The sequence below is a fragment of the Neptuniibacter sp. 2_MG-2023 genome (genome assembly GCF_030547495.1).
GTDB lineage: Bacteria > Pseudomonadota > Gammaproteobacteria > Pseudomonadales > Balneatricaceae > Neptuniibacter.
The window spans coordinates 1-57,671 of sequence record NZ_JAUOQC010000006.1 but is presented as its reverse complement, the minus strand read 5'-3'; the positions used below and the strand labels follow the sequence as shown (position 1 = coordinate 57,671).

Annotated in this window: 50 protein-coding genes (1 of these 50 running past the window's edge); 23 read left to right on the top strand and 27 right to left on the bottom strand. The window is 43.6% G+C overall.

Features of this window, described 5'->3' with window-relative positions; genetic code table 11:
• Both Q4486_RS07590 and Q4486_RS07585 read left to right on the top strand, forming a co-directional pair.
• Positions 1–2,954: the 3' portion of a response regulator gene (locus tag Q4486_RS07590; RefSeq protein WP_303518957.1), read on the top strand. It extends 949 nt beyond the left edge of the window; the window shows 2,954 of its 3,903 coding nt (coding positions 950–3,903); its start codon lies beyond the left edge, outside the window; the stop codon is at positions 2,952–2,954.
• Positions 2,926–3,777 (top strand): hypothetical protein, encoded by an 852-nt coding sequence (locus Q4486_RS07585; RefSeq protein ID WP_303417467.1) that lies wholly within the window; start codon positions 2,926–2,928, stop codon positions 3,775–3,777. The genes Q4486_RS07590 and Q4486_RS07585 overlap by 29 nt, the downstream gene beginning before the upstream one ends.
• 22 nt (positions 3,778–3,799) lie before the next feature.
• On the opposite strand, the gene Q4486_RS07580 is transcribed toward Q4486_RS07585, so the two are convergent.
• The gene (locus Q4486_RS07580; RefSeq protein ID WP_303518955.1) at positions 3,800–4,738 is read right to left on the bottom strand and encodes an NADP-dependent oxidoreductase; all 939 of its coding nucleotides are present in this window, start codon (positions 4,736–4,738) and stop codon (positions 3,800–3,802) included.
• Between the two features lie 162 nt (positions 4,739–4,900).
• Between Q4486_RS07580 and Q4486_RS07575 the strand changes: the two genes are divergently transcribed.
• Together Q4486_RS07575 and cysZ are read left to right on the top strand one after the other, a co-directional pair.
• On the top strand, positions 4,901–5,122 hold the full coding sequence (locus Q4486_RS07575) for a hypothetical protein (protein ID WP_303518953.1): 222 nt from the start codon (positions 4,901–4,903) through the stop codon (positions 5,120–5,122).
• A gap of 11 nt (positions 5,123–5,133) precedes the next feature.
• Entirely contained in the window at positions 5,134–5,907 is a 774-nt protein-coding gene (gene cysZ / locus Q4486_RS07570) for a sulfate transporter CysZ (RefSeq protein ID WP_303417473.1), read from the top strand.
• Positions 5,908–5,939: 32 nt separating this feature from the next.
• Here the strand turns inward: cysZ and phoR are convergent, their stop codons facing one another.
• From phoR to Q4486_RS07550, 4 genes are all read right to left on the bottom strand, one after another.
• A complete protein-coding gene (gene phoR / locus Q4486_RS07565) occupies positions 5,940–7,316 on the bottom strand; it encodes a phosphate regulon sensor histidine kinase PhoR (RefSeq protein ID WP_303518951.1) in 1,377 nt (458 codons plus the stop codon).
• A 32-nt stretch (positions 7,317–7,348) separates the two neighbouring features.
• Complete coding sequence (gene phoB / locus Q4486_RS07560) at positions 7,349–8,044, bottom strand: phosphate regulon transcriptional regulator PhoB (protein WP_303417477.1); 696 nt, start codon at positions 8,042–8,044, stop codon at positions 7,349–7,351.
• Between the two features lie 93 nt (positions 8,045–8,137).
• Entirely contained in the window at positions 8,138–9,049 is a 912-nt protein-coding gene (ubiA, locus tag Q4486_RS07555) for a 4-hydroxybenzoate octaprenyltransferase (RefSeq protein ID WP_303518949.1), read from the bottom strand.
• Positions 9,050–9,109: 60 nt separating this feature from the next.
• The gene (locus Q4486_RS07550) at positions 9,110–9,646 is read right to left on the bottom strand and encodes a chorismate lyase (protein ID WP_303417481.1); all 537 of its coding nucleotides are present in this window, start codon (positions 9,644–9,646) and stop codon (positions 9,110–9,112) included.
• A gap of 88 nt (positions 9,647–9,734) precedes the next feature.
• Between Q4486_RS07550 and Q4486_RS07545 the strand changes: the two genes are divergently transcribed.
• Positions 9,735–10,316 carry a DUF1415 domain-containing protein gene (locus Q4486_RS07545; protein ID WP_303417483.1) on the top strand — a complete coding sequence of 194 codons (582 nt, stop codon included), beginning with the start codon at positions 9,735–9,737 and terminating at the stop codon, positions 10,314–10,316.
• 18 nt (positions 10,317–10,334) lie between these two features.
• Here the strand turns inward: Q4486_RS07545 and Q4486_RS07540 are convergent, their stop codons facing one another.
• Positions 10,335–11,240 (bottom strand): LysR family transcriptional regulator, encoded by a 906-nt coding sequence (locus Q4486_RS07540; RefSeq protein WP_303417485.1) that lies wholly within the window; start codon positions 11,238–11,240, stop codon positions 10,335–10,337.
• A gap of 110 nt (positions 11,241–11,350) precedes the next feature.
• Between Q4486_RS07540 and Q4486_RS07535 the strand changes: the two genes are divergently transcribed.
• Positions 11,351–11,929, top strand: coding sequence for a pyridoxamine 5'-phosphate oxidase family protein (locus Q4486_RS07535; protein WP_303417488.1), 579 nt, complete (start codon positions 11,351–11,353; stop codon positions 11,927–11,929).
• A complete protein-coding gene (locus Q4486_RS07530; RefSeq protein WP_303417490.1) occupies positions 11,926–12,519 on the top strand; it encodes a glutathione S-transferase family protein in 594 nt (197 codons plus the stop codon). Before Q4486_RS07535 ends, Q4486_RS07530 begins: the two co-directional genes overlap by 4 nt.
• 2 nt (positions 12,520–12,521) lie before the next feature.
• On the opposite strand, the gene Q4486_RS07525 is transcribed toward Q4486_RS07530, so the two are convergent.
• The 6 genes from Q4486_RS07525 to Q4486_RS07500 form a co-directional block, all read right to left on the bottom strand.
• Positions 12,522–14,030 (bottom strand): diguanylate cyclase, encoded by a 1,509-nt coding sequence (locus Q4486_RS07525; protein ID WP_303518946.1) that lies wholly within the window; start codon positions 14,028–14,030, stop codon positions 12,522–12,524.
• Between the two features lie 179 nt (positions 14,031–14,209).
• Positions 14,210–14,947, bottom strand: a complete 738-nt coding sequence (gene phoU, locus Q4486_RS07520; RefSeq protein ID WP_303417493.1) for a phosphate signaling complex protein PhoU — start codon at positions 14,945–14,947, stop codon at positions 14,210–14,212.
• A gap of 20 nt (positions 14,948–14,967) precedes the next feature.
• Entirely contained in the window at positions 14,968–15,801 is an 834-nt protein-coding gene (gene pstB / locus Q4486_RS07515) for a phosphate ABC transporter ATP-binding protein PstB (RefSeq protein WP_303417494.1), read from the bottom strand.
• A gap of 38 nt (positions 15,802–15,839) precedes the next feature.
• Positions 15,840–17,528 carry a phosphate ABC transporter permease PstA gene (gene pstA / locus Q4486_RS07510; protein ID WP_303518944.1) on the bottom strand — a complete coding sequence of 563 codons (1,689 nt, stop codon included), beginning with the start codon at positions 17,526–17,528 and terminating at the stop codon, positions 15,840–15,842.
• 26 nt (positions 17,529–17,554) lie between these two features.
• The gene (locus Q4486_RS07505) at positions 17,555–19,828 is read right to left on the bottom strand and encodes an ABC transporter permease subunit (RefSeq protein ID WP_303518942.1); all 2,274 of its coding nucleotides are present in this window, start codon (positions 19,826–19,828) and stop codon (positions 17,555–17,557) included.
• A 141-nt stretch (positions 19,829–19,969) separates the two neighbouring features.
• A complete protein-coding gene (locus Q4486_RS07500) occupies positions 19,970–20,941 on the bottom strand; it encodes a PstS family phosphate ABC transporter substrate-binding protein (RefSeq protein WP_303417497.1) in 972 nt (323 codons plus the stop codon).
• 266 nt (positions 20,942–21,207) lie between these two features.
• Between Q4486_RS07500 and Q4486_RS07495 the strand changes: the two genes are divergently transcribed.
• Entirely contained in the window at positions 21,208–21,606 is a 399-nt protein-coding gene (locus Q4486_RS07495) for an acyl-CoA thioesterase (protein WP_303417499.1), read from the top strand.
• 42 nt (positions 21,607–21,648) lie between these two features.
• Here Q4486_RS07495 and Q4486_RS07490 read toward each other — a convergent pair whose 3' ends face one another.
• The gene (locus Q4486_RS07490; RefSeq protein WP_303518941.1) at positions 21,649–22,878 is read right to left on the bottom strand and encodes a nucleoside recognition domain-containing protein; all 1,230 of its coding nucleotides are present in this window, start codon (positions 22,876–22,878) and stop codon (positions 21,649–21,651) included.
• A 124-nt stretch (positions 22,879–23,002) separates the two neighbouring features.
• On the bottom strand, positions 23,003–23,962 hold the full coding sequence (locus Q4486_RS07485) for a LysR family transcriptional regulator (protein ID WP_303417504.1): 960 nt from the start codon (positions 23,960–23,962) through the stop codon (positions 23,003–23,005).
• Positions 23,963–24,078: 116 nt separating this feature from the next.
• Here Q4486_RS07485 and Q4486_RS07480 point away from each other — a divergent pair, with 116 nt between their 5' ends.
• From Q4486_RS07480 to Q4486_RS07470, 3 genes are all read left to right on the top strand, one after another.
• Complete coding sequence (locus Q4486_RS07480) at positions 24,079–25,494, top strand: acetyl-CoA carboxylase biotin carboxylase subunit (RefSeq protein ID WP_303417505.1); 1,416 nt, start codon at positions 24,079–24,081, stop codon at positions 25,492–25,494.
• Between the two features lie 18 nt (positions 25,495–25,512).
• Positions 25,513–27,303, top strand: a complete 1,791-nt coding sequence (oadA, locus tag Q4486_RS07475; protein WP_303518940.1) for a sodium-extruding oxaloacetate decarboxylase subunit alpha — start codon at positions 25,513–25,515, stop codon at positions 27,301–27,303.
• A 66-nt stretch (positions 27,304–27,369) separates the two neighbouring features.
• A complete protein-coding gene (locus Q4486_RS07470; RefSeq protein WP_303417509.1) occupies positions 27,370–28,035 on the top strand; it encodes a carbonic anhydrase in 666 nt (221 codons plus the stop codon).
• A 19-nt stretch (positions 28,036–28,054) separates the two neighbouring features.
• On the opposite strand, the gene Q4486_RS07465 is transcribed toward Q4486_RS07470, so the two are convergent.
• From Q4486_RS07465 to Q4486_RS07455, 3 genes are all read right to left on the bottom strand, one after another.
• The gene (locus Q4486_RS07465) at positions 28,055–28,564 is read right to left on the bottom strand and encodes a hypothetical protein (RefSeq protein WP_303518938.1); all 510 of its coding nucleotides are present in this window, start codon (positions 28,562–28,564) and stop codon (positions 28,055–28,057) included.
• 58 nt (positions 28,565–28,622) lie between these two features.
• The gene (locus Q4486_RS07460) at positions 28,623–28,973 is read right to left on the bottom strand and encodes a ribbon-helix-helix domain-containing protein (protein WP_303417514.1); all 351 of its coding nucleotides are present in this window, start codon (positions 28,971–28,973) and stop codon (positions 28,623–28,625) included.
• 89 nt (positions 28,974–29,062) lie between these two features.
• Positions 29,063–29,632, bottom strand: a complete 570-nt coding sequence (locus tag Q4486_RS07455) for a DJ-1/PfpI family protein (RefSeq protein WP_303518936.1) — start codon at positions 29,630–29,632, stop codon at positions 29,063–29,065.
• A 455-nt stretch (positions 29,633–30,087) separates the two neighbouring features.
• Between Q4486_RS07455 and Q4486_RS07450 the strand changes: the two genes are divergently transcribed.
• Entirely contained in the window at positions 30,088–32,562 is a 2,475-nt protein-coding gene (locus Q4486_RS07450; RefSeq protein ID WP_303417518.1) for an EAL domain-containing protein, read from the top strand.
• Between the two features lie 28 nt (positions 32,563–32,590).
• A complete protein-coding gene (locus tag Q4486_RS07445; protein ID WP_303518934.1) occupies positions 32,591–34,378 on the top strand; it encodes a thiamine pyrophosphate-binding protein in 1,788 nt (595 codons plus the stop codon).
• A 13-nt stretch (positions 34,379–34,391) separates the two neighbouring features.
• Here Q4486_RS07445 and Q4486_RS07440 read toward each other — a convergent pair whose 3' ends face one another.
• The 6 genes from Q4486_RS07440 to Q4486_RS07415 all read right to left on the bottom strand — a co-directional run bounded on the left by Q4486_RS07440 (position 34,392) and on the right by Q4486_RS07415 (position 42,026).
• A complete protein-coding gene (locus Q4486_RS07440; protein ID WP_303518932.1) occupies positions 34,392–35,216 on the bottom strand; it encodes a citrate/2-methylcitrate synthase in 825 nt (274 codons plus the stop codon).
• The gene (locus tag Q4486_RS07435) at positions 35,203–36,024 is read right to left on the bottom strand and encodes a citrate/2-methylcitrate synthase (RefSeq protein ID WP_303518930.1); all 822 of its coding nucleotides are present in this window, start codon (positions 36,022–36,024) and stop codon (positions 35,203–35,205) included. Before Q4486_RS07435 ends, Q4486_RS07440 begins: the two co-directional genes overlap by 14 nt.
• Positions 36,025–36,052: 28 nt before the next feature.
• Positions 36,053–38,179 (bottom strand): TonB-dependent siderophore receptor, encoded by a 2,127-nt coding sequence (locus tag Q4486_RS07430; RefSeq protein ID WP_303518928.1) that lies wholly within the window; start codon positions 38,177–38,179, stop codon positions 36,053–36,055.
• A gap of 57 nt (positions 38,180–38,236) precedes the next feature.
• Entirely contained in the window at positions 38,237–39,808 is a 1,572-nt protein-coding gene (locus tag Q4486_RS07425; RefSeq protein WP_303417527.1) for a HAMP domain-containing sensor histidine kinase, read from the bottom strand.
• Positions 39,809–39,817: 9 nt separating this feature from the next.
• A complete protein-coding gene (locus Q4486_RS07420; RefSeq protein WP_303417529.1) occupies positions 39,818–40,777 on the bottom strand; it encodes an ABC transporter substrate binding protein in 960 nt (319 codons plus the stop codon).
• Between the two features lie 370 nt (positions 40,778–41,147).
• Positions 41,148–42,026 (bottom strand): nuclear transport factor 2 family protein, encoded by an 879-nt coding sequence (locus tag Q4486_RS07415; protein WP_303518927.1) that lies wholly within the window; start codon positions 42,024–42,026, stop codon positions 41,148–41,150.
• A gap of 172 nt (positions 42,027–42,198) precedes the next feature.
• Here Q4486_RS07415 and Q4486_RS07410 point away from each other — a divergent pair, with 172 nt between their 5' ends.
• Entirely contained in the window at positions 42,199–43,083 is an 885-nt protein-coding gene (locus Q4486_RS07410) for an AraC family transcriptional regulator (protein WP_303518925.1), read from the top strand.
• Positions 43,084–43,099: 16 nt separating this feature from the next.
• Here the strand turns inward: Q4486_RS07410 and uvrD are convergent, their stop codons facing one another.
• From uvrD to Q4486_RS07395, 3 genes are all read right to left on the bottom strand, one after another.
• Positions 43,100–45,316, bottom strand: coding sequence for a DNA helicase II (gene uvrD, locus Q4486_RS07405; RefSeq protein WP_303417536.1), 2,217 nt, complete (start codon positions 45,314–45,316; stop codon positions 43,100–43,102).
• 169 nt (positions 45,317–45,485) lie between these two features.
• Positions 45,486–46,445 (bottom strand): homoserine kinase, encoded by a 960-nt coding sequence (locus tag Q4486_RS07400; protein WP_303518923.1) that lies wholly within the window; start codon positions 46,443–46,445, stop codon positions 45,486–45,488.
• A 35-nt stretch (positions 46,446–46,480) separates the two neighbouring features.
• Positions 46,481–46,759 (bottom strand): DUF2782 domain-containing protein, encoded by a 279-nt coding sequence (locus Q4486_RS07395; RefSeq protein ID WP_303417539.1) that lies wholly within the window; start codon positions 46,757–46,759, stop codon positions 46,481–46,483.
• A 98-nt stretch (positions 46,760–46,857) separates the two neighbouring features.
• On the opposite strand from Q4486_RS07395, the gene polA reads away from it, so the two are divergent.
• Positions 46,858–49,620, top strand: a complete 2,763-nt coding sequence (gene polA, locus Q4486_RS07390; RefSeq protein ID WP_303518921.1) for a DNA polymerase I — start codon at positions 46,858–46,860, stop codon at positions 49,618–49,620.
• 180 nt (positions 49,621–49,800) lie between these two features.
• On the opposite strand, the gene yihA is transcribed toward polA, so the two are convergent.
• Positions 49,801–50,442, bottom strand: coding sequence for a ribosome biogenesis GTP-binding protein YihA/YsxC (yihA, locus tag Q4486_RS07385; protein ID WP_303417543.1), 642 nt, complete (start codon positions 50,440–50,442; stop codon positions 49,801–49,803).
• A 211-nt stretch (positions 50,443–50,653) separates the two neighbouring features.
• Between yihA and Q4486_RS07380 the strand changes: the two genes are divergently transcribed.
• From Q4486_RS07380 to tatC, 8 genes are all read left to right on the top strand, one after another.
• Positions 50,654–51,259 (top strand): cytochrome c, encoded by a 606-nt coding sequence (locus Q4486_RS07380; protein WP_303417545.1) that lies wholly within the window; start codon positions 50,654–50,656, stop codon positions 51,257–51,259.
• A 132-nt stretch (positions 51,260–51,391) separates the two neighbouring features.
• The gene (locus tag Q4486_RS07375) at positions 51,392–52,015 is read left to right on the top strand and encodes a thiol:disulfide interchange protein DsbA/DsbL (RefSeq protein ID WP_303417547.1); all 624 of its coding nucleotides are present in this window, start codon (positions 51,392–51,394) and stop codon (positions 52,013–52,015) included.
• A 135-nt stretch (positions 52,016–52,150) separates the two neighbouring features.
• The gene (locus Q4486_RS07370; RefSeq protein ID WP_303518920.1) at positions 52,151–53,740 is read left to right on the top strand and encodes a GGDEF domain-containing protein; all 1,590 of its coding nucleotides are present in this window, start codon (positions 52,151–52,153) and stop codon (positions 53,738–53,740) included.
• 54 nt (positions 53,741–53,794) lie between these two features.
• Positions 53,795–55,429 (top strand): ubiquinone biosynthesis regulatory protein kinase UbiB, encoded by a 1,635-nt coding sequence (gene ubiB / locus Q4486_RS07365; RefSeq protein ID WP_303518919.1) that lies wholly within the window; start codon positions 53,795–53,797, stop codon positions 55,427–55,429.
• An 85-nt stretch (positions 55,430–55,514) separates the two neighbouring features.
• Positions 55,515–55,847, top strand: coding sequence for a phosphoribosyl-ATP diphosphatase (locus tag Q4486_RS07360; protein ID WP_303417552.1), 333 nt, complete (start codon positions 55,515–55,517; stop codon positions 55,845–55,847).
• Positions 55,848–55,906: 59 nt separating this feature from the next.
• Positions 55,907–56,158: a Sec-independent protein translocase subunit TatA gene (gene tatA / locus Q4486_RS07355; RefSeq protein ID WP_303417554.1), complete on the top strand. Its 252-nt coding sequence runs from the start codon at positions 55,907–55,909 to the stop codon at positions 56,156–56,158.
• Positions 56,159–56,171: 13 nt separating this feature from the next.
• Positions 56,172–56,546, top strand: coding sequence for a Sec-independent protein translocase protein TatB (tatB, locus tag Q4486_RS07350; RefSeq protein ID WP_303417555.1), 375 nt, complete (start codon positions 56,172–56,174; stop codon positions 56,544–56,546).
• The gene (gene tatC, locus Q4486_RS07345) at positions 56,546–57,412 is read left to right on the top strand and encodes a twin-arginine translocase subunit TatC (protein ID WP_303518918.1); all 867 of its coding nucleotides are present in this window, start codon (positions 56,546–56,548) and stop codon (positions 57,410–57,412) included. Before tatB ends, tatC begins: the two co-directional genes overlap by 1 nt.
• The last annotated feature ends 259 nt before the right edge of the window (positions 57,413–57,671 follow it).

The following is a 57,671-nucleotide window of genomic DNA, read 5'->3' as shown; positions in this document are numbered from 1 at the left end:
AACCACTAGCGTTAATTAAAGAGGTGATTGAGCCGTTAGAATCTCAAGATTTAGATGGAGATATCGAATCAGATCTGCCATTAGAGGCCAGCCTGCCTTTACCTGAACCTCCTAGCTTTTGTTCGATTGATTTTACTCTTTTGCAGGAAGAAGGGCCGAAAATTGAGCCGGCAGTGGTTGAGATGCTCTCCCAATCAGTTACCTCTTTAGCTGAGCAATGGCAAGAGAACTCACTCAACCCCAAATTGCTCGATGAGTCCCGCGATCTGTTAGCTACGGTTATTCGTGCATTAGATACGATCAATCTTATTGGTGCGAAAGTGCTGGTGGAGGGATTAATACTTAACTTAGATTACTTGATTGAAAATACTATCCCGCTCACTGTTGAGTCGAGTGAATCTATACATGCGTGTTTGACCGGTCTACAAGAGTACTTTGTTGATATTAGTGTATATGAACGTCAACAAACCTTACTCGATCAATATGTTGATACCCAGTTACCTTGTCGACCTACAGTGGAGCAAGCTTCTTTTATCATGGGGCTTTTAGCTTTAGCCTCATTGCAAAGTAGTGGCGATATAGAGCAAGAAACAGCGGGTGTAGATGATATAGAGTTACAAGAATCAGAAGATATAGATCCTCAGCTCCTTGATATGCTTCATCATGAGCTTCCAACTTTATCGGATGACTTCTTAAATAATATACAGAAAACCTTTGCCGATTCAGATAAAGAGGCTCTACGCAGTGCCCAACGTGCCGTACATACCCTAAAAGGTTTGGCAAATATGGCGGGTATTAAAGGCGTGGCAAACTTAGCGCATCGGCTTGAAGATGTAATGGAGTACCTGACGGGGGCTGATCAGTTACCCTCAGGTTCCCTAAAAAATGATCTTTTTGAAGCGGCGGACTGTCTGGCTGCAATGTCAGAAAGTGTTATAGAGGGAACGGCTGTACCGGATAATGCTTTGCAGGTTTTACAGTTGATAATGGATTGGGATTATCGACTCAAAACAGAAGGCTTGCCGGCCCTAGAGCAAGACAGCTCATCCATCATTGAGGGTGCCTCTATTGTTGCTGAGCAAAGACTGACGGATCAACCTCAACCCTCTGACGATAAAGCCGCAAATGAAAATGCGCTAGATGAATCGCCAGTTTTCCGTGTTCCTCGATCTATTTTGGATAACCTGTTTCGTCTGGCGGGTGAATCCAGCACTTTGAATACACAGCTTGATGAAGAGGTTACTCAACTTCGAGGGTTTACACGAACTAACCGCGAGCGTCACCGTATATTACAGCGTGTACTTTTTGAACTTGAGCAGCAGTTTCAGGAGCAGATTAATACGCAATCGGAGCTTGATGAAAGCTCTGACGATTTTGATCCATTAGAGATGGATCGCTATAACGAAATCCATACCACCATCTCCCGTGTACAAGAGGCGGTTGCCGATGTACGTGAGATTCAACAAGAGATGGAGGGACGTATCCAGAGTTTGAGCTCGTTACATATAGCTCAATCAGGTCTGCAGAAAGAAACCCTCGATAATGTTTTAAGTACTCGATTAGTTCCCGTTAAAACGATTACCTCCCGTTTGCAGCGGATATTACGTCAGGCGTGCCGTGCAACCGATAAAAAAGCCAACCTTATAATCCAAGGTGAAGATACACTGGTTGATAGCTATATCTTGAACCAGTTAGCGGATCCATTACTACATATCATTCGTAATGCTGTTGATCACGGTATTGAAACCCCTCGTTTACGAGCCCAAAGAGGGAAGCCTGAAGAGGGTTGCGTTACGCTCACATTCTCACTCCAAGATGCCATGATTGATGTGAAGTGCAGGGATGATGGTGATGGGATTAATACGCAGCGCGTGTTAGCGGTTGCTGAAGAAAAAGAGCTGATTGAGGCGGGCTTAGAGCTCACCGATGATGAGATTAATCGTTTGATTTTGATCCCTGGTTTTTCTACCCGTGGAGAGATTAGTCAGTTGTCGGGCCGTGGTATTGGCATGGATGTGGTCTATCAGCAGATCCTACGTTTACAGGGCACCTTAGATATTTCTTCTCACAGCCGAGAAGGTACAGAGCTTCATTTAGCTATGCCTGCCAGCTCTTTGATGATCCGTACATTATTGGTTCGTTGCGGTAAGCAGGTTTTTGCCCTTGCTGGTCCTGGTATCGAGCAGAGCTTGATCTCACTAGATGGTAAATTTAATCATCAGGGTGATGAGCTTATGTTTCAGTATGGAGGGGATGATTATCCCGTTTATATGCTTGAGCATCTTCTTGATGAGCGCGGTTACAACTACCTAGAAGCTGAGGCTATTCATCCTGTTTTGATTGTGAATATGGCGCAAGGTGAACGGGTTGCTGTTTTAGTGAAAGAAGTTATCGCACATCGTGAACTCGCGTTTAAACAGATGAGTGATTACCTTCCAGATCTACCTGGTTTACCAGGATTAACGATCTTGGCAAATGGGCAGGCGGCTCCGATTGTCGATCTTCCAGGCCGTATTCGTTATAAACGCTCAGTGTTCAATGAACAGCCATTAATGGTTGAGATTGAGGCGGAGTTAGAGTTGCCAAGAATCTTAATAGTGGATGATTCTCTTAGTGCGCGTAAAACGATTGAGACACTATTGAAAGATACTGGTTATGAGGTTATGACCGCGATCGATGGCCTAGATGCATTGAACCAGATGCGTAAGCGTCAGCCGGATATGGTTATCACCGATATGGAGATGCCGAGAATGGGTGGGGTTGAGTTAGCAACAGTGATTCGAAATCGTAATGAAACTGCGCATATTCCGGTAATAATGATTACTTCTCGTTCTACTGAAAAGCATAGACAGGAAGCCGCTGAAGCTGGTGTCTCTGCATATTTAACAAAACCTTGGTCTGAAAACCAGTTACTGGATCAGATCGATGACCTATTGGCTGAAGTTTGTACCTGATAAGGGGATTGCTTTTATGAAGGGATTTCAATATTTAATATTGAGTTTGTTATTTATGAGCACAGTGGTTTCTGCTGAAATAACATCTGTTGAAGCACTTATTAACTCATCCTCAAATCAAAATAGACTTAGCCAAGAGATGCTCAAAAACTATATTTTAGTGGGTATGTCTGTACGTGCGAGAAAGGCTGAGCAGGATCTTAACGCAGCAATCGTTGAGTACGAGGCCGCAGAAAAAGAGATACTTAACTATGTTAATAAGCATGCTTCTGACCCATCGCTTTCTTACAATACAACAGATACGGTCGGTGACGCATTTAGGAAAGTGTCGGAACATTGGAACGTTGTAAAGCCGTTGTACGAACAAGAACCAACAAAGGAGAACGTTGAGAATGTACGTGCGCAAACGGAACTGCTTCTGAAAGAGTGGATGTTGGTCACTGCTGAGGTTAATGCTAAAACTGAGAGTGCATATGGAAACCTTATCAGTACAGCCGGGTTTGTGCGTATGTTATCTCAGCGGGTTAGTAGCCATTATGCATTACGTGCCTGGGGTTTTAACGACCGTTACTCTGAGCCCTTTATTGAGTCCTTACAGTTGTTTGAACAAAATAGGGATGCATTAGAGAGTAGTAAGTTAAACAGTGATCAGATAAAAAGTGAGCTAAATAAAATACAGAAAGACTTTAAGCGTTTTAAAGATCTCTCTGATATGGATGTGAATAAAGCGTTATTACCGCTAATTATGCGCTCTGCAGAAAAAATCACACAAAGTATGGATAAAGTAACAGCGATGTATCAGGGGCTAAGTGTTAGCCCCTAAGTTGGTTATCCACTTTGATGAATTAGATAGTTAAGACTAGTTTCCCTTTTACTTTACCTGTTCGGCTTTCATCAAAGGCTTGTCCTAGGTCTTCTAATGGGTAGGTGTTTGCTAACTTCAACTCCAGTTTTTTATCTACATATAAGCCTGCCAGTTTATCGAGTTGCTCGCTGTTAGGTTCGACACGTATAGGCTCCACCTTAACTCCAGCTGCGTTGCCAGCAGCGATTACTTCATCTTTGGTTACTGAAGGCAATGTAACTAAAGTACCGCCAGTTTTTACGCAAGCTAAGGCTTCAATACCCACGTCTCCGCCCATACAGTCAATTACCAGATCAACATTTTCTACATGGTCAGTAATCTTCTGCGTGTGATAATCGATGACTACATCAGCGCCAAGGGATTTCAGGAAATCGTGATTTGTACTTGAGGCGGTTGTAATGACTTTTGCGCCAGCCCAGTGGGCTAACTGAATGGCTAAATGACCTACACCCCCAGCACCGGCTAAGATGACAACTTGTTGTGATGCTTGTAGATTCCCTTTATCAAACAGAGCTTGCCAAGCCGTTAGGCCGGCTAAGCCTAAGCCCGCCGCAGCGTGAACAGGAAGTTCTGTAGGTCGTAAGCTGATTTGATCGGCAGGTGCTGCAATATATTCAGCAAAGCAGCCTGCGCGCTCAGGAAACCGAATAAACCCAAAAACGGCGTCACCTACAGAGAATGTTGTCACATCACTTGCGATTTTCTCAACTGTACCTGCAAACTCCCAACCAGGGACAAAAGGTAGATCGCCGATAAATGGCGCTGCACCGCCGCCGCCACAAGTTTTCCAATCAATCGGATTAACGCCCGCTGCTTGGTTTTTTATTAAAACTTCCCCAGAGTTAAGCTTGGGTTCTGCTAATTCTGTGTAGGATAAGGCTTCATTAGATCCAAATTGACTGATCTGTATTGCTTTCATTTACAACTCCAACGGCTGAATAAGTAACCCTTACCAAAAAGTAAGTTATATAACCTATACAGGGCAGCCGAGAACACTGTTTTTTGGTAGGCTAGCTATCTTTAGGGACTGATAAAATGATAACGAGTTCCTCTTTGATAGCAACAAGTAAAGGCGAGAGTAATGTATCTGGCAATAATAGAGCAGTTTTTGTTTTGGGGTGGGTTGTTGGTTTATCTTGTTTCTTTAGCAATGTATGCCGGTAGAACTAAAGATTACAAGTCACTGATCGAGTTTTGGAAGCCAACGATCAATATGACTAAGCGCGAATTTAATGTGAATCGTGTTGGTTTGACGATGATGGTTGTCGCAGTGGCCATCCGTATAATTAATTTTCTGATTTAATAAAGGCGATTATGAAAGGAAATCCTATTCGAGGTGCTGGGTATCTACTGCGAGGATTGCAGATGCTACCTGATCCACAAATTCGGCCCTTTGTGCTAGTTCCCCTTTTAACGAATATAGTGCTTTTTATTGGTGCGATTTGGCTATTATTTAGCCAGTTTGGTGGCTGGGTTGATAAAATGATTTCAGCTTTTCTACCCGACTGGGAGTGGCTATCGTTTCTACACTACCTTCTCTGGCCGGTAATGGCTGTATTAGTCTTTGTTATGGTTTACTACAGCTTTACTATAGTTGCGAACATCATTGCGGCTCCTTTTAATGGTTTCCTGTCTGAGAAGGTTGAGAAGCGTCTAAGAGGCGATGTGATTACTGATGAGGGATGGAAAGCGGTGGTTGCACTTATTCCGCGATCTATTGCGCGCGAGTTATCTAAACTGGCTTATTACCTGCCTCGGGTATTATTTTTGTTAGTGCTGTCGTTTATCCCTGTGATTAATATTATTGCGCCATTTTTGTGGTTGCTGTTTGGCGCTTGGATGATGGCGATTCAATACTGTGATTATCCAATGGATAACAATAAGGTCAGCTTTAAAAATATGAAGTTGATGCTGAAATCGGATCGACTTACATCGATTGGTTTTGGGGGGTTAATTCAGCTTGGGATGATGATCCCGATAGTAAACTTGATTTTGATGCCTGCCGCCGTTGTTGGGGCAACTATCTACTGGGTAGAAGCTCATGCGTCTGTTGAGATTGATCTTAATCAGAAAAAATTAGAGCGCTAAGGCATTACCAAACTACATCTAAGTGTTAACGCTTAGTTTGTAGTTTGGTTATCTTCAGCTGGGTCCTGCTTAAAACCAATCAGTTTTTGCTCTTCATAAGCGTTATCTTCAGGTTCTAAACGGGCAGTGATAATTTCTGTTGGGAAGTGACAGGTAAATGTGCTGCCTTTACCTACTTTACTCTTAATGGTGAGCTGGCCGTGGTGACGTGCTAAAACATGTTTTACGATAGCTAGCCCTAACCCTGTACCCCCACTCGCTGATGAACGGCTTTCATCGACTCGATAGAAGCGCTCGGTGAGACGTGGTAAATGGATAGATTCTATACCGGGGCCATTGTCTTTTACTGCGAAATGCCCCCCTTGTTTATCGACCCACCAGCTGATCTTAATGGTACCGCCTGCAGGCGTATAGCGTACGGCATTATAAATTAAATTAGAGAACGCACTATGTAGTTCTATCTCTTGGCCTGAAAGGTCATGTAATGGATCAATATCTAAGTTGAATTTATGACCTTTTTCAAGAGCAAGCTGTTCTGCTCCCTCCATAATATGTTGAATCACACTATGAATTTGGATCGGTTGCTCATCAGAGATCTGGTGGCTAGCCTCAAGTCTGGATAGTAGAAGCAGGTCAGAAACTAAGTTTTCCATACGACGAGCTTGTTGTTGCATTGAGCTTAAGCCACGAATGAGTGGCCTTGGTAACTCTTGGTCTAAGAAGGTTTCTAAATAACCGCGAATAACCGTTAAAGGGGTTCTAAGCTCATGGGAGGCGTTGGCGACAAAGTCCTGTCGGGTCTGTTCCAAGCGCATAATACGAGAGACATCACGGGCGACGAGTAAGCGGTCAGCCTCACCAAAGCGGGTGATCTGATATTGAATTTTTAGATCAGAATGTGCCGGTGAAGGTAGCGTAATTGGATCGCTGTATTGTCCGCGTTTGTAGTAACGTACAAAGCGGGGATCGCGAAGTAGATTCATAACAGGCTTGCCTTGGTCGGCTTGGTCATTCAAACCAAGTAGCCGGTTAGCGGATTTGTTCCACCACTCAAGGTTGTTGTTTTGATCGATAATTATAATGGCATCTTGCAGCGCTGAAGTAGAATCTTGAAAGCGTGCAATGATATTCCGCAGCAGTGTTTCTCTTGAACGTTGGCTACGTTGTAGGCGGGATAACTCATCAAATAACTCTCCCCAATGGCCTGTAGTTTCAGGGGGTTCAATCTGATCATCGTTTTTGTGGAACCAATCCATCAATTTATTAAATTGGCGGATTTGCAGTAGGGCCCAGCCGATAAGGCCCAAACAGATCGTCCAACTTGGATAGCCAATGATCAGCCCGACTATAAAAGAAGCACCACTCACTACCATTAGACTGGTCAACATTGAGTGGCGATTTTTTTGCATATTAAACCCTAATAAAAACGATGAAAAAAATGTTAGGCAACGTTAGCAGAAAACCTATAGCCTGTGCCGCGCACTGTTTGTACCAGATAATCATGTCGAGCGCCAAGGGCTTTACGTAGACGACGGATATGCACATCCACCGTACGCTCTTCGACATATACATTGCCTCCCCAAACCATATCTAACAGCTGGCTACGGGAGTATGCGCGATCTTGGTGTGTCATAAAAAATTGTAATAGACGAAACTCTGTAGGTCCTAGATCAATAGGATCTTGTTCTGAGGTTACGCGATGGGAGATAGGATCAAGTGTAAGGCCATCGACGCTTACCGGTTCTTCAATCCCTTTAGGTGTTGTACGACGAAGTACCGCTTTTAAACGCGCTACGAGTTCGCGAGGAGAGAATGGCTTAGTGATGTAATCATCTACACCCGCTTCCAGCCCTTTGATCTTGTAATCCTCATCACCTTTAGCGGTTAGCATAATAATAGGGATATCGGCAGTCGTTTCATCTTTGCGTAAACGGCGGGCGAACTCAATACCGCTAGTGCCGGGCATCATCCAATCCAATAAGACCATATCTGGTTTATCGTCTACGATCAGGCTGTGCGCCTCATTAGCGTTCTCCGCTTCTAAACAGTTGTATCCAGCCATTTCTAGTGCAACTGCGATCATTTCGCGAATGGGCGCCTCATCATCTACGATAAGTACGCTTTTAGAGTCAGACATGGTGTTATTGCCCTTTATATTTCAATTTATCGACGGGGCTATTAGAAGACAATACTGTTACACAAATATTACAAACTGCATTGAATTACTAAGTTATAGCTTAAAAAGATCCGATTGTGCTAAGAAATAATGGCTTGCTACGCCAATAAAAATCACTAAACCTGCATAATGATTATTTAAAAACGCTTTGAAGCATAGATCACGTTCGCGATTACGGATAAGGAACTGTTGATAAATAAAGAAGCCTGCGGCGCAGATTAAACCGAGATAGTAGGGCCAATCTAAGTGAATTTGTTGACCAACTAAGGCAAGAGTGATCAGTGTTGTTAGCTGGAGAATCCCTATAATTACTTTATCTGCATCGCCAAATAGTATGGCGGTTGATTTAACACCTATACGTAGATCATCATCTTTATCGACCATGGCATACATAGTGTCATAGGCGATAGTCCATAAAACATTGGCTATATAAATTAACCACGCATAAACAGGTACACTTTCAGTCACGGCGGTAAAAGCCATAGGAATAGCCCAAGAAAACGCAGCGCCCAAAACCACTTGGGGTAGGTGAGTGTAGCGCTTCATAAAAGGGTAGCAGACGGCTAATGCTAAACCACCTAAAGATAAAATAATGGTTTCTATATTGGTAAAGAGTACGAGTACAAATGCGGCCAACATTAGGATGGTAAAGAGAATTAAGGCTTCCTTTGAGCTAACTAGGCCGGAAGGGATAGGTCGCATGGCGGTACGTTTAACATGGCCATCTATCTTGCGATCTGCATAATCATTAATTACGCAGCCTGCTGAGCGGGTAAGAAAAACCCCAAGTGTGAAGATAATGAGGATGTCGTATGCTGGCATACCTTCTGCTGCCATCCATAGGGCCCAGTAAGCTGGCCACAGAAGGAGATAGCTGCCTATTGGTTTATTTATACGCATTAATTGCACAAATGCTCGCAGTTTAGCTGCGCTGAAAGGGGCGTTTTTTTGTGTTCCAGAGGCCATAAAGTTGTCTGCGATTTAATCCGTTAATTAGACGTGCGTTTACTAAAATACTAATTAGGTTTAGTTTACCTGTAGAAGTTGCGGCAGGAAAACCTCTGAAACCAAAAGAGGCTTTTTCGATAGAAAAAATACAGATCGGCGCGCCCATACTTTTTCAGTATTATTAAGGGATAAGCGACATATTTGTAAGCGTCCACGCCGCATAGTTGGATCGGTGAATAGCAAACTACCTAATGACCGGTTGCCTAATACTCGGAGTTGACGTTCTGCTCCGCTGAGCGTTTGTGCTGGAATAATTGATCGAGCGAAAACCCAAGGTTGGCCATTGCCGATGAGTTGAACCTCTCGAATGAGTGCAACCTGGCGATAATCCATTTTTAGCGCTTTGGCTTCTGAGCGCGTGGGTCTAAGCCAACCTTGCTGTACTACTTCAACTCGAAAGTCGCCTTTACTTAGTTTTATCAAACGTTGTGTCAAGGAGCCGTGGTCAGTAAACCAAGTGCGCAATTGTTGAGGTGCAACCTGTTGATAGGGGCGACGGAGCGTTTTCCAACGAGTATCAAAACTTTGTCGAGTAAGGGCAGCTTTTATGGGCACAGATCAGTTGTCCTGAGATTTCATCAAAACCAATATCTTAACATGTATGAGTATCTCCAGCCGATAGGCTGAGGTAGTATCCCTTTTTATGAATATACAAAAATTTTCTTTTCCTGCAGAAGAGGCCGCGACTTTAACTCAGCAGTGGGTTGAATCTATAGTTGTGGGCCTTAATTTATGTCCTTTTGCGGCCCCTGAGGTGCGTAAACGAGCAATCCGTTATTGTGTGTCACATGCGACTGAGTTGGATGTTGCAATCCAAGATTTTCTAAACGAATTACAGCATATTCAGAACTGTAAAGAATCGGAGCTATCCACCAGCTTAATCAGTTTTACTGAGACGGCCATCGATTTTTATAGTTTTCTTGATCTATTGGATATGTGCCAAGATGCTTTAGAAGATGCCGGTCTTGATGGTGTTTTTCAGTTGGCCAGTTTTCACCCTCAATATTGTTTTGCTGGCGTTGATGCCGATCATATTAGTAACTGGACCAATCGTGCGCCGTTCCCCACTATTCATATTATCCGTGAAGGGCAGATGAGTCGTGTCTTAATGCACTATAAAACGCCAGAGGAGATCCCTGAGCGGAATATAGCGCTAATGGAAACCTTGGGACGTGAAGGTCTTATTGAACGTTTTCCACCTCTGGAACAATACTTTGAGAAGTGACTATCGCGGGATAAACCTTTAGCTTTGGATTAAAGATAAGCGTGTTTTTAATCTAGGGGCTGCCCATTCAATAAAGTACCGACTCCTTGATGAAAGTAAGCGTGAGTGAGGGTAAACCAAATTCACTGGTACAGGATCGGGTTCAAAGCTCTCAAGTACCGGTGTTAGCTCTCCTGAAGCAATTCTCTGGTCGACTTGATAACTTAAAAACTGGCAATAGCCTAACCCTTGGGCGCAAGCATCTAGCGCTGTTTCAATATGATTCGTTTTAAAAGGGCCCGATACGCTTATTTTGTGTACTTTTCCGGTTTCTTTAAATGCCCACTCAGAGTGCGATTTTAGTCCTGTAAGCCGTATACATTGGTAATCGGATAGTTCAGTGGGGGCGCTAGGTATACCTGCTTTTTGAATGTATGCAGGGCTAGCGCAGACCTTATAACGGATATGACCTATCTGTTTAGCAATTAAAGTTGAATCGGGGAGTTGGCCTATGCGCAGGGCTATATCCATACCTTCTTCAATAAGATCTACAACACGATCGAGGAGTAGAAGCTCAACTTCGGTTTCAGGAAAGGTGGTTAAAAAGTCATTAATAATAGGTGCTAGGTGTAGACGCCCGAAGGTCATGGGGGCGGTAATACGTATTTTTCCACTCGGTTTTATTTGCCGTTGAGTCAGTGCATTTTCTGCGTCTTCCACCTCAAGGAGTATTTGTCGGCAGCGCTGACAGTAGTCACGTCCCTCTTCAGTGAGGGTCAGGCGTCTAGTGGTTCTATAAAGTAGTTGAACGCCTAAGGTATTTTCTAAAGCGGCAAGGGCTCTCACTACGGATGATTGTGACATCGATAGTTTATCCGCTGCGCCATTTAAACTACCGCTTTCAACAATTTTTACAAAAATAGCCATCGCTTTAAGTTTATTCATGTTTTTATATTAATGCGTAAATTGCATTAGTTAAAGTCATCTATTTATCTTTATTGCTATAAATGAATAAACAATAATGATGATAACCTAATAGAGTAAACGAGAGATCGATGGCCCACCGTTTTAGTGAGTTAACATTCACCCCCGCCGTAGAATCAATACAGCAGCATTTTGGCAGTTTTGAAAAGATGCAGCAGATGCGTGGGCGTATGCCGGACTTTGATCGTTTAAGAGAACGGGAGTGTGCCTTTATATCGCAGCGAGATAGTTTTTATATGGCAACGGTTTCTGAAAATGATTGGCCATATATTCAACATCGAGGCGGCCCTCTCGGTTTTTTACAGATCATTAACGATCGATGCTTAGCCTTTGCTAATTATCGAGGTAATTCTCAATATCAAACGCTTGGCAATAGCACGCATAACAATAAGGTGGCGTTGTTCTTAGTAGACTACGCTAATAAGCGCCGGTTAAAAATTTTAGGCCGAATGCGTATTTATTTTCTCGATGACCTATCCGAGCGGTTAAAGCCGGTTATGGACTATTGCAGTGAAAAGGAGCGTGTCGAATCGATCATCGAGATTGAGTTGGAAGCCTTTGATTGGAACTGTTCACAATATTTGACACCTCGTTTTAGTGAGGAACAGCTGCTAGAGCTCGGGGTAATAAAACAAGGAGATTTAACATGAAGCTTTATGATCTTGAGTTATCGGGTAACTGTTACAAAGCCCGTTTATTTGCTGCATTAGCGGGTATTAAACTAGAGTTAGTTCCCGTCGATTTTATGGCCGGTGAACATAAACAATCACCAGTGATTGACTTAAACCCATTAGGGGAGCTTCCTGTTTTAACTGATGGGGAGGTTGTGATAAGAGATTCCCAAGCTATTTTGGTTTATCTTGCTGGGAAATATGCTGATGAAAGTTGGTACCCTAAAACGCCTGCTGAGCAAGCTGAAGTTATACAGTGGCTGTCGACGGCGGCGAATGAGGTACAGAATGGCCCAGGTGCTGCACGGCTTGTGGATAAGTTTGGATTCGATCTGCATAAAGAAAGTGCATTAGCCGTTGCGGCTAAAATTTTACCTATTCTTGAAGCTCAGCTGACTGAGCATGAATGGTTAGCTTTAGATCGCCCAACAATTGCTGACTGTGCTGTGATGCCTTATGTAGGCTTATCCCATGAAGGGGGTGTTTCTTTAGAAAGTTATCCACATATTCGGGCATGGATCAACCGCATAAAAGCCTTACCTGGCTTTATTTCTATGCCGGAACTCTAGTATTAGGTGTTGAGGATAACTCTATTACGGCCCAGTTCTTTAGCTTTATAGAGTGCTCTATCTGCCTGTTCGATTAAGTCGTTCGGGCAGATATCTTCAGATGGTTTACAGCTCGCAATACCAATACTAACTGTCACAATCTTTTTGTCGCCAGCGTTTAGATGTTTGATCTGTAAGGCTTCAATATTTGCACGAACCTTTTCAGCAAGGATCTTCGCCCCTTCCAGAGTACTTTCTGGGAGTATGACGGCAAACTCTTCACCACCATATCTATAAACAGAATCTTCAGCCCGTTTAACCGTTTTTTTAATGGCCTGCGCAATGGTTCTTAAGCAGCCGTCGCCGGCTAAGTGCCCATATTGATCATTAAAGGATTTGAAATGGTCTACATCGAGCATAAGTAGTACTAAGTTACGTTTAGAACGTTGTGCCCTGCGCCATTCGGCGTCAATGCTACGGTCAAATTCGCGACGATTATTCACTTGAGTAAGACCATCTATGCGCGCAGAACGGGCCAGCTTATCTTGGGACTGCTTCATCTGCATTAGAATCTGTATGCGGGATTGTAAAACAGCGGCTGGGCGGGTCAGATACATGAAATCAGAAGCGCCAGCATTGTAAGCTTCTAGCTCACGCTGATCATCGTTCTCTTGATTGATAAATGCGACAGGGATAGATAATTCGTCTTGGTTACTTGTGACATCCCTGCATAGTGAAAACATGCTATCCCATTGATTTTCTGTACTTAACATCAATAATGCTGGGTGGTCTTTATGTAGTAGCTGTTTTAATTCTGAAAGGTTTGAGGGTAAAAGAATGTTGTAGTCGTTACGTAAAGAGGCGATCAAGGGCCAAATATTTTCTATATTATGGTCACAGTATATTGCGATGGTTTGCTGTAGAGGTTTCGTTTTAACTTCGCCACGAATCTCTAGTGTACTGATCTCTTCGCCTTTAAAGAACGCTTTCAAATCATCTGGGCTAGGCAAACCAAGGGAGGTTCGGCCATCTGAACTACAGATCACTGGAATTCTTAAGTTAAAGTTGCCATCTTCCCAACTTTTTTGCCATTGGGCTAAAAGGTTTTCTTGTGCTTCTTCTATTGTGACTTCTGCAGGCAACCCTGCTGCGATGAGACAGTCATAGATAACAGGTACATCAGCTATATCTAAACCGTCAATCCAGAGCGCGCGATAGAGTAAATGGCGTAATTTAATAGATTTTTCTAGGTCATGTTCTGCTGCTTGGATGACACAGAGGTTAGCAAAATGACTATCACTTCTTCTTTGCGGTAGAGCAACGTCTATATGAGGAACGCGACTGCGAACTACAAATACGTCGCTCGCTAATTCTGCTTGGTTTTCAGCGGTTTTATTGTAGATAGCAATATCGGGTGCATGCTCAACTAAACGCCAATCTACCTGGGGTAATAGGCCGAATTCATGTAACTGTTCATGCAAGGCATAACAGAAAGGACAGTTTAGATCAGCGTAGACAGTGTATTGCAGCATAAAGGTCCTAAATCCGAGAACAGCTAAGCATCTACACGTCTTTATAAACTTTGATGTTTAAGCTGATATATTACGTTGTGATCATTATATCGACCAATCGCTGTAGAACTTTGAGATTAACCAAAAAAAACAGCCCGAAGGCTGTTTTATCGTATCGTCTAGTGATGAAATAGACTTACTTATTCTTGCTCATCAGTATCTGGATTAACGGCACGTTTTATCTGCTTAAGGCTACCGTGACGAACATCGGTACCACTAACTAAGTAGATAAGGTGAGTTGCCATCGCTCGGGCATGTTCTGAGATACGTTCTAAGCTACGCAGTACCCAAATTACATTCATAACGCTAGAGATTGAGCGCGGATCTTCCATCATAAATGTTGCAAGAGAGCGCATCGCTGAGCGATATTCCTGATCGACAGATTTATCCATTTTCGCCACACGGTACGCTAGCTCAGTATCGTTGCGAGCAAATGCGGTTAATACATCTTTAACCATCTCACGGACTAAATTACCAATATGGCGAACCTCTTGGTAGCCGCGAGGAGAGCTGCCTTCTTCAACCAACTCAATGGCATGGCGGCAGATACGGCTAGCTTCATCGCCCATTCCTTCCAAGTCGGATACGGCTTTTGAGACAGCGATAATTAAACGCAAATCACTAGCAGCCGGTTGGCGACGAGCAATAATTGTTGTGCACTGCTCATCAATAAGGACTTCCATCTCGTTAGTTTGCTTATCAACTCGACGAGATTGTTCAGCTAATTCAGCATCGCCATTTAGTAGCGCATCGATACAATCGTGAACTTGACGCTCGACCACGCCGCCCATGGTAAGAAGCTGGGTACGAATCTGTTCCAGCTCTTCATTGAATTGCTGGGAGATATGCGTGGAATAATCTTCTGTTTTAAGTTCCATGTTATTTATCCTTTCCCCAATTAACCGTAGCGGCCAGTGATGTAGTCTTCAGTTTGTTTCTTTTCAGGGTTAGTGAAAAGCGTATCGGTTACACCAAATTCAATCAGATCACCCATATACATGAAAGCCGTGTAATCAGATACACGGGCTGCCTGCTGCATGTTGTGAGTTACGATCACGATGGTGAAATCTTTCTTCAGTTCGTGGATCAACTCTTCAATTTTCAGTGTAGATATTGGGTCTAACGCTGAAGCGGGCTCATCTAATAGCAATACTTCAGGTTTTACCGCAATGGTACGTGCAATAACGAGACGCTGTTGCTGACCACCGGACATACCCAATGCACTTTCATGTAGACGATCTTTTACTTCATCCCAAAGTGCCGCTGATTTAAGTGCCCATTCAACGGTTTCATCAATAATGCGTTTTTTGGTGACACCTTGAATACGAAGGCCGTAAGCTACATTTTCGTAAATCGATTTAGGGAATGGATTAGGTTTCTGGAAAACCATACCAACTCGGCGACGTAGTTCAGCAATTTCTACGCTACGATCATAGATGTTGTTTTCATCTAGAAGAATTTGGCCCGTGATACGACAGTCATCAACCAAATCATTCATGCGATTGAAACAGCGTAGCAAAGTTGATTTACCACACCCTGATGGCCCAATAAATGCGGTTACGCGGTTCTTTGGGATTTGCATATCAATACCATGTAAGGCTTCATTATCGCCGTAACATAATTTTAGATCTTTCACCTCAAGTGCAAGGGTTTCTTCCTCGAGGTTTAATACTTGGTTATCACGCTGTAAAGAAGAGATATCAATTGCGTGTGTTTTAGCTTCGCTAGTCATTTTAGCAACCTTTTAAAAAAATTAAGTCCGACTTCTAGTTACATTTCAAGCGCTTTGAATTTTTCACGCAGGTGATTTCGAATCTGAATTGCTGTCAAATTCAGCAATGCGATTACGATCACTAGCAGAAGCGCCGTTGCGTATACCAGCGGACGAGCCGCTTCAACGTTAGGGCTTTGGAAACCTACATCGTAGATATGGAAGCCCAAGTGCATAAATTTTTGATCTAAATGTAGATATGGGTAGTTCAAATCCAATGGTAGGCTTGGTGCAAGTTTGACCACACCAACCAACATTAATGGCGCTACCTCACCGGCCGCTCGCGCAATAGCCAGTATGACACCGGTCATTATGGCGGGGCTTGCCATTGGAATAACGATTTTCATTAATGTTTCGAATTTCGTTGCACCTAGAGCTAAAGAGCCTTCACGAACTGCGCGAGGGATACGTGTTAAGCCCTCTTCAGTCGCAACGATAACCACTGGAACTGTTAACAGTGCCAATGTAATAGAAGCCCACATAAGGCCCGGTGTTCCGAATGTCGGAGCCGGCTTTGCTTCAGGGAAGAAGGCGTCATCTATATGGCCACCTAAAAAGTAAACAAAGAAACCAAGACCAAATACACCGTAAACTATTGACGGTACACCCGCTAAGTTGTTTACCGCGATGCGGATAAGGCGTGTAACAAACCCTTGTCTTGCATATTCACGTAAGTATACAGCCGCAACCACACCAAAGGGTGTAACGATAACAGACATGATGAGAACCATCATTACTGTACCGAAGATTGCAGGGAAGATACCCCCTTCAGTGTTAGCTTCACGTGGATCTGTTGAGACGAACTCCCAAAGTTTTTGGAAGTAGTGCACAAGTTTGCCACCAAGGCCCATATCATTCGGCAGGAAAGCACGGACAATTGCTGCTATTTTTAATTCAACAACTTGTCCATTAGCGATCTCAGCGGTAATGCTGTCACGATTAATCGCTTTATATAGTGCGAGTAGTTCACTCTGAAGACTCTCGTATTTAGCATCTAACTCTAGACGGCGATCCGTAATTGCTTGATAGGGTGCAGTCTCTACGACCTCTTTTAGCTGCAATGAGCGTTCTTTCAAACGAAGACGTTCAAGCTCATAGTTGATTGAGCTAATTTCGCCCTTCTCAATATGATCAATCTTCTCTTGAATTGACGTCACCCGCTCAATACGGTTTTGTAAGGCATCCCATAAAATCTGGTATTCAGGGCTGCTTTCGTAACCGTCATGGCTAGCAACTAATTTCCCTTCTTCCTTAATGCCGCGAAGGTAACCGTAAAAATTACCCCATTCACGACGTTCTGCCGTAAATAACATTTCCGGTTTTTCTTTGTTTCCAAGAAAATCATCGATAATCCAAATGAAATCGGTACCACCGTGATCACGGTTACCTACTTTCATAAGGGAACGATGCATCTCTTCAACATTTTCAGCAACGGTTACACCGCTTCCTCGCAGTTGTTCTGCTGGAACGATTTCTGTTTGTACGCGTTCACCAATTAGACGAACACTGTGATCATTTTCGACATAGGTACCTTGAACTACATCGGCAGGCCAGAAATGTCCCAAACCACGAACGGCAATTAGGGAAAGTAACCCAATTACCATGATTAGACAGATCGCAACGGCACCGGCATTAAGCCATACCCAAGGTGCGCCGGATTTTGTCCATTCTGAAAAAGACTGTCGCATTAGAATTATCCTCTATTACGCACGGGTTAAAGTGAGCCGTATTTCTTACGCAAGCGCTGACGAACCAGCTCCGCTAGCGTATTCACCATAAAGGTGAATATGAACAATACGAACGCGGCTAAGAACAAGATACGGAAGTGGGTGCTACCTACTTCAGACTCTGGCATCTCAACAGCTATATTGGCTGCCAAGGTACGCATGCCTTCAAAGATATTCACATCCATGATCGGCGTATTACCTGTCGCCATTAATACGATCATTGTTTCACCGACTGCACGACCCATACCGATCATTACCGCAGAAAAAATACCTGGGCTTGCGGTCGGCATAACAACACGCACTAATGTTTGCCATGGGGTTGCACCTAGAGCTAATGAGCCATAGGACAAGTGTTTTGGCACAGCAAATATCGCATCCTCTGTAATTGAGAAGATGGTTGGGATAATTGCAAAGCCCATGGCCACACCCACAACAAGCGCGTTACGTTGGTCGTAAGGAATACCTAACTCACTGGTTACCCAGTAACGCATCTCCGTACCGAATAGCATCTGCTCTAAATATGGCGCTATAGCAAAGCTAAAGTAGGTTGCTAAGATAATAACGGGTACTAATAGAGCGGCATCCCAGCCATCAGGTATAAGGTACCTAATTGATTTTGGTGCCCCAGACCAAGCATAAGCGAAGGCGATAATCGCCGCGGGCAGAACAAGGAGTGTGACAAATATTCCGGCGAGGTTGACCTCCATAAAAGGCGCTAACCATAAGCCTGCTAAGAAACCTAAGATAACAGTTGGTAAAGCCTCCATTAACTCAATGAAAGGTTTTACCTTGCGGCGCATCGCTGGAACCATGAAATAAGCGGTATAAATAGCCCCGCAAATCGCGAGCGGTGTGCCAAATAGCATGGCATAGAATGCCGCTTTAAGAGTACCAAAAGCTAGAGGCATCAAGCTGTATTTAGGTTCAAAGTCATTTGTAGAAGCAGAGGACTGCCAAGTGTACTCAGGCTCTTCATAGCCTTCGTACCAAACTTTTTCCCAAATAGCGCTCCATGAAATTTCAGGATGCTCGTTATGAATCGCCCATAAGGTTAGCTGATTATTCTGTTCTACTAGCAGTGCGTTAGAACGCGGCGCTAGTGCAATCATATCGGCATTGCCTTCAGTGATTGCTGCACTTAATGAGGTACGATGTGCCGTTGTGCTGTAGAACGACAGTTGTCCCTGTTCAGAGATAGTGACAAAACCTTTACGGCGGTGTTCAATCGAGATTGAGCTCACCGCAGTATTACCATTTTCGAAACTACGAACCTTAGTCATCACCCATTGGTTTTTATCATTACGTACTAAAAACCACTGGCTGGTTACACCTAGATCATCAGAGATAAGCAGTGAGTTACCCCCTAGTAGCATTTCGAATGAAGTAATATTGCCGGTAGTCGCGTCAATAAGCTGAGTAATAGCGGGGCCGCCTTCAGCCTTCATATTAACAATACCCAGCTTGCCCCCATCACTTGCGATCATCATCCAGCTGCGATCAGGCATTAATAAAAGCTTTTTCGCTGAGATGTTCATGTTAGGTAGCGCAAAGGAGTTGGTTTCTGCAGACACTTCATCGGTGATGATATTGAGTGAAAGTGTCACTTCTGTAGCTGTCAGCTTAGATTTCTGACCACCAACGATTGTCCATTCGTCTTCACCACCATTTAAGGCGAGAACGTCCACCGGACCTTCACTTATAGTGATTGGCTCAGCGCCAAGAGGGTAAACGACCTCAGGCGTAATGACACGAATATCATTAGGGTAGGTGGATTTGTAGGACTGCTTAAATACTAGCGCTTCACCGTTGCTGAAACCTAAGGCAAAAATACCACTGTATTCTGACGCAATAGCAAAGCTAGTAACGGTTGCACCGGCAGGAACATTAATAGTCTCCTGCTTGATTACATCACCGTTAAGCGTATTGAAGAAAACAAGTTGGCCTAGATCTGTGATCCGTAAACCTATTTCCGCTTGCTCTTCCATCGTAAGGTAAAGCGTCTTACCTTCGCCTGGGACTGAATAGGGAGCAACCTGTTGATTATTCTCCTGCCACCTTTCTATATCTGCTGATTCAAATAGAGGCGCTACTTCATAGAGTAGATAGAAGAAGATCAACAGAATGGCTACGATTACACTGATTCCACCGAAGGCTATGCCTGCCGCTGCAAACTTATCTTTCAGTGCGCGTATGCTTCTGTTTCGCTTAGCGGATGGGGTATTAAAATCCAACTCGGCTGAAGCTATATTGTCTTTACTCATGGCGCGTTGGTCCTGAGGTTAACTGAATTTACGGCGCGTACAATATTAAAAGTTTGTTACACCAATGTTACAGAGGGTGCTTTAAGCGAAATAAGGGGGCCTAAAGGCCCCCTTATTGATGTCAAACATGTTCGAGGCGTATTACATGCCTAGAGCAGCCATCTGTTTTTTAACTACAGCAGAAGGTAGAGGAATGTAGCCATCTTTAACTACAACTTCTTGACCTACTTTAGACATAACCATTTTCAGGAACTCTTTCTCTAGTGGTGCTAGAGGCTGACCTGGCTTTTTGTTCACGTATACGTAAAGTGAACGAGCAAGAGGGTATGTGCCGTTAAGTGCGTTTTCTGGTGAAGCTTCAACAAACGCAGTGCCTTCTTTCTTAGTCAAAGGAAGCGCACGAACAGAGGCAGTCTTGTAGCCGATACCGGAGTAACCGATGCTGTTCAAAGAAGTAGATACAGACTGAACTACAGAAGCAGAACCTGGCTGTTCGTTAACGTTGTTTTTGAAATCGCCTTTACAAAGCGCTTTCTTCTTGAAGTAACCGTAAGTACCAGATACAGAGTTACGACCGAAGATCTGAACCGTTTTATCAGCTAAAGAACCTGTTACGCCTGCATCGCCCCAAGTAGCAATATCGTTTGCAGCGCCACACTTACGAGTAGATGAGAAGATCGCATCTACTTGAGCAATCGTTAGGCCTTTAACAGGGTTATCTTTATGAGCGAATACCGCTAAGGCATCGATAGCAACGGCTACAGGTGTTGGCTTATAGCCGTATTTCTTTTCAAATGCTTCTAGCTCTTTGTCTTTCATTTTACGAGACATAGGGCCAATGTTAGATGTGCCTTCAGTTAGTGCTGGTGGAGCAGTAGAAGAACCCGCAGCCTGAATCTGAATGTTAACGTTAGGGTAGTTACGTTTGAACTCTTCAGCCCACAACGTCATAAGGTTAGCTAGTGTGTCAGAACCTACAGATGAAAGGTTACCAGAAACACCAGAAGCCTTAGTGTAAACGGGTAGGTTTTTATCTAGAAGGTCAGATGCATTTGCAGCTACGCAAGTTGCAGAGATAGCAACAGCAGCAAATAACTTTTTCATAGGTTTCATGTAAAGCTCCAGAGAGTCTTAATATTTTTGTGAAAGTTAATATGAGGAGAACTATAGGCAGCTTTAATGACAAATATGTGACAGCGCAAAACATTTTTTAAAAAGTGAACGTTTTTTCAATATGGGGTTTGAATGATTAATACTTTTGTATAATCTTCGACTAATATTGATAAATAGCCTAGCGAGCTTTGTAAGCTTGATGGCATACGCTACCAAGTGAAGTTGGTTAAATAGCGTTAGTACGCTCCTGTCGAGGTGACTTAATAATGATAATAAATGATGATGAAAGCCTACAACCAGAAGGTGAGCTGAGTTTGCAGCTACCGGCGGCTTGTGATGCCACAAATATGTTTGGTGACGTTTATGGAGGTTGGGTGTCTGCGAAGATGGTACAAGCATCAGAGATATTCTCTGCTCGTTTATCTAAAGGACGAATCTCTACTGTATCTATTGGCCAGATGGCATTTATGTCCCCGGTTCGTGTGGGAACCATTATGTCGTTCTATACTCAATTGGTAGAGACAGGTCATACTTCTATGCGTATCAAAGTAGAAGCTTGGGGCTGCTGCCCTGATGGTACGGAGTTGCGTAAAGTGACCGAGGCTGAATGTGTGCAGGTTGCGATTGACGGTCATGGTCATATTCGTGGTTTGGATGCCTTCTAATCTGGTTGATAGCGCAGCGTTACGAGTTTGTTGGATCAAGTATTAACCAAAAAACCAATAACCGACACTAATCGCGGCAATAATACCGGCTAAATCAGCCGTTAACCCGCAGGCTATTGCATGGCGGGTATGGCGTATTCCTACTGAACCAAAGTAAACGGCCAGTACATAGAAGGTTGTTTCGGTTGAACCTTGAATGATTGAGGCGAGATAAGCGGGAAATGAATCTACGCCATGGGTGTTCATTGTTTCCAGCATCATCGCCCGAGCACCGGAGCCGGATAATGGTTTCATGATTGCGGTTGGGAGGGCGTCAGCAAAGCGCGTATCGAACCCTAAAGCACCTAAACCTTCACGCAGAAGCCAGATAAACCCCTCTAAAGCTCCACTCTCCCTCAGTACGCCTATAGCCACCAGCATCGCAAGTAGATAGGGGATGATCTTAATCGCTACCTCAAACCCCTCTTTGGCACCCTCAATAAATGTCTCATAGACGTTGACCTTCTTTATATGCGAAATCAATAGAAAGCCGATAACGGCGGTGAAAATTGTAAAGTTCCCAACAAGGGAGGATTGGCGCTGTAATTGATCCACCGTAAGGGTGGAGAAGTAACCGATAAAGGCAAGTAGAAAAGCGATGAATCCACCGATGTAGAGCAGTGTTACACGTTCCCATAACGGTATTTTCTGTACAAAGCTTACCGCCAGTAATCCTGCTAATGTAGAGCAACATGTAGCAATTAGAATAGGGATAAAAACAGAGGTTGGGTCACTAGCACCTTGTTGAGCTCGGTAAAGAAAGACGGTAATTGGGAAGAGGGTAACTGAAGACGTATTTAGGACTAAAAATAGAATTTGTGCATTACTGGCTGTATCTTTTTGCGGATTTAGCGTCTGTAAATCACGCATCGCTTTAAGTCCTAAGGGGGTTGCAGCGTTGTCGAGCCCAAGAATATTAGCAGAGAGGTTCATAGTCATAGAGCCTAAGGCTGGATGGCCTTTAGGAACGTCTGGCATTAAGCGAGTAAATAAGGGACTTATTCCGCGGGCAAACTTATCCACAAGCCCAGAGCTTTCGGCTAACTTCATCATCCCTAGCCAAAAAGCTAACGTGCCGATTAGGCCAATAGACAGCTCTACGGACAGCTTCGACATATCAAATGTAGATTGAACAAGGCGTTGAAATACACCGGAATCATCTAGCCAAAGCCACTGATACAAAGCGGCACTAAAGGCGATAAGAAAAAAGCTGAGCCATATGCGTTGTAGCATTAGATTCCCTGCTAATAGTCGGGGTCAACGGTCGATTTGAGTATAACGAAACGCGACATAAATGATATGGGCCAGGTTTCTATTTAGCAAAACAGCGGATGATTAGATAAGCGATGTTACCGCGCTATATATCCATTCTGTTTTGAAGATGTTCAAACTGCTGTTCAATTGTATCTAGGTTTGTTTGCATATAGTCCATAAAGGCTTTCATGGCTGGGGTCGGATATTTTGATTCTGGGTAAACTACAGACCAAGAACGATTTAATGGGAAACCGGTCAATGAGATAGCGTGAAGATTTTTAAGTCTCAGTTCCGCTAGCAAGCTGAGCTTAGGCAGAACCGCGACCCCTAAACCTGCGATAACCGCATGTTTAATGGCTGCATTTGAGCCCAATTCCATCACTCCCTTCAGTTTTAACCCGTTTTTGAAACAATGATTTTCCAAGGCTAAGCGAGAACCTGAGCCCGCTTCACGTAGTAGTAGCTGACTATTAAGAAACTGCTGCGGAGAAATGTTTTTTTGCGTTATAAATGGATGATTTGCAGGTACAACTGGAACTAGCTCATTGTTTAAAAAAGGTAAAACTTTCAGTGGCCGGTTTTCCGGTACAAGGCCCATAATTGTTAAATCATCTCTATTTTCTTCCATACGTTGTAAGGCTGTGGCGCGGTTAACAACGGAAACGGTGATATGAACATTAGGATGTAAAATTGAAAAATCTTTGATCAGATAAGGCACTACATATTGTGCAGTACTAACCGCCACGAGTCGGAGATCGCCTGCTACTTTACCTTGTTGTTCACTCAGATCGATCTGTAGTTTTTCGAGTTCTCTAAAAATAGACTCAGTGTGTACCGCCAGCGCTTCCCCAGCGCCGGTAATGTATAAGCGCCTACCAACATATTCAAATAAAGGTGAGCCAAGGGCCTGCTCTAATTGCCGGATTTGTCCACTCACAGCAGGTTGGGTTAAGCCTAATTTCTCACCGGCTTTACTGTAATTTAGTGAAGAATAAACCGCATGAAATACCTGAAGTTGTCGGAATGTTAAGCGATTAGCGATGCGAGGTACTGTGTATTGCATAAGCTATATTTCATTCTATGTATAAGGTAAACCTTATAGTAAAACAAAAAAATAACGATTTCTTCTTTTAGTGATAGGCAATTACGCTGTGCATTCTCGCTGTTGAGGAAAAGGTTATGTTGAAAAAAGTTTTGATTGCTAATCGAGGGGAGATCGCAGTACGTATTGTGCGAGCCTGTGCGGAGATGAGTATCCGGTCGGTAGCGATCTATACGGAGCCGGATCGTTATGGGCTCCATGTTAAGCGTGCTGATGAGGCTTATTCGTTAGGTGATGATCCATTAGCCGGTTACTTAGATCCTTTGCGGATTGTAAATCTAGCCTTAGAGACCGGTTGTGATGCGATTCATCCAGGCTACGGGTTTTTATCTGAAAATCCTGAACTTGCTCGGCTATGCGAAAAGAACGGTGTGATTTTCATCGGTCCTAAATCGAGTGTCATACATGGCATGGGTGATAAAACTCAAGCTCGTGACAGTATGCGAGCAGCCAATGTACCGGTAACGCCAGGTTCGGAGAGCAATTTAAGCGGTTTGGACGAGGCGCTAGAGCTAGCTAAAGAGATTGGTTATCCCGTCATGGTCAAAGCAACCTCCGGTGGGGGTGGGCGAGGTATCCGTCGTTGCGATAGTGATGAAGAACTGATCACCCAGTTTCCCCGTGTCATTTCTGAGGCAACGAAAGCGTTTGGATCTGCTGAAGTGTTTATGGAGAAGTGCATTGTTGACCCTTTGCATATCGAAGTTCAGATACTGGCGGATAGCCATGGCAATGTAATCCACCTATTTGAGCGTGACTGCTCTATACAACGCCGAAATCAGAAACTGATTGAGATTGCACCAAGCCCTCAGTTATCCCAAGAGAAACGGGAATATATCGGTGATTTAGCGGTACGCGCGGCTAAAGCGGTCGGTTATGAGAACGCAGGTACAGTGGAGTTTTTGATCACCGGTGATGAAGTGTATTTCATGGAGATGAATACACGAGTGCAAGTTGAGCATACGATCAGCGAACAAATTACGGGTGTTGATATTGTTCAGGAGCAGCTAAAGGTCGCCTCTGGTTTAGCTCTGACATACAAACAAGACGATATTCAATTTCGTGGTTATGCGTTGCAATTTAGGATCAATGCTGAAGACCCTAAAAATGATTTCTTACCCAGTTTTGGTCGAGTGAGTCATTACTACGCTCCTGGTGGCCCAGGTGTGCGAGTTGATACAGCTATTTATACCGGTTATGAGATACCACCTTATTACGATTCGATGTGTCTTAAATTGGTTGTTTGGGCCCTATCTTGGGATCAGGTGATCGCCCGTGGTCAGCGTGCATTAGATGACATGCGTCTACACGGTATTAAAACGACCGCGGATTATTATCAGCAGATCCTACGCCATCCAGATTTTAAGGATGCCAATTTTAATACGAGTTTTGTGCCGAATCATCCAGAACTGCTGGATTACTCCGTGAAACGCCACCCAAGTGAAATAGCTTTAGCTATTGCGAGCGCTATCGCCGCCCATGCTGGTTGGTAAGAGATATAGGATTGAGTTATGACTACGAAAAAGATAGAAATTACCGATGTTGTTCTGCGAGATGCGCATCAGTCTCTTATCGCTACCCGTATGCGAACAGAAGATATGCTACCTATCTGTGAAAAGTTAGATAAGGTGGGTTATTGGTCGTTGGAAGCATGGGGTGGAGCAACGTTTGATGCCTGTATTCGTTTCCTTAAAGAAGATCCTTGGGAGCGTCTGCGTCAACTTCGTAAAGCTTTACCTAATACCCGTCTTCAGATGTTGCTGCGAGGACAAAATTTATTAGGCTATCGTCATTATGCTGATGATGTTGTTGACCGTTTTGTGCAGAAAGCTGCAGATAATGGTATTGATGTGTTTCGTGTCTTTGATGCATTGAATGATCTTCGCAACATTGAACGAGCGATGAAAGCCGTTAAAAAAGCAGGCAAACATGCGCAGGGAACCATCTGTTATACCACCAGCCCTGTGCACACTAATGAACTCTTTGTACAGCAAGCTATTGATCTGAAAAAGATGGGGGCTGACTCGATTGCCATAAAAGATATGGCAGGTCTGCTTAGCCCTTATGATACTTATGCTTTGGTTAAGGCGATTAAAGAGGCTGTGGATCTTCCATTAGTTGTGCATAGCCATTCTACATCAGGACTCGCACCACTCTGTCAAATGAAAGCAATAGAAGCTGGTGCAGATATTATCGATACTGCGATCTCTTCATTTGCTGGTGGTACAAGCCATCCTGCGACTGAATCGCAAGTGGCTGCATTGAAGGGCAGTGAGTTTGATACAGGATTAGATCTTGAGTTGTTATCGGAGATAGCGGATTATTTCCGAGAAGTGCGTAAAAAATATCATCAGTTCGAAAGTGAGTTTACACGCGAGGATATATCAGTACAGATCAATCAAGTTCCAGGCGGCATGATGTCTAATTTGGCTAATCAGCTAAAAGAGCAAAACGCTTTGGATTCTATTCGCGATGTTTTTGCTGAAATACCGCGGGTAAGAAAAGATCTAGGCTATCCACCGTTGGTGACACCGACCTCTCAAATTGTTGGTACGCAAGCCGTTTACAATGTATTGGCAGGGCAGCGTTATAAAACGATTACCAATGAAGTTAAGCGTTATTTGCTCGGCGGATATGGTCGTCCCCCTGCACCGGTAAATAGTGAATTACAGCAGCAGGCCATAGGTGCAGAAGTCTGCAATGAAGGGCGCCCTGCGGATTTGTTAGTACCTGAATTCCAAAAATTGAGTGATGATATTGGCTCTCTGGCTAAGAATGAGGAAGATGTACTGACCTATGCTATGTTCCCTGATTTAGGCAAGGAATATCTACAGCAGCGAGAAGCGGGAACCTTAGAGCCTGAGGTTCTGACCACTCTTAATAGTTCGCCAGCTCCCGTTGCAGCGTCTGAATTTTTAATCGATGTTCACGGCGAGAGCTATGAAGTGGCCATTACGGGTGTGGGTGATGCGGGCACAGGAAAGCGTAAGCTTTACCTCTCACTTGATGGTATGCCAGAAGAGGTTATTTTCGAATCTTTAAATGAGTTTGTTGCTGATGACACTAAAGGGCGGAAGCGTGCAACAGATCCCGGGCATGTGAGTGCAGCAATGCCGGGTAATGTTGTCGAGGTGTTAGTTCAAGAAGGCACGGCTGTAACCGCTGGGCAGGGTGTTATGGTGATTGAAGCAATGAAGATGGAGATGGAGGTTCATTCCAACGTGGATGGAATAGTTAAGGCTGTGTATGTGCAAAAAGGTGACCGTGTTACTCCCGGCGAGATTCTAATCGATATTGGTTAAAACCCCATTAGTCTGCGAGGTGGGTTATTGATCTCGCAGACTTTTTTTTGATACAAGTGAGCGACTATGGAAAAGATAATTAAAGGTGTGTTGGATTTTAAACTCAATGTTTACCCCAAGCGGAAAGACCTTTTTGGTGAGCTTGCTGATCAAGGTCAAAAGCCCGATGTTCTTTTCTTTACCTGTTCAGATTCACGAATAGATCCTAATTTACTGACCGGCTCCCATCCGGGTGATCTATTTATCTGCCGTAATGCAGGTAATGTTATCCCTCCTCATAGTAATGAAACCGGTGGTATGACCGCTTCAATTGAGTATGCAGTGGCGGTGCTCGGTGTTCGTCATATTATTGTTTGTGGACATACAGATTGCGGTGCGATTAAAGGAGCATTAGATATTGAGGCGCTAAATGGCTTGCCTCATGTTAAAGAGTGGCTTGGGCATTGCCGTTCTGCGATGGAAATTGTGCGAGAGCGTAATGGTATTCCGTGGAATCAAGGCGTTGATTCATGCCATTTGAATGAAGCGATTGAAGAAAATGTATTGCAACAAGTTCAACATCTTCGTACTCATCCTGTGGTTGCTGCCAAATTAGCGACGGGAAAAATTGAGATCCATGGCTGGGTTTACGATATTAAGTCAGGCTCCATTCGTTGCTGTCGCCATAATGATGATGAGTTTAGCGATTTTCACGAGCTTTATGCGGAGATGATCTCTAGCCTTTCAGAGTAGAGACCACATTTATGACGCTTTATTGGTTTCTGTTACGTATGGCTTGTACTAGAGATACTAGCTGAGTGATACGGGCATTACTTAGTTGCCGATAGTCTAAATAAGGACACAGAATCAAAGGTTCTTGAGTACTGACTGCAAAATGCTCATCTAGCCACGTTAGGTGAGCAAGTTTTAACTGTTTAGCGTAGGTTTTTCCTGCCACTATATGGATGGTATCTGGCTGTTCGAAAGAGGGGGGAGAGAACAGCAAAGCCTCCCTGCTTTCTGCCTGAAATAGAAAAGTATCGCGATAATCCTGCCAAGTGAATTTAGCATCGAACCGTTTCTCTTCTTGATAAAGCTCAAATAGAAATTTAGCACTCACATTAAATATTTTACGCCAATGGTTACTCGTTGCTTGGCCTATGTTATGTGCTTCTTCGGGTAAAAGTGCTTGGATGGTTGATAAGTTCAGGTAATCATCAAGGGGTGGCCTATTGGCAATATAGATAGCAAGGTTAAAATTTTTAGCGCCAAAACCGACCATATAAAATGTTCCGATGTTAATGAGGAGCGTTATGGTTATATCAGATCAAGTAGAGCGCCTAATGTCGCTGCTCTATCTCATTTATTAAGATTGAATCTGCATCAAGTGTATTAATGGAAACCTCCCCATTAACCGGAATATCTCCAGTCAATTGTAACGCGAGATAGCGCATACAACAGACTCTTAAAAAGGATGTAAAGTTGCCTAAGTCATGCCCTGCATCGATTGATTCATGATAGAGACGGGTAAGCATCTGGGGAATATTCATCTGATCCCGCTGAGCAATCTCTTCTAGAGTGCTCCAGAAATAGTTTTCCAGACGAACGCTAGTGACCATGCCGTCTATACGTAGAGAGCGTGTACTGCTTTTCCATAACTCAGGATTCGCGTTAATAAATAATTTACACATGAAGGGTGGCTACCTGATGTAAAGAAGAGGTGTTTTATTATAGAGGTTTTTTAAAGAGCGACTACCTTAAGGGGTAATCGCTCTTAGCCTTACTTATTTAGTAAAGCGATAAACTGAGATAGCCATGCTGGATGAGCAGGCCAAGCAGGGGCTGTTACTAAATTCCCATCTGTAATCGCGGCGTCGATCGCTATCTCCGCATAAATACCACCGGACTGGTTTATTTCAGGCATGCAAGCGGGATAGGCGGAGCAGTTTTTCCCTTTTAATACGCCAGCGGCTGAGAGTATTTGTGCACCGTGACAAACCGCAGCGACAGGTTTGTTCGTTTCAAAGAAATGCTTCACCATTTTTAGAACGCTAGGGTTAAGGCGTAAATATTCAGGCGCCCGTCCACCTGGAATAACTAAAGCATCGTAATCGTCTGGCTGAATATCGGCAAAAGTGGCATTCAGGGTGAACTTATGGCCAGGCTTTTCGGTATAAGTTTGATCACCTTCAAAGTCGTGAATTGCTGTTGCGACAGTGTCTCCCGATACTTTATCTGGGCAGACCGCATCGACGCTGTGACCGACGGCTAAAAGTGTTTGAAAGGGCACCATTGTTTCGTAGTCTTCAGTGAAATCACCAGTGATCATCAGAATTTTTTTATTGTTCATGGTTTGCTCCGTATGAATTTAGGTTTGTCTCTTCGCACAAAGTAACAGGCATCAGATCAGAGGAGGTATTAGAGGATTACTACGTGGTTTTCTGGTGTAAGGGGTAAATACGGGGACGATATACGGTGAATAGATGTCGTTTAATTATCAGCAGCTACTTTAGTATAGAAAAACGCAGTTATTTATTAAACGATCGTTTTAATGTTATAAATAGGCTTTATTTATCAAATAATTAGTGGTTTTTACTTTTCTCCAAAGATTAGATCTTGAAAAGAGTAACTAAATGCGAGAGTCTATGGCAGGGCTGATTTACTATAATAATAGGTAGTGTATGGACAATCAGATAAGGCAGAAAGATCTCAAACCAAACCTTTGTATGCTAAAAGGTTTCGCTATTGTGTTCTCTTTTCAGACTCATCGTCCCTTGAGATTTAACCAGAATAGCTGTGAGCAATATGACGGGTAATCTTCAGCTATTACTGGTTAATGGTGATCTTGAACAGTCAGAGACACTATCTACTTATCTAACAGAAAATACTGGCTTTAATGTTATTGTGGCACATTCAGGTACTGCTGCGGTTGGGATGTTAAAGCAGTTACGAATCCATTGTGTTGTTAGTGATATTTATTTAGAGGGGCTAGATGGTTGGCGATTAGCCCGTATGGTTCGTTCGGGCATATTTAATTGCAGTGCCGATATTCCTTTTATTGTTGTTTCCTCGACTTGGTGTAAACGCATTGCTGAAAAAACAGCTCGCGAGTTCGACATCGACCATCTTTTACCTTTCGAGCAGTATCCCCGCCTCAAAGAATTATTGGAACAGCCTGCCGCTCTTCATCGAGAGTTACGTAAAGATCGGGTTTTAGCTATAGAGGATACGGCTGAGACTGCACACCTTGTACAGAGAATATTACAACAACGTTTTGAAGTGGATATAGCCTCAGATGGTATCAGTGGTTTGGCACTATGGCGTGAGAAAAAACACCCTATTATTTTGCTAGATGTGATGCTGCCGGGCATGTCGGGCCCTGAAGTTATGGAGCAGATATTAGCTGAAAACCCTGCACAAACCATTGTAATAATGACGGCTCACGGCACTATGGATTTGGCCGAGAGTTTAGTACTACAAGGTGCCGCTGACTTTATTAGCAAGCCGTTCCAAGCTAATCAATTGCGTAAAGTGTGTGAGATCGCGGCACATAGAGAAGATTTTCTTATCAGTAATGAGCAGTTTGCAGAGACGGTTGCTCATCTGGAAGAAAGTAAAGAGGCACTGGAGAGTTTAGCGCAAGAGCACAGGAATATTCTTGATAACCTGACTACCGGTGTTTTAGAACTTGATAGCCAAGGGCGTATTGTTTTTGTGAACAAAGCTTGGTTACAAATGATAGGTGAAACTGAGTTTAGCGCTTTGGGTAGTGACTTTATTGATGTTGTGTATATAGACCCATTAAGTTCGACACATGAGATTAAGCATGCGCTTACCCGTATTATTGCAAAGCCGAGTGAACGTTTTCGACTTGAATTTAAAATTAAAGATAAGTTTAACGAGGCGATTTGGGTTGAGGCTCGTTTCAATGGAATGCAGCGTAAAGGGCAGGCCCTGTCAGTTTTTGTAGCGGTTGATGATATATCGGCCAGACGAAGAGCTGAGCAGCGCCTAGAACATTTAGCGATGCATGATACTTTGACGGGGCTACATAACCGTTACTTTTTTGATAATGAGTTAATGCGCGTGGCCGCCTTTGCTCGTTATAGCCAGATTCAGTATGCATTGCTGTATATAGATTTAAATCATTTTAAAGCGATCAATGACACTCAGGGGCATCAGAAAGGAGATTTTGTTCTCAAAGATGTAGCAGAGAAATTACAGCAGCGCATGACTGAAACGGAAAGCTTGTTTCGTATCGGCGGTGATGAATTTATTCTCCTTTTAAGTGATACCGATTCTCAACAGGCTTACGATATTGCTACACATATCTGCAAACTGATTGAGGAGGAGCAATATCAGTTTGATGATCAGGTTTTTAAAGTTAGCTGTTGTGTAGGTATCAGTTTGATCGATGGCAGTCTTGAGAAACCACAAGATTATTTACAGCGAGCGGATATAGCTTTATATGTAGCTAAACGTTATGGCCCAGGTGGTGTTCATTTACATACTGAACAGGATCAAGAGGGCGATGATGTACGTTTAAGTATGCACTGGTTGTATACCGTAAGGCACGCCATTGAACGGGATGATATCGTCCTTTATTACCAACCGGTTTATCACATTCCTACTGGTACTATTGCTTATTATGAGGCGCTTGTACGTTTAGTTATTGACGATAAGCTTGTGTATCCGGGCGAGTTTATTTCGGCTCTTGAGCGTTTCCAGGAAGCATCTTTACTGGATAAACATGTTATATCGAAGGCGATAAAAACCTTAGCGGATCATCCGAGACTGCCTAAGCTTGCAATAAATTTATCGGCTCAAGCCTTCCATAATGAGCAACTCGTACCCTTAATAGAGCAAAAGTTAGCTGAGTATAATGTTGATCCTGCGCGGGTTATTTTTGAGCTGACAGAGAGTGCGAGTTTAACTAATTTGAGTGCGACCCAAGCTATGGTGAAAACTTTAACTGAAATGGGTTGTGCTTTTTCTATCGATGACTTTGGCACCGGCTTTAGTACCTTCTCTTATCTAAAATCATTCCCTGCAGAGACAGTAAAGATAGATGGTTCTTTTGTTAAAGAGCTGAAGAATAGTGATATTGATCGAGCCTTAGTTCGCTCCATTAGGGATGTGGCATGGACGCTAGGGAAAATGACAGTGGCTGAATTTGTTGAAGATCAAGAAACGCTCGACCTGTTAAGAGAGTTTAAGGTTGAATATGCCCAAGGTTATTTTCTTGGTAAACCAGCCCCTATAGAAGCTTTGGATATCTAGTATCCAAGCGGTTTGCCGGAGTCGCAAAATGTTGGAGATCGAACTCCCTATTGATATTAATCATAACTCTCTAGATCAGAATTCGCGGGAGAGTAATCAAGCGACCTTTCTCGGTGAAGGCGCTTGTTATAGTGATTTACTGGTAGAGTATCTCAATCAAATTAATGTCAAAAAGGTCTTTGGTGTCCCAGGGGGGGCGATTGAACCCTTTTTTGATGCCGTAGCTAGACAGTCGCATGCAAGTTCGATAGATATGGTTATCGCTCGGCATGAAGCTGGAGCGGCATTTATGGCTGATGGCTATGCGCGAGAAGTTCACTCTCTCGGTGTGTGTTGTGCCACGACAGGGCCGGGGGCGACAAATCTTATCACCGGCGTAGCAAGTGCCTATGCTGATAATATCCCGATGTTGGTTATTACTGCTCAAACGGCACTTCCAAAGTTTGGCAAGCAAGCTTTGCAGGATAGCTCTAGTACCGCAATTGATACTGTAGGTATGCTGCGTTATTGCACTAAATTTAATACCTTGATCTCTCACCCTGATCAGTTCGAACATGCGCTTATTTCCGCTATTATGGCGGCAAATACAGCACCAAGAGGCCCTGCACATCTGAGTGTGCCTTCTGATATTTTTAACACCCCTCTTGTTGAGAAACCTATAGTTCGCTCCCATGCTTTGCGTCAACATTTGGTGACTAGTGACCCGGCTAGCCAAGACAAACTGCGACAGGAGGTTTTAGCGGCCAATAGAGTTGTGATCTTACTAGGTGATAACTGTTATCAGGCGGGCAAACAGATTATTCAATTTGCTGAAACCTTTAACATCCCTGTGATTAGTGGGCCTATGGGGAAACGTTGGATCGATGAGCGACATCCGTTGTATTGTGGTGTCTTTGGTTTTTCTGGCCATGAAAAGGCTAGAAAGCTTGTTATGGATCAGCAGTATGATTTGTTGTTAGCGGTAGGTACCCGATTAAGTGAACTAGGAACTAATGGTTGGACGCCCTCCATACTTAATAACAAGCTGATTCATATTGATAGTATCTCGCAGTATTTCAATCAGTCAAGTATGGCACGGCTTCATGTGTTGGGCCCTCTGCCGCAATTATTTGCGAAATTAACGACTCAACTTCAGGGTAAGGAACGCGTTGACCGCTGGTGGGAGTGTGATACTCGTACAGAGACAGGGCTTTTAAACCAAGCAGAAATGGATCTTGCGCGTAGCTCCGATCTACCCTTAAAGCCGCAACGCTTATTTCATTATTTAGGTGAAACACTTCCTGAGCAAACAAGAATTTTTATTGATGCAGGTAATGCTTGGGCTTGGGCGACTCATTATATGTTGCGCAGTGATGATCAAGGTTATTACCGTATCGCTATGGGTTATGGTTCTATGGGTTGGGCTATAGGCTCCTCTGTAGGATCTGCCATCGCCAACCCTAATGCGCCCCATCTATGTATTACTGGAGATGGTAGCTATCTTATGAGTGGTCAAGAAATTACGGTAGCTCAGCAGCAAGGTGTGCCTTTAGTGATGATTATCTTAAATGATAGTGCGCTAGGAATGGTCAAGCATGGCCAACGTTTAGGTGGGGCTGAACCTATAGGTTTTTCGCTTCCGGTAATTGATTATGCTGCGATGGCCTCTTCAATGGGTATTCAGAGTATAGGTATAGGTTCATTTGACGCGCTAGAGACGCTTGATTTTTCCGCGCTATTTTCTCGTTCGGGTCCCACATTAATTGATGTAAAAATCGACCCTGAAGAGGAGCCGCCCATGGGCGAGCGGATTAAAGGATTAGCCTCGAGTAAGTAAGCCGCTGTTTAAGTTAAGGGCTTGGCAAATCACGAGGCGCTACACCTGTGTAGATAATATCTTGGCACTGTAAAGGCAAATAACTTCCTGCTGTATTATCTGCCGCTTCGGCATAACAGGCGTGGACTCCTGCACTTACCCAAAGCGCCATAATGCGGCTTAGATCTGGATCAGAAAAACCTTGGTCGGCAAGAAAGGCTGCCATATATCCCCCAAAGTTAATCGACTCACCTTCTTGAATCGTTAAATATTCACTGATCTCTAGTGCTAGGCTCTCATGGGGGCCTATCTCGAAACCTAGTTCTCTGCTTAAGCGATACATTGCCGTAACACGCTCATCCCCTTTAGCTATAGGGCGGGCAAAGCCTGGGAGACTGTGGTTATTCCCTTGTCTGTTTTGAATAAGTTCAAATAGCGTTTGCCCTTGATCTTTATCTTCTCGGGCTTGTTGAATGAATTTTAGACAAGGGGTGATAACGCCTGGGCCATAAAGTAATGCATCTGATGCTTGGATTCCTGCACTAATCGCTGCGACAGGGCGTGTTTTTACCGATCCGGCTAATGCCGCTATTTGATTGCACCATATACGTGAATCGGGCCAGCTCAAACAGCTAAAACAGTTTTCCAACCAAGTGGCTAAGTTTTTATCAGGCAGACGCCCCGTGGTATTTAAAACCAGCAGTTGGAACCAAGATATTTGACCGATTAGGTCGTCCATCATCGAGTATCCGTGGTTATAGACTGCATCGCCGATCTTCCAGCCCCCTTTATTGCTGGTGATTTTATTTCGATGTTGATCCCAATGCTTCCAGCAGGGATCCGTCTTATTTGATGACATAGTTTTCCTCGGCTAGGAAGGGCATTTCAGTAATCGGGCTATTCGATTTTTCTGCTGCTTGTGCTGCAATACCTGGTGCACAGGCTATTTGGAAAATAAGTTCCCCTGTATAGGGAGTAAAACCTAAGTCGAGCAGACATGCGCCAGCTAGGCCTGCGATTCTCCAGCTTAACGTTACTTCATCTATACCGTCCAGCATCGCGTGTGCCCAACGTAAGTGAGGGCCCGGAGAACAGTGATTAAAAACGTTATCGGCGATTTTTTGTGTATAGCTATCAATGCTGCCATAGAAGGTACCAAACCCTGGTGCTGGAATAATGTCTCCTTCATCGGTTTGAGCTACGAGTATTTTGGCTGCTTGGGTTAATGCTTGTGCGCCCATTCGAGGTGTGACTTGCTGATTATTTTGTAGGTATTTCATCGCTTGGAACACCTCATGGCTACCTCCTTGTTCACCACTGAGTACGTTTAGTGACAAAGGAAGAATGTGGCTAACATGAGTTTTACTTACAGCGGCATTCATTGCAGCTCGACAGGCATTATGCCGAGGTCCGGGATGAATAAGGCTTGTTAATAAATGTTCAAATAGCTGATGCTGCTCGGGAGTAGGTAGCTCACCCTGAAACATAAGGAAGAGCACTTCGGTATAGCTGCGATTATTAATTAAAGCGAGGTGTTCGTAACCGTGGCAGCGTGCTTCACTTACAGTGTATGGATTGGTTGTTGAGGGTGTTTCCTGCCAGATGGATGTGCTAGTTTTTTCACAGAAGGCATCGTTACGGCTATGTTCATCTACTTTTTTTACCATGGTTACTCTAAATCTCTATAGGTAAATTTTAGAAGCGATACTCTATTTCAGCCCAAATACTTCTGCCTTCGAGTGGGTAATCATCAGGAATGGAACTGCTTGAAGGTTCGCTTGCATAAGTATCAAACAGATTTTTTACGATCAATGCGAGTCGTACCTGTTTTTTTAACATGTCGTGTGTGACCTTCGCATTGACCCAATGGTAATCGCTGACCTTAGCTCTATTGTCCCCTTCCTCTCTTTCTCTAGAGCCTATCCAATAATGTTGGAGAGAGCCTGACCAGTTAGGTGACAGTGTGTAATTTAAGTCTATATAAGTGCTATGTTGAGGTACGTTAGCAACAGGCATATTGGTATCTGCATTTGTTGCATGTTGGTAGGCATAGTTGGCGTTGAGGCTGAGCTGTGGATTAATTTTCCAATCCCACTCAAGTTCAGCGCCGTAACCATCTTGATTACCTATATTTTGATATTGGATCATACTCCCGGTGGTTACAGTATCAATAAGGTCTGTGGCGGTATAACTGTATAGACTGAGTCTTAGGTTGGTATCGAAATGAGGGCGATAATCAAAGGCTAATTCATAAGTCTCGATCTCTTCCGGTTTTAAGTCAGGATTACCCAAAGCCGCTGGATTATTAATTAGATGTTGTTCACTGAAAGAGGGGGCACGGAACGCTGTGCCGTAAAGTAGGCGGGTTGTTAAGTTGTGTCGAGTAAGCCACACCAAGGCTAGTCGAGGGTTGAGGGTGTTACCAAAATCTGAATAGTTATCCCAGCGTAAGCCGGCCGTAAATGACCAGTCATTATTTAACTGCCACTGATCCTGAGCTGACAGAAAGTATGCAGTTCTTTTTTGGGGTTGCAGATAGATATCGGCACTGCCGCTTACGTTAGTCAGTGTTCCGTCTACTGTACCTTCTGAGCCATCGATAACGCCTGGGCCAAAGTTTTTATACTCTTCAGTTCGGATCTTGTCTTGGCTCCAGCCTGATGCAATCCTTATAGTGTGATTATCGTAGCCTGAATAGATACCGGCGAGCTCTAAACGTGTAGTTTCAGCTAGGGAGTAGGGGTTGCCTATATACCCATCAGTAAAGGTGACAAGGCCGGAAAAGGGGTCAGAAAAGGCGTTTCCATCACTCCCAATCGGTAAGGTACTACCTTCTGGGAAAAGTAAGAAGTAAGAGTCACTAACCGTTCTCAGGTAAGATAAATCAGCTTTGAAATTGAAATGATTTGTTAGATCTTTGTCATAGTTAAGATGAGTTAGAAACTGTTCTGCATTTTGATAACCGGTTGAGTCTAATGCGAGAGATCCCCCTTGGCCGACCCCTGCGCTATCCTGTTTCCAGTACCAATTTTTCCAAGACCAATTACCTAGTGATAGATCAAATTGTAGATTTGTGACGTCATAACCCGTTTGTAAGGCGTTAGGCGCTTCGGATGCACTGGTTCCGTAGAGGTCATCGAAGGTTGATTGTAGGTCTGTATTTACAATGCGGCCACTATCGCCATCACTGGTTTGATTGTCGAGTGAAAATGAGACGGAGAAGTCATCCTCAACAAAGCCTTTTCGTAGCCAAGTGTCTCTACTGTCAAAACTGCCAACACGTATACCCGCCGCACCCTGTTGGTTTTCCGCTGCCGTGCGGGTAATGATATTGATCACGCCGCTAAAAGCGTCAGCGCCATAGACTGCTGACCCTGGGCCTCGAATAACCTCTATACGGCTGACATTGCTTACCGGCATGCGAAAGGTAAAAGCAAGGCCGCCGTTGTAGTTATGTTTTAGCTCAATACCGTTAAGTAAGATTAATATTTGTGGGTTGAAGCCTGTTTGTATGCCTCGGACTGAAAGTACGGGGTCTAGGCGGCTTAAATCGGATGGCATTAAGTGTAGGCCGGGTATGCGCTCTAAGACTTCGAACAGGTGGGTTACACCCATAGATGAAATCGTTTCTGCGTTAATAACACTGGCTACTGAGGGCGCTTTGCTGATCGGTGTATGTGTACCTGTAGCAATACTAACTAAGGTCTCCTCGCCAAAGAAATCTGCAAATTCACTTCCTGGGGCGAAGTTGTTCTCTTCAGCCGCAGTAACCTGGGCAAAGAGAGATGTTAGCAGTGTGAGTATGCTTAGCCTTTTTTTCATAACGCCTACTTTAAATAACCCCAAGTTATTGTAGTGGCTGGTAGATGAATTACCAGCTTAATACTTTTCTTCATTGGGTATAGTTAGCCAGAATGTAAAAACACTGCCCTTATTGGGTTTACTTGATACAGTGATGGAACCTCCCATCATTTCGGCATAGTGTTTTGCTATAGCCAGTCCTAGCCCTGTGCCTCCATACTTGCGTTTTACACTTCCGTCGACCTGTTTGAACTTATTAAATACTTGAGCAAGCTGTTCTTTAGGAATACCTATCCCTGTGTCGGCGACTTCCCAATAGATTTTATTTTGATCCAGATAACACTTAAGAGAGATCTCTCCTTGCTCTGTGAATTTGCAGGCATTTGATAATAGGTTGAGTAATATTTGCTGAATCTTTTCTTTGTCTACATTTAAGTAAAGATCCCCAGAAGGGTGGTCGATGGTGAAACGATTTTTATTTTTTGCGGCCAGTGGACGTATAGTATTTTCAGTCTCTTTGATTAGATCGGTGAGTGAGCATTGCTGTGCGCTCAGATCCATTTTACCGGCTTCACATTTAGCTAAATCTAAGATGGCGTTAATTAGGTTTAAAAGCCGCTGTGAAGAATGTAAGGCTGAATTAAGGTCCTCAACTTGAGTGTCAAATTCAGGATGTATTTCAAGCTCTTCTGTAACCAATTCAATATAACTAGTTACAGCTTGTAGAGGAGTGCGTAGTTCGTGACTGATATTGGCGAGGAACTCCGATTGAGTCCTCATGGCAACTAATGCTGTATCACGCGCGGCGACTAGTTCATGAGTACGGACTTCAACTTCAGATTCAAGGCCTGTGTTTAATTCTATGAGCTTGTTTTCTTGCTGCTCTAAGGAGTTCATCATGGCATTGAAGCTTCTCGCCATTTGTTGAACTTCTCTAGGCCCTTCAATTTCTGCAACTAGATGATCGCCTGAGGTTTGTGCCTCATTCATCGTTTCAGATAGTTTGGAAAGGGGGCTTGTTAGATGACGAAGCCCTCTATTTAAGAGCCAGATTAACAGTATGGATATGATTAACGTGACGAGCAGATTGTAGATGATGAGGTTATTGATCAGCTTAACAAGGGACTCTTTGGAAACTTTAATCATAACGTAACCAAGTAGCGATTTTGTATTGTTCTCTAAGCTGAATTCTTGAGCACCGCTATCGTTGCTTAATGGATCGGTATTTTCCAAGTAGACGGGGGCGGCAATAAACCAAGCGCTGCCTGTATTTTTGACTGTCGTGGCGGCGTTAATCGGGAACCAAAGATCTAAGTCGGAATTTTTCCAATCGACATCCCCTTGCTTAAGCAATAGATCTAGGCTGTCTGAGAAAATAGCGACACCAGTAACATCGTTGAAGCCTAGTACCTGGGATAGAGCGTCATGTGCATTTTCTTTGCTTGCAGTGATCAAGGAGAGCACGCTGAGATGGGCTAAGTTATCAGCTATGCGTAATGAATTTTGCTGCAGAACTTGCCGGGATTGATTATACGAGACCCATACTGCGGTTACTGAGCTGGTAATAGAGAGTAGGCAGATAGATATAATCAGAAACAAGAGCAGTTGCTGCCAAATACTTTTATGTCTGTGTCGACCAAAAAATATCATCAATATGCCCTAGAATCTGGATTGAGGAAAAGTTTGATAAAAAGAGTTTTTCATTGTTGCGTTATATTCTAAGCCTAGGTGGGAGGCGGTTCTCAAGTTCACACCCACTTGTCGAGTTAGGGATAGTTCTACACCAGGGCCTTTCTCTCCCTCCTTCATGTTTGCCACCATGCGGGCCAAACGGGAGCCATCCTGAATATTGTCGGGGAAAAGGGTAAAAAGGAAACCACGGCGGACGTGGCCCGGTTTACTCGAAAAAACGACAAAGTTTCTATCCCAGGATTCGCGCAGTAATAGGGGCAATATGACGTTTTCGTTAGCAGTGGTCGTATCTAACGGCAACCAAATAGCATCAGTCAGGCTGTCCGCTTCTTGCAATATTGTTTGATAGCGCTCAACGGCCTCACCTAAATCAGCAACTTTAGCGGTAATGAGCTTTAGCTTCTTTTTGGCGGCTGCGCGTTGTGCTTTTTCAATCAGCCATTCACTTTGGTCTGTGTATACCACGTGAACTTGGCGAGTGTTTGGCGATAGTATTTTTAATTGATCAAACAGGTTTGCAGGATCAGCGATTAAGCTGACACCTGATATATCGTTGGGTCTTATAGGTAGAGCCCCCGTCACAAAAGGGTATTTTCCTCGGAGGGTATTGTTGTATGCATAACCTCTGCGTCCTAAAGTGATAACTCGGTCAACACCATCGGTGTCCATTTTGTTTAGCAGGGCATCGGGCGCTAGAGGTTTATCTATAGAGTATTTAATCACTTTCCCTACATGCTGAGTTTCAATCCCTTCAATTATTTGTTCAAAAACCTGTTGGTAGGGTGGTGGTAGATCGGGGTATATAACCGCAAGCGTTGCCGCCGCTAATGGATAGCTGAGAAAGGTTAAGCATAAGGCTATACAGGGCAAGAGCCATCGACAGATGAGTTGCTTAGGTCTATAAAAAATCCGTTTAATTCTTGCCATAAGCAGTGATTGGTCTGCATCTATTTTGTATGAGATTTAGAGGGAGGAAGGTAAAATTCAGATAGTCTTATTGCTTCCTATGGACCTAACGCGCACTTTTTTGCCAAGTATAACCTGAATTGATATTGATCTCGATAGGTAGGTTTAACGGTACAGATAAACCAAGGAAAGGAGACTTTATACTGCTAAAAACTGTGTCTATTTTTGCATGGTAAGATCAGACTAGGGTTGAGACAAATGAGGATGATCTATCTATAGACCTTGTCTGCTTTATTAGGCTATATGGTGTAAGAGACCCTCCGCGACACTGTAGATATCAGAGGGCCTTTTAGTGACTATTTATAAGCCGATGATTATAAGCTAATCAGGTTTAAAATTTACCGTTGTTGTTTTTCCATGTGTCTTTGGTTGGTATTGCTTCGATAGTGTCCCAATGCTCGGCGATCTTTCCGTTTTCTACCCGAAAAAGGTCATAAAAAGATGTGTGTTGCTCTGCGAAACTGCCTTCGCTCACCACTAAAACAAAGTTACCTTCTCCCAGAACGTGGTGGACTTTTTCATACTTCATCTGAATACCTTGTTTTGCAAGGGCTTCCAATGCTGCCCCTAATCCAGATAAACCATCGGCAATATTAGGGTTATGTTGAATATAGTGGTCACCATTAAAGTAACTTTGTAGTTTGCTCATTTCACCATTGAGTAAAATATCAGTCACAAAGTTTGTAACGAGCGTTTTGTTGGCTGCACTTTTGCTAAGGTCTGTTACCTCTAGAGCACCATCGATCATAGTGCGACCACTCGGGTTTGTAGTTTTCGGTGTCTCTTGAAGGTTATCCCAATGTTCAACAATTAAATCATCTTCAAAACGGAAAATATCAAAACCTATTTTAGGTCCAAAGAAATTATATTCCGTATGGGTGAAAACGTAGTTACCGTCTTGGAATGCGCGGACTGTATTTACCTTCGCTGAGTTTGCCGGTAGAGCAGCTAATACTGCACCGAAACCGCTTAAACCATCGGCAACTGCTAAGTTGTGTTGTGTATATTGGTGAGGGTTTATATAGGAGACAGGCTTTGATTCATTTGTCTCTATGCTTTTAAGCAAGTCGACCACTTTTTGTTTATAACTCATTTGCGTTTCTCCTGTTTCTGCCAGTGTGTTGGATACGCATGTAGTGGCGAGTAATCCGGCGATTGCCGTGCAGCGTATGGTTTTGATCATTGTTGTTTTACTGTTTTTTAGGTTCATGTGGGTTATGTCCAAATAAGATAGAAACCGCTATTAGCTCGTGGTGTATTTATGTCTAGTTCTCTTCTTCTTTAGCTATCTTCTAATAAATAGTGCCTTATGGAGAGGTAGCTATATTGTTTATAATGATCAAAATCGAGCGTTTATAAGAAATATGTGATTTAGGAAAGTGATGAAGCCGATTAAACAGACCTCATTTGAAAATAGAGAACTAACCGCTTTAGGTATTGAGCCTATTCGGTTGGAAGATATGCGTGATAAGTTGCCAGCGGTTGCCGAGCGGCTTGAGTTTTACATATTGATATTAGTGACAGCAGGTAGCGGCAAGCATAGTGTGGATTTTGTTGAGTATGGGTTATCGACGGGCTCGTTGCTGTTTGTACGCCCAGGTCAGGTTCAGGAGTGGAGTGATTATGCTGAGTTAGATGCTGAAGTGGTGTTGATTGATCCTAAGTCGTTACCTTATGGCGATAATATGTATGCAGCGGATAGCAGCTTACTGGCACTTGATCGTTGGCAGAATTGCACTTTATTACCTAGCTTGCTTTATGATGACTTATTGGCTGCATTGTTAAGACTAAGACGGGATTTTACTGCTTTTAATGGCTCTCAGTTGGATATTGCGTTGGTGAGGCATGAAGTATTAAGTATTTTGCTTCGTTTAGCCCGTTGGCAGGATCAGCTCTCATCAATGGTCAGCCTGCCTAGTCGATCACAAAAGACATACCAGCTTTTTATTCAGTTGTTAGAGCAACAATATACTGCGCAGCATAGTCTGAATTATTATGCGCAGCGTCTAGGTTATGCACAAAGTACTTTAAGTCGCGCCTGTCTGAAATATGAAGGGGTCTCTGCAAAAGTAGTTATTGATCGGCGTATTGCTTTGGAGGCGCAGCGAATCTTAGCGCATAGCCGTGCATCGGTGGCTGAAGTGGGGTTTTATCTAGGCTTTAGTGAGACGACGAACTTTATCAAATTCTTTAAACGTGTACTTGGCACAACCCCAAGCGTTTTTCAGCGCAATGCTCGGGGAAATCATAGCCCTGATCCTATATAGAATAGGGCTGTTTTTTTTATATAGTTTGTAGATTGGCAAACCCAACCACTAACCATTTACTTCCTTCATAGTCGAAATTCACTTGCACTCGAGCTTTAGCACCAGACCCTTCAAAGTTTAGTACTGTACCTTCACCAAACTTACTGTGGTTTACGCGTTGTCCTAGCGCTAAATTGGTTTCAGGTATTGCGCTACTGCTTAGAGAACTGCTGCCAAATAAGCTACTACCCGTGTCATCATTATTGTAGCGGCTTGTCATTGGTCGGCTAACGCTAGCGTTGAGGCGCACCTCCTCAATCAGTTCATTTGGAATCTCTTTAATGAAACGAGAAGGGCGGTTGTAATTATCTTGGCCGTGTAAGCGGCGGGATTCTGCATAAGTGATGTAGAGCTTCTGCATAGCACGGGTTATACCTACATAGCAGAGACGGCGCTCCTCTTCGAGGCGGCCAGGTTCCTCGATAGACATCTTATGTGGAAAGAGACCTTCCTCAACCCCCGCTAAGAAGACTTGAGGGAATTCTAAGCCTTTGGCTGAATGTAAGGTCATTAACTGGACACTATCTTGGAAATCATCAGCTTGGGTATCGCCGGAGTCTAAGGCTGCCTGATCTAAAAAGGCGGCGAGTGGAGAATTAAATTCCTCATCCAAAAACTCATCCCACTGACTGTTAAATTGTTTGGCAGCGGTAACGAGTTCTTCTAAGTTTTCGATGCGCGACTGGGCTTTTTCGCCTTTCTCTTTTTGGTGATGTTCAATTAGCCCTGCGTGCTGGATAACATGCTCAGCTTGCTCATGGAGCAGGGTATCTTCGGTATCTTGGGCCATCTGATTGATTAAATCGATAAATGTTTGTAGGGCATTCGCTGCGCGAGGTGGCAAGCGTTTCAGCTCTACAATTTCATTTGAGGCGCGCCACATAGAGATCGATTGGCTGCGGGCATGTTCACGAATAATCTCTACTGTGCGAGTACCAATACCGCGGGTCGGCACATTAATAACACGCTCCATGGAGGTGTCATCATCTCTATTGCTAAGTAAGCGTAGGTAAGAGAGTGCATTTTTAATCTCTAAGCGTTCATAAAAGCGTTGTCCGCCATAGATACGATAAGGAACACCGCTGCGAATCAGTGCTTCTTCAAGTACCCTTGATTGAGCATTAGAGCGATAGAGAATGGCACATTCTCTACGTACATTGCCATCTTGAACCCATTTGCTAATCTGATCGACGATAAAGCGAGCTTCATCTTGCTCATTAAATGCAGAGTAGAGCGAGATAGCTTCGCCTTCACCTGCATCGGTATGGAGTTCTTTCCCGAGACGGCCTTGGTTATTACGGATGACTTCATTGGCTGCACGTAGAATTGTTTCAGTCGAGCGATAATTTTGTTCAAGTTTAATGGTTTCTGTGCCGGGGAAATGGATAGAAAGGTTTTGAATATTTTCTATCTTTGCGCCACGCCAGCCATAGATGGATTGGTCATCATCACCCACCGCCATCAGTTTACGTTGCCCGCCGCATAGCATCTGTAACCATGCGTATTGGATACTGTTAGTGTCTTGAAACTCGTCTACAAGGAGGTAACGAAAGCGATCTTGATAATGGGCTAGAAGTGCGGGGTTTTTATCTCTCAGCAGCTCGAGTGAACGGAGTAGAAGCTCGCCAAAATCGACCATGCCGCCTCGTTCACAAGCGGCTTCATAGGCTTGATACATGGAAAGCATATTTCGGTCGGTTGGGTCATTACGCGGTTCAATATGTTTTGAGCGCAAGCCTTCATCTTTTTTATCGTTGATGTACCACTGGAATTGGCGCGCTGGCCAGCGCTTATCATCCAAGTTCATCTCTTTTGCTAGGCGCTTGATGACACGAAGCTGGTCATCGCTATCCATAATTTGGAAGTTTTCTTGTAACCCTGCATCTTGCCAGTGAGCACGTAATAAACGATGGGCTAGTCCATGGAACGTGCCAACCCACATGCCTTGAGGGTTAATGCCGAGCAGCTCCTCTATTCGGCCACGCATCTCTTTGGCCGCTTTGTTGGTAAAGGTAACTGCCATAATCGAATAGGGTGACATCTTTTCGATCTGAATAAGCCATGCGATACGGTGGACCAGTACACGAGTTTTACCGGAACCCGCACCTGCAAGTACCAGTAGGTTCTGTACGGGAGCCGTTACTGCGCTACGCTGGGCATCATTTAGCGAATCGATTATATGGGTTACGTCCATTGCTGCTCTTAGTCACTGTATAAATAATCAGTGATGGATTATAACAGCTGCTATGGACTTTAATAGTAACTAAGGGGTGATGTTAGGTAAGAATTAGGTGAAATGATCGGAAAAATAAGCCCCTTGAGATATTTCTTATCTCCTTGGTTGGGGCTTAATTAGAGTGATGTTAATCAGGCAGTTGGCTTGGGTTTTGGCGCCTAAATAGCAAAATACGTTTTAACTCATCCGGATCTTTTAGCTTTTGTTCGCTATTTTTATCTAGCCAAGGAATAAGCCGCGACAGCCAGAAACGCATAGCGGCCGTACAGCTAAGAATAGCCCAAGCTTCTCTATCCCCTTCAGTGAAGGGCCGAGCTTGATTGTAAGCCTTGAGTAGAGCCTCCTCCCGTTGGCGGTCAATTGAACCGTCGGGGTTGCTACACCAATCATTGGCAACGATTGCCAGATCAAATAAGAGGAAGCCGGTAGCTGCGTTGTATAGATCTAATACGGCACTGACCTCTGTTCCCTGAAAGAGCACATTGTCATGGAAAAGATCGCCGTGGATTGTACCTACTTCGATGTTACTTGGGTTCTCTCTAAGTTGATCGAAGCGTAGAACTTCATCCTTGAGCAGTTTTTGATCTTCTACTGATAACTTAGGTGCAATCAGCTCGCTTTCCCTACGCCACCAGAAAACACCACGGTGTGCCTGTCGCTTTAAATAAAAGTCTCTGGCCGCAACGTGGAACTCGCCTAAAACTTTACCAATAGCCGCGCAGTGCTCAGGTGTTAGGTCTGTTTGCCCTACATGTTCGCCATAGAACCGTGGTTGGATGGCTGCCGGACGATTCTTTAGGCGCTTAAGGCCTATTCCGTTGCGATCTTGTATGGCGAAAGGCACGTCTATATGTCTATCAGATAGCCATTGGCACAGTTCAATAAAATAGGGGAGCTCTTCATGGTCAAGCTCTTCAAAGAGAGTAAGTACATACTCCCTTTTTGCGCCGTCTTTTATTAAAGATATAAAATAGTTGGTATTTTCAATACCACCCTCAATGCCTTTAAAGCTGACGAGTGAACCCAGATCAAAGTCTGTTAGTAACTGGTTCAGGTCATCTTTATCTAATTGTGTATAAACAGCCAAAAGTGTTACTCAGATTGTGTTAGTGATTACTGAAATTACCAGCGGAATAGTACCCATTTAGGGATTAGCATTTGCGATTCTTCTTGGCGGATAAAGTTGCCTTCACCCGGCGCAGGAACTAAGTAATATTCTTTGCCCTGTTTTGGAACCACTTTAATCTCTTTTAGTTCGCCGTTTATACGGTACTCGTAGTAGGTTTTATCCGAGTCGTTGTAAATGGTGATCTGTGGTTCATTCTCATCTACAAGGGGAGGGACTTCCGCTTGCGCAAGAGGTGTAATCAATAATAAAGCAGCTAATATTAGCTTTTTCATAATGCATCCTTCTTTAAATATATGAAGACTTCTTCTTTAGGCGACTTAACTTATCGACTATGATCAGTCCCTTGATGATAACCAACTCGGATTTACAGATGAGCGAACAGCGCCAAATATCCAACTCTCCTCTTATTCTAGTCGACGGCTCCTCGTATTTATACCGCGCTTTCTTTGCTTCTCAGCAAGCAGACTTAAGAAATTCAGCTGGTGTGCCTACTGGAGCGATCCGAGTGGTCACTTCTATGCTGAAGAGTTTGGTTAAACAATATCCGGATAGCCCCATTGCTGTCATCTTTGATGCTAAAGGCAAAACGTTCCGAGATGATCTTTATAGCGACTATAAAGCGCAACGTCCGCCGATGCCAGATGATCTTCGCAGCCAAGTAGAACCAATTCACCAGATAGTGAAGGCGATGGGTATGCCTCTGATTGTTGAAGATGGCGTTGAAGCGGATGATGTGATCGGTACGCTTGCCTACCAAGCGAGCCAACAAGGTGTTGATACTATTATTTCCACTGGCGATAAAGATATGGCGCAGCTGGTGGATAAACATGTGACCTTAATCAACACTATGACTGATACGTTAATGGATGTTGAGGGTGTAAAGGATAAGTTTGGTATTCCGCCTGAACTAATTATCGATTTTCTCGCCTTGATGGGAGATAAAGTCGATAACATACCTGGTGTTCCCGGCGTTGGTGAAAAAACTGCGTTGGCGCTTTTACAAGGTATTGGTGGCATTAAAGATCTATATGAAAACCTAGATAAAATTGCAGACCTAGGTTTCCGTGGTTCTAAAACAATGGCTAAAAAGTTAGAAGAGAATAAAGATAAAGCCGAACTCTCCTATCTATTAGCGACGATCAAGCTTGATGTAGAGCTACATGAAACCATAGCTGACTTTAAAAAGCCGCAACCTGACACTGAGGCTTTAATCAAACTGTTTGAGGAGTTTGAGTTTCGTTCTTGGCTTGTGGATCTTCAGTCCGGTGGTGGAGCTTCCGCGGAATTAGTTACAGAAAACAGTGCAATGCCAGCAGCGCCAGAAAAAGTTGAATATGAAGTTATCTTTGAAGAGGCGGAATTAGATCGTTGGATTGAAAAGTTATCCACAGCTGAATTGTTTGCTTTTGATACAGAGACTACCAGTTTGAACTATATGGAAGCTGAGTTGGTGGGTGTTTCTTTTGCGGTTGAAGCGGGCAATGCGGCTTATGTTCCTGTTGCACATGATTATATGGGCGCGCCTGAACAGATTAGTCGTGAGCGCTTGTTAGAAAAATTAAAACCCTTATTGGAAAGCAGTGAGCATAAGAAAGTAGGTCAGCACATTAAATACGATATGAATGTATTGGCTAATTACGGTATCGAGATGCAAGGAATAGCGTTTGATACGATGCTGGAATCTTATGTACTTAACTCGACCGCATCTCGTCACGATATGGACAGTTTAGCTGACCGTTATTTAGGCGTTAAAACTGTTAAGTTTGAAGGTATCGCTGGTAAAGGTAAGAAGCAGCTAACCTTTAATCAAATTGAGTTAGAGCAAGCGGGGCCTTACGCAGCCGAAGATGCTGATATTACCTTGCGCCTCCATCAAGCTATTGATGCACAACTTAGTAAAGATGAAACACTCTCCAAAGTATTTACCGAAATAGAAAAACCATTGATTCCTGTGTTGTCGCATATAGAGCGCAACGGCGCCCTAGTTGATCCTAATGTGTTGGGTGAGCAGAGTATCGAGTTGGCAGCACGAATGATTGAGTTAGAGCGAGAGGCGTATGATATAGCGGGCAAAGAGTTTAACTTAGCCTCACCTAAGCAGCTTCAGCAGATATTGTTTGAAGAGCAGGGTATCCCTGTAATTAAGAAGACGCCTAAAGGTGCACCCTCGACCGCGGAAGAGGTGCTACAAGAACTTGCGCTTGAATATCCGCTCCCACAACGGATTTTGGAACACCGTAGTTTAAGTAAGTTGAAATCAACTTATACAGATAAACTGCCATTAATGATTAATCCGCGAACGCACCGTATCCATACCTCTTATCATCAGGCAGTGACTGCAACGGGGCGTTTATCTTCAACGGACCCTAATTTACAGAATATACCTGTTCGCACACAGGAAGGGCGTAGGATTCGTCATGCCTTTATTGCGCCTGAGGGTTATAAGATTGTCGCGGCCGATTATTCACAAATTGAATTACGCATAATGGCCCATCTATCCCAAGATAAAGGGTTGTTAGAAGCCTTCTCTAAAGGTGCTGATATACATAGCGCAACAGCGGCAGAGGTCTTTAAGGTTGAACTCAATGAGGTAAGTAGTGATCAGCGACGCAGTGCGAAAGCGATCAACTTTGGTTTGATTTATGGGATGTCAGCCTTTGGTTTAGCTAAGCAGCTCGGTATTAGTCGTAAGGAAGCGGGGCAATATATAGAACATTATTTTGCCACTTATCCTGGTGTGCAAAACTATATGGATGATGTGCGTGTTAAAGCGCAAGAGCAGGGTTACGTAGAAACCCTATTTGGTCGCCGCTTATATCTGCCTGAGATTAAAGCGAAAAATGCGATACGTCGCCAAGCTGCAGAACGTACCGCGATCAATGCACCTATGCAGGGAACCGCAGCAGATATTATCAAACGGGCAATGGTCTCTGTGGATAATTGGTTAGCGGGAGCTGATTATGATGTTCGTATGATTATGCAGGTGCATGATGAATTGGTCTTCGAGGTGCGTGAAGATCAGGTTGATGCCTTTGTGAATGAGGTTAAGCAACAGATGGCGGGAGCGGCTGATTTAGATGTGCCGCTTTTAGTGGAAGCGGGTGTAGGTGATAATTGGGAACAGGCTCATTAAGCCCAAAGGTAGATATAATTGAACTATTGTGACAAACCAATGTCATAATTTAAGAGCTATCACTTTACTCTAGCGATAGCTCTTTCCAGCAAGTATGTATTAACGCCCTGTGGTATCAGTCGTTCCCCTTTTAACGATTCACAGGGCATTTTTTTGTTTGCTAGTAATGATCTATTCTATTTATTCGCTTTCTGGTTGATCATTTTCAGGTAATAACCAACAGTCTAAACGATGGCGAAGTTGATCAACATTTTGCTTTTTCAATGCTGAGAATGTTTGCACTGTCACAAGATCGCCTAATACTTCACTAAGTTCCTTACGGATTTTTAGAAGTGTTGATTGGGCCGGTCCCTTTTTTAGCTTGTCGGCTTTAGTTAATAACACATGTAGTGGCATATGGGAGGATTGGCACCAGCCGATCATCATATGATCGAACTCTTTCATCGGGTGACGTATATCCATTACAAGCACTACGCCTTGCAAGCATTGACGCTTCTGTAGATATTCATCAAGATGTTGTTGCCAATGCTGCTTCATCTCAATCGGGACTTTAGCGTACCCGTAACCAGGCAGATCGACGATACGTAGACCTTCAATATTGAGATCGAAAAAGTTTATTAATTGAGTTCGGCCAGGTGTTTTTGATGTACGGGCCAGTTTTCCGTTGTTTGTAAGTGTGTTAATCGCGCTAGATTTTCCCGCATTTGAGCGGCCAGCAAACGCAACTTCTGCGCCTACATCTTCCGGACACTGATGTAATTTTGCCGCGCTTTTATTAAATCGTGCGCTGTTATAGTGAACGGTTAATTGATCTGATGACATATTTTGGGCCGCTTTTTTGGTAATCGCTACTAAAGGAACAGAGATTGTCGTTCCAGTTTGTGTGGATATTGGTTTATAATTGCGCCAATTTTACCTGCGATCAGGATTTAGCTCTAGTCTGCAGGGAAGTGAGGATAACATTGGTCAACGTAAAACTATTAGTGTTTTACATAGATCAAACATAATTTTAATCAAGAGTCTGGGTTCGTCGATGAATAAACTACTGATTAGCTTGCTTGTGACCATAGGTCTTACTGGTGTAGCTCATGCGGCAGGTGATGCTGCTGCAGGAAAAGGCAAAACGGCTGTATGTGGAGCTTGTCACGGTGCTGACGGTAACAGCGCAGTGGCAAACTTCCCTAAACTAGCAGGTCAGAATGAAACTTATCTGATCAAACAGCTTAATGAAATTAAAGCAGGCACTCGCCCGGTTGTGGAAATGACAGGTCTACTTGACGCGTTAAGTGATCAAGATATGGCTGATATTGCTGCTTACTTTGCAAAACAGCAAGGTACAGTGGGACATGCTGCCAAAGATCTAGTTGAGCAAGGCGAGAAGATCTACCGTTCTGGTATTGCTGCTAAAGGTGTCGCTGCTTGTACAGCATGCCACGCTCCAACAGGTCAAGGTAACGACCAAGCTGGTTTCCCTGCTATTGGTGGACAGCACGCTGCATATACAGAAAAACAGTTACATGCTTTCCGTACAGGTGAACGTGCTAACGATCCTCAAGGTATGATGCGTGATACAGCTGGTAAACTAAGCGATGCAGAAATTAAAGCGGTTGCTAGTTATATCCAAGGACTGAGTAAATAAATTCAGTTCGAGTTAAAAAAAGGCAGCGTAAGCTGCCTTTTTTTTGTAGATGTTTTTCTGACAAGATGGAACTTTATCGTCTGCTGTTATGTCTATTCTTAATTCAGTTGATTGTTCGGAGCATAAAATAGAATGAAAAAAATTGGCTTTATATTGATCGCTTTGTTTTTGCCGTTACTTGTTCAAGCAGAAGATTACCGTGAGGGTGTGCACTACGTTAAGTTAACAACGCCTGTACGCACGATTGATCAGAGTAAGGTAGAAGTGGTTGAGATGTTTGGTTATCCATGTCCCCATTGTAATAGCTTCGAGCCTTACATTAAAAACTGGAACAGTAATCAAGCGGATGATGTGAACTTTGTTCGTATCCCTGTAGTTTTTGGGCGTAGCTGGGAACCGATGGCACGTGCTTTTTATGCATCAGAGCTTATGAAAACGTTAGATAAAACGCATGAGGCGACTTTTCATGCGATTCATGTTGAGCGTCGTCGCTTTGCTGGTATGAATGACTTTTCTGAGTTTTACGCAAATTTAGGCCTTGATCGCGGCCAGTTTGATAAAATGTATAACTCCTTTGCGGTTAACATGAAGCTAAAGCAAGGCGATTCTAAGCTGCGTGGTTACGGTGTTGAAGGTGTACCGGCAATGATTGTTAATGGCAAGTATCGCATTAGTGCTCAGATGGCGGGTGGTCAGCAAGAGATGTTAAAAGTAGTGAATTTCTTAGTTGAGAAGGAACGCTCCGCAGCCGAGTAAACCTAAAGATTAAAAAAAACGCCCTTCATGGGCGTTTTTTTATATCTGTTTGCTATAAGCCCTAGTGCGAATTAGTTAGTTAGACTAACATAAGTTCAGACTGGATTTTTGGTTTCGATGTCCTGGGGATTTAGAGTGGCAGAAGAAAAAGTTGATTGGAAAAAGAAATATAGGGAATTGGCTCAAGAGTTGGAACAGCAAGAGCGCAAAAGTGCCGATGTTGAGAGCCAGCTACGTCAACTTGCTAGCTATTTAACGGTTGCCCTAGAAGGGGAAAGTCCGCAGTTTGATACTGAATTATCCCAGTTAAAGCCTCTACTGCAGAAAGCGTGTATGGAACACCTATCTGCTTTGAAGCAAACGACCAAACGTGTTGAAAAGCAAGTTAAAAGTAGAGTTGAGGTTAAGGATAAGCAAGCGCAAGAGGTTGTTGCTGCACTGTTAAAGTGGGTACGCATGTTACGTACCCAAGTACAAAGTAGCGGTGCCCAAAATATTCTTGATTCGCTTGAAACTCGAAGTCATGACATCAATGATAAAATTTATGGGCTGCCGGGTTTACTTGATGACTTGATCGAGCTGCAAAGTCATGTTGAGAGCGGTAGTGAAAGTGATGGGTCTTTTGAAAAGAGTGATTTCTCTTTAGACAACACCGCCTCTACCGATGCGCTCGGTGACGAAGTTCGCATACTGTTAAAACATATAGGGACCGAGCTTCTTGAGCTTATCAGTGGGCTTAGCGTTCCGAAAGAAGATACCCCTGATGCACGCGAGTTAGTTCAACGTATTGAAAAAGGTTTTGAGCTACCGCATTTGCCTGAGATTGTTCACCATGTTGTCCAATTGGTTATCAAGTCGACTAGTAACACTAGCGATGATTTTGAAAATTATTTATTAGAATTAAGCTCTAGACTGACAGAAGTGCAGACCTTCGTGGTGGACAGCCGTCAAGAGCAGCAAGAGATTGGTCAAAATCAGCGAGAGCTTGATCAGCAAGTGCGTCAGGATGTTAAGCAGCTGCACCATACGGTTAAAAATACGAATGATATAAAGGATCTCAAAAACGCGGTCTCGTTTCAGCTGAGCGGCTTGATGCGAGCAATGGATAGCTTTAAAAAGAAAGAGGAAGAGCGCGAGAGTCGGTTACAAGGTCGGTATGAGGATCTAATCTCAAAAGTTGATGAGATGGAGCAAGAAACCCGCAAAGTGAAAGCCCATATGGAAGAGGAGCGTTTACGCGCAAGGACCGATCCGCTGACAGGCTTACCAAACCGTGCCGCGTATGATGAATATATTGTCCAAGAATATGAGCGTTGGTCGCGCTACCGTACGGCGTTTACTGTTGTTGTTGCGGACCTAGACCTTTTCAAAAGTGTAAATGATAACTTTGGGCATCTTGCCGGTGATAAGGTTTTACGTTTAGTTGCTAAGGTTATTACCAAAAATATTAGAGTGACTGACTTTGTTGCTCGTTATGGAGGTGAAGAGTTTGTTATTATCCTTCCCTCAACATCGGTCACTGAAGCCGTGCAGGCGATGAATAAACTAAGACTTTCATTGGCGAAAAGCCCATTTAATTTTCATGGTAAGCCTGTTGGGATCACAATGTCTTTCGGGGTAACTGAGATTAAAGAAGGTGATTCTTTAGAGGAGGCTTTTAACCGCGCTGATGCGGCACTGTATCAAGCTAAAGAAGATGGTCGTAATTTAGTCCGGGCTAACTAGCATCCGCTTCTATCTTTGTTGTATTAATATAATTTTAATTAAGGTTCCTCTGCTGTGAAGCGTCTTTCACGTATTCTAAGAATAATCCAAGTGTTTGCTCGTTATCGTCTTGATACGATATTTTTAGGGTTATCTTTACCTTGGTACGTTCGTATTTTATTTTGGTTATTACCTTGGCGTTTGTTTATTCGCGCATCTAAGCCGGAAGCGGTTCGTATTCGGTTGGCTTTAGAGGCGTTAGGGCCTGTTTTTGTTAAATTTGGTCAAATGCTTTCCACTCGCAGAGATCTTCTTTCTGATGAGCTCGCGGCAGAGTTGAAAAAGTTACAAGACCGAGTGCCTCCTTTTTCCGGCCCGCAAGCCCAGAGTTTAATTGAAACTGCATTGGGGCAGCCGGTATCGGAGCTGTTTAGCTCGTTTGAGGTTGAGCCGTTGGCGTCGGCATCCGTTGCGCAAGTTCATGAAGCGACTATGTTTGATGGGCGAGATGTGGTTGTTAAGGTTATCCGTCCAGGAATTAGCAAAACGATTCGAAAGGATGTAGATCTCTTATTTACCTTGGCTCGCCTTGTACATGGCGTTTGGGCTGAGGGACGGCGTCTTCGCCCTGTAGAGGTTGTAGCTGAATATGAGCAAACTATCTTTGATGAGTTAGATCTGCGTAAAGAAGCTGCGAATGGTTCACAGCTACGACGTAACTTTGATAACAGTGATGTTCTCTATATCCCTGAGATTTACTGGGATTTTACCCGTTCAAATGTACTCGTTATGGAGCGTATCCACGGTATTCCAGTGGCCGACCTTGAACAGTTAGCGGCTCAAGATACAGATATGAAGCTGCTTGCGGAGCGAGGCGTAGAGATCTTTTTTACCCAAGTATTTAGAGATAGCTTCTTTCATGCCGATATGCACCCGGGCAATATCTTCGTTTCTCGCAATAACCCTTCGCAGCCGCAATATATCGCAGTGGATTTTGGGATTATTGGTTCGTTGACACCTGAAGATCAAAGTTACCTTGCACGAAACTTCTTAGCTTTCTTTAAGCGAGACTATCGTTTAGTTGCTCAACTGCATGTGGATTCTGGTTGGGTGCCTGCGGATACTAATGTTGATGCATTTGAAACAGCAATTAGAAGTGTCTGTGAGCCTATATTTGAAAAACCATTAAAAGAGATCTCTTTTGGACAGGTTTTACTTGGGTTATTTCAGACAGCTCGACGTTTTAATATGGAAGTGCAGCCACAGTTGGTATTGCTCCAAAAAACATTATTAAATATCGAAGGGCTAGGTCGACAGCTTTATCCTGACCTTGATCTATGGAAAACCGCTAAACCTTTCCTAGAGAACTGGATGAAAGAGCGAATGGGGCCCAAAGGCGTCTACCGCACTATTAAGCAGCAAGCCCCAGATTGGTTAGAAAAGCTTCCCCATATGCCTCAACTTGTCTTTGATGCTCTAAATCAGGTGCGTAATTTAGATAATATTAGGCTTAGAGATCTACGTGCTTATCAGCAAGCGAAAGATGAGTTAGAGGCTAAGAGTAAGCGTCGTACCTATCTAGCAATACTCTTTATTGGCGGCAGTGTTATTACCGCTAGTCCAGAATTGCAGACTTGGTTGTGTGAGTTGCCTGTAAGTAGTTGGCTTTTGGCTATTTTGGGTGGTGCACTCTTATTTAAACGAGATTAGGCTATCCCTCTGGGTATGGTGGAAGTAATATTGTTCGGGTATGCTTCCGCAACGAAAATTAGCATAGATAAAAGAGAGATATGAGATGAGTGATGTACTAACTCAGCTGGGCAAGGTATTAGAAGAGCGAAAATCGGCATCTCCAGATAGCTCATATGTCTCAAGCTTACATGCGAAAGGTTTGAATAAAATTCTTGAAAAAGTGGGCGAAGAAGCGACCGAAACTATACTTGCGGCAAAAGATGCGCAGGTTAGTGGCGATAACAAAGATGTTATTTATGAAACAGCCGACCTTTGGTTTCATAGTCTAGTTGCATTGTCACATTTAGGTGAGAATCCTCAGGTAGTATTAGATGAATTGGCTCGACGCTTTGACCTTTCGGGCTTAGAAGAAAAAGCATCAAGAGTAAAAGGCTAAGGTCTATTTGATAAATGAAGGTGATCTAATCGCCTCTGATTTCACGACGGAGAATAACAATGGGTTTAGGCGGTATTAGTATCTGGCAGCTTCTGATTGTTCTTGCCATTATTATTTTGATTTTTGGTACTAAAAAATTCAAAAATATTGGCAGTGATTTAGGCGGCGCAGTTAAAGGCTTCAAAAAAGCGATGAGCGATGAAGAAAAGGCTCAGGAAGAAGCTGATAATAAACAGTTAAAGCAGGATGATGCCGATTTTACTGATGCGAATAACGCAGATGTAAAAGAAGAGCAGAAAACTGATAAATAATTGGCCACGATAAATGTTTGATATCGGTTTCGCCGAAATATTGATTGTTGCAATTGTCGCATTGGTCGTGCTCGGTCCGGATAAGTTGCCTACCGCGATTCGAACGGTGGGATTATGGGTGGGGCGCATCCGTCGCACTGTAGGTTCTATTCAGTCAGAAATTAGCCAAGAGCTTAAAATTGATGAATTGAAAAGAACGACAGCAATCAAAAAAGAAGAGTTAGAAAAAGAGCTGAGTGATATGCAGCAGCCTTTTGATATCTTAGGGGATGATTCCCCTATAGCGGCAAAAACTACTCCAGTTGAAGAGTTGCAAGCGAAAGCCGAAGACGCTCAGCAAGCTAAAGATGTTCAGGCCGTTGAAGAAACGGACAAGGTTGATAAGTAATGAGCGATCAACAAAATGTCCCAGAGCAGGATAAAGAGCTGCCCCTGATCACCCATCTGGTGGAGCTGCGCCAAAGGTTAATGTATGTGCTGTTGATCATCCTAGGTATATTTCTAGGGTTGTTCTATTTCGCCAATGATCTTTATACCTATCTATCCACACCCTTGACTGCGTTGCTGCCGGAAGGCACTAGCATGATAGCAACCGATGTGACTTCGCCATTTTTTGCACCATTCAAATTAACGCTTGTTGCGGCGATTTTTGCAGCAATGCCTTTCATATTGCATCAAATATGGGGGTTTATTGCGCCAGGCCTCTATCAGCACGAAAAGAAATTTGCGGTTCCGTTGCTGGCTTCTAGTATTTTCTTGTTTTATGCCGGTATTGCTTTTGCTTATTTTGTTGTCTTCCCGCTGATTTTTGGTTTCTTTACCAGTGTGGGGCCGGAAAATGTGGCAGTGATGACGGATATCAGCAGTTATTTGAATTTTGTTCTAAAGCTATTCTTTGCATTTGGTATTGTTTTTGAAATACCTATAGCCACCTTATTGTTGATCTGGTCAGGTGCGGCCACCGTTAAAGGGTTACGGAGTAAGCGAGCGTATGTGATTGTTGGCTGCTTTGTTTTGGGTATGTTATTGACGCCGCCCGATGTTATTTCGCAAAGTTTATTGGCACTGCCTATGTGGTTGCTCTTCGAAGCTGGAATTATCTTAGGTGTTATTTTCGTGAAGCCTGCTAAAGATGAAGAAGATAGCGGCGCTGAAGATAGTGAAGAAAAAAGCGAAGATGAAGATGACGATGACGACGATGATTATACATACGAAGAAGATTTTGAGCGGGCGATGAGGGATATGAAAGATTAAGACCTCCTCTGTTTAATTAAAGAGAGTATTTGGGTGCCGCTTATATAACTAAGCGGCATTTTTGTATCTACAGCAGAGGTTTCAGATAAAACTGGTCGAGGGTTAACCAGTTTTCTGATTATTGCTCATTTCTTTAATGTTTTTACCTTTATTTTGCAGTTTTTTAGTTTTGCCTGTTGACCTTGTTTGTGAAGTGTCTATAATTCGCCGTCCTTGCTAAGGGAGGCCCGCCAAGCGGCGCTGACTGACCTAAGTAAAG

Coding starts and splice junctions, on each gene's coding strand:
- Q4486_RS07585 (WP_303417467.1), top strand. CDS start 2,926: ATGACCTATTGGCTGAAGTTTGTACCTGATAAGGGGATTGCTTTTATG.
- Q4486_RS07580 (WP_303518955.1), bottom strand. CDS start 4,738: ATGAAAGCAATACAGATCAGTCAATTTGGATCTAATGAAGCCTTATCC.
- Q4486_RS07575 (WP_303518953.1), top strand. CDS start 4,901: ATGTATCTGGCAATAATAGAGCAGTTTTTGTTTTGGGGTGGGTTGTTG.
- cysZ (WP_303417473.1), top strand. CDS start 5,134: ATGAAAGGAAATCCTATTCGAGGTGCTGGGTATCTACTGCGAGGATTG.
- phoR (WP_303518951.1), bottom strand. CDS start 7,316: ATGCAAAAAAATCGCCACTCAATGTTGACCAGTCTAATGGTAGTGAGT.
- phoB (WP_303417477.1), bottom strand. CDS start 8,044: ATGTCTGACTCTAAAAGCGTACTTATCGTAGATGATGAGGCGCCCATT.
- ubiA (WP_303518949.1), bottom strand. CDS start 9,049: ATGGCCTCTGGAACACAAAAAAACGCCCCTTTCAGCGCAGCTAAACTG.
- Q4486_RS07545 (WP_303417483.1), top strand. CDS start 9,735: ATGAATATACAAAAATTTTCTTTTCCTGCAGAAGAGGCCGCGACTTTA.
- Q4486_RS07540 (WP_303417485.1), bottom strand. CDS start 11,240: ATGAATAAACTTAAAGCGATGGCTATTTTTGTAAAAATTGTTGAAAGC.
- Q4486_RS07535 (WP_303417488.1), top strand. CDS start 11,351: ATGGCCCACCGTTTTAGTGAGTTAACATTCACCCCCGCCGTAGAATCA.
- Q4486_RS07530 (WP_303417490.1), top strand. CDS start 11,926: ATGAAGCTTTATGATCTTGAGTTATCGGGTAACTGTTACAAAGCCCGT.
- Q4486_RS07525 (WP_303518946.1), bottom strand. CDS start 14,030: ATGCTGCAATACACTGTCTACGCTGATCTAAACTGTCCTTTCTGTTAT.
- phoU (WP_303417493.1), bottom strand. CDS start 14,947: ATGGAACTTAAAACAGAAGATTATTCCACGCATATCTCCCAGCAATTC.
- pstB (WP_303417494.1), bottom strand. CDS start 15,801: ATGACTAGCGAAGCTAAAACACACGCAATTGATATCTCTTCTTTACAG.
- pstA (WP_303518944.1), bottom strand. CDS start 17,528: ATGCGACAGTCTTTTTCAGAATGGACAAAATCCGGCGCACCTTGGGTA.
- Q4486_RS07505 (WP_303518942.1), bottom strand. CDS start 19,828: ATGAGTAAAGACAATATAGCTTCAGCCGAGTTGGATTTTAATACCCCA.
- Q4486_RS07500 (WP_303417497.1), bottom strand. CDS start 20,941: ATGAAACCTATGAAAAAGTTATTTGCTGCTGTTGCTATCTCTGCAACT.
- Q4486_RS07495 (WP_303417499.1), top strand. CDS start 21,208: ATGATAATAAATGATGATGAAAGCCTACAACCAGAAGGTGAGCTGAGT.
- Q4486_RS07490 (WP_303518941.1), bottom strand. CDS start 22,878: ATGCTACAACGCATATGGCTCAGCTTTTTTCTTATCGCCTTTAGTGCC.
- Q4486_RS07485 (WP_303417504.1), bottom strand. CDS start 23,962: ATGCAATACACAGTACCTCGCATCGCTAATCGCTTAACATTCCGACAA.
- Q4486_RS07480 (WP_303417505.1), top strand. CDS start 24,079: ATGTTGAAAAAAGTTTTGATTGCTAATCGAGGGGAGATCGCAGTACGT.
- oadA (WP_303518940.1), top strand. CDS start 25,513: ATGACTACGAAAAAGATAGAAATTACCGATGTTGTTCTGCGAGATGCG.
- Q4486_RS07470 (WP_303417509.1), top strand. CDS start 27,370: ATGGAAAAGATAATTAAAGGTGTGTTGGATTTTAAACTCAATGTTTAC.
- Q4486_RS07465 (WP_303518938.1), bottom strand. CDS start 28,564: ATGGTCGGTTTTGGCGCTAAAAATTTTAACCTTGCTATCTATATTGCC.
- Q4486_RS07460 (WP_303417514.1), bottom strand. CDS start 28,973: ATGTGTAAATTATTTATTAACGCGAATCCTGAGTTATGGAAAAGCAGT.
- Q4486_RS07455 (WP_303518936.1), bottom strand. CDS start 29,632: ATGAACAATAAAAAAATTCTGATGATCACTGGTGATTTCACTGAAGAC.
- Q4486_RS07450 (WP_303417518.1), top strand. CDS start 30,088: ATGACGGGTAATCTTCAGCTATTACTGGTTAATGGTGATCTTGAACAG.
- Q4486_RS07445 (WP_303518934.1), top strand. CDS start 32,591: ATGTTGGAGATCGAACTCCCTATTGATATTAATCATAACTCTCTAGAT.
- Q4486_RS07440 (WP_303518932.1), bottom strand. CDS start 35,216: ATGTCATCAAATAAGACGGATCCCTGCTGGAAGCATTGGGATCAACAT.
- Q4486_RS07435 (WP_303518930.1), bottom strand. CDS start 36,024: ATGGTAAAAAAAGTAGATGAACATAGCCGTAACGATGCCTTCTGTGAA.
- Q4486_RS07430 (WP_303518928.1), bottom strand. CDS start 38,179: ATGAAAAAAAGGCTAAGCATACTCACACTGCTAACATCTCTCTTTGCC.
- Q4486_RS07425 (WP_303417527.1), bottom strand. CDS start 39,808: ATGATATTTTTTGGTCGACACAGACATAAAAGTATTTGGCAGCAACTG.
- Q4486_RS07420 (WP_303417529.1), bottom strand. CDS start 40,777: ATGGCAAGAATTAAACGGATTTTTTATAGACCTAAGCAACTCATCTGT.
- Q4486_RS07415 (WP_303518927.1), bottom strand. CDS start 42,026: ATGAACCTAAAAAACAGTAAAACAACAATGATCAAAACCATACGCTGC.
- Q4486_RS07410 (WP_303518925.1), top strand. CDS start 42,199: ATGAAGCCGATTAAACAGACCTCATTTGAAAATAGAGAACTAACCGCT.
- uvrD (WP_303417536.1), bottom strand. CDS start 45,316: ATGGACGTAACCCATATAATCGATTCGCTAAATGATGCCCAGCGTAGC.
- Q4486_RS07395 (WP_303417539.1), bottom strand. CDS start 46,759: ATGAAAAAGCTAATATTAGCTGCTTTATTATTGATTACACCTCTTGCG.
- polA (WP_303518921.1), top strand. CDS start 46,858: ATGAGCGAACAGCGCCAAATATCCAACTCTCCTCTTATTCTAGTCGAC.
- yihA (WP_303417543.1), bottom strand. CDS start 50,442: ATGTCATCAGATCAATTAACCGTTCACTATAACAGCGCACGATTTAAT.
- Q4486_RS07380 (WP_303417545.1), top strand. CDS start 50,654: ATGAATAAACTACTGATTAGCTTGCTTGTGACCATAGGTCTTACTGGT.
- Q4486_RS07375 (WP_303417547.1), top strand. CDS start 51,392: ATGAAAAAAATTGGCTTTATATTGATCGCTTTGTTTTTGCCGTTACTT.
- Q4486_RS07360 (WP_303417552.1), top strand. CDS start 55,515: ATGAGTGATGTACTAACTCAGCTGGGCAAGGTATTAGAAGAGCGAAAA.
- tatA (WP_303417554.1), top strand. CDS start 55,907: ATGGGTTTAGGCGGTATTAGTATCTGGCAGCTTCTGATTGTTCTTGCC.
- tatB (WP_303417555.1), top strand. CDS start 56,172: ATGTTTGATATCGGTTTCGCCGAAATATTGATTGTTGCAATTGTCGCA.
- tatC (WP_303518918.1), top strand. CDS start 56,546: ATGAGCGATCAACAAAATGTCCCAGAGCAGGATAAAGAGCTGCCCCTG.